55 protein-coding genes (2 of these 55 cut by a window edge) are annotated in these 57,671 nt (G+C 30.2%); 30 read left to right on the plus strand and 25 right to left on the minus strand.

Annotated features, from left to right (window positions below; genetic code table 11):
- The 14 genes from ACKGJY_RS02845 to ACKGJY_RS02910 all read left to right on the plus strand — a co-directional run.
- Positions 1 to 1,014, plus strand: the 3' portion of a protein-coding gene (locus tag ACKGJY_RS02845; protein ID WP_413972330.1) for a glycosyltransferase family 4 protein. 63 nt of this gene lie to the left of the window's left edge; 1,014 of the gene's 1,077 nt are visible here — the last part of the coding sequence; its start codon lies beyond the left edge, outside the window; the stop codon is at positions 1,012 to 1,014.
- 411 nt (positions 1,015 to 1,425) lie between these two features.
- The gene (locus tag ACKGJY_RS02850) at positions 1,426 to 2,232 is read left to right on the plus strand and encodes an O-antigen ligase family protein (protein ID WP_413972331.1); all 807 of its coding nucleotides are present in this window, start codon (positions 1,426 to 1,428) and stop codon (positions 2,230 to 2,232) included.
- Positions 2,219 to 2,791: a serine acetyltransferase gene (locus ACKGJY_RS02855; protein WP_413972332.1), complete on the plus strand. Its 573-nt coding sequence runs from the start codon at positions 2,219 to 2,221 to the stop codon at positions 2,789 to 2,791. Before ACKGJY_RS02850 ends, ACKGJY_RS02855 begins: the two co-directional genes overlap by 14 nt.
- Positions 2,792 to 2,812: 21 nt before the next feature.
- Positions 2,813 to 3,868 carry a glycosyltransferase gene (locus ACKGJY_RS02860; protein WP_413972333.1) on the plus strand — a complete coding sequence of 352 codons (1,056 nt, stop codon included), beginning with the start codon at positions 2,813 to 2,815 and terminating at the stop codon, positions 3,866 to 3,868.
- A 2-nt stretch (positions 3,869 to 3,870) separates the two neighbouring features.
- On the plus strand, positions 3,871 to 5,034 hold the full coding sequence (locus tag ACKGJY_RS02865; protein WP_413972334.1) for a glycosyltransferase family 1 protein: 1,164 nt from the start codon (positions 3,871 to 3,873) through the stop codon (positions 5,032 to 5,034).
- On the plus strand, positions 5,021 to 6,931 hold the full coding sequence (gene asnB / locus ACKGJY_RS02870; protein WP_413972335.1) for an asparagine synthase (glutamine-hydrolyzing): 1,911 nt from the start codon (positions 5,021 to 5,023) through the stop codon (positions 6,929 to 6,931). The genes ACKGJY_RS02865 and asnB overlap by 14 nt, the downstream gene beginning before the upstream one ends.
- A 1-nt stretch (position 6,932) precedes the next feature.
- A complete protein-coding gene (locus ACKGJY_RS02875; protein ID WP_413972336.1) occupies positions 6,933 to 8,084 on the plus strand; it encodes a glycosyltransferase family 4 protein in 1,152 nt (383 codons plus the stop codon).
- Between the two features lie 84 nt (positions 8,085 to 8,168).
- Positions 8,169 to 9,266: a hypothetical protein gene (locus ACKGJY_RS02880; RefSeq protein WP_413972337.1), complete on the plus strand. Its 1,098-nt coding sequence runs from the start codon at positions 8,169 to 8,171 to the stop codon at positions 9,264 to 9,266.
- An 11-nt stretch (positions 9,267 to 9,277) separates the two neighbouring features.
- Positions 9,278 to 10,771, plus strand: coding sequence for an AMP-binding protein (locus ACKGJY_RS02885; protein WP_413972338.1), 1,494 nt, complete (start codon positions 9,278 to 9,280; stop codon positions 10,769 to 10,771).
- Positions 10,768 to 11,022, plus strand: coding sequence for an acyl carrier protein (locus ACKGJY_RS02890; protein ID WP_413972339.1), 255 nt, complete (start codon positions 10,768 to 10,770; stop codon positions 11,020 to 11,022). Before ACKGJY_RS02885 ends, ACKGJY_RS02890 begins: the two co-directional genes overlap by 4 nt.
- 22 nt (positions 11,023 to 11,044) lie before the next feature.
- Positions 11,045 to 11,653, plus strand: a complete 609-nt coding sequence (locus ACKGJY_RS02895) for a sugar transferase (RefSeq protein ID WP_413972340.1) — start codon at positions 11,045 to 11,047, stop codon at positions 11,651 to 11,653.
- A complete protein-coding gene (locus tag ACKGJY_RS02900; protein ID WP_413972341.1) occupies positions 11,637 to 12,233 on the plus strand; it encodes a formyltransferase family protein in 597 nt (198 codons plus the stop codon). Before ACKGJY_RS02895 ends, ACKGJY_RS02900 begins: the two co-directional genes overlap by 17 nt.
- A gap of 55 nt (positions 12,234 to 12,288) precedes the next feature.
- Complete coding sequence (locus ACKGJY_RS02905) at positions 12,289 to 12,897, plus strand: sugar transferase (protein ID WP_413972342.1); 609 nt, start codon at positions 12,289 to 12,291, stop codon at positions 12,895 to 12,897.
- A gap of 35 nt (positions 12,898 to 12,932) precedes the next feature.
- Entirely contained in the window at positions 12,933 to 15,080 is a 2,148-nt protein-coding gene (locus tag ACKGJY_RS02910; protein ID WP_413972343.1) for a GNAT family N-acetyltransferase, read from the plus strand.
- A gap of 14 nt (positions 15,081 to 15,094) precedes the next feature.
- On the opposite strand, the gene ACKGJY_RS02915 is transcribed toward ACKGJY_RS02910, so the two are convergent.
- The 6 genes from ACKGJY_RS02915 to ACKGJY_RS02940 form a co-directional block, all read right to left on the minus strand.
- Positions 15,095 to 16,066, minus strand: coding sequence for a hypothetical protein (locus ACKGJY_RS02915; RefSeq protein ID WP_413972344.1), 972 nt, complete (start codon positions 16,064 to 16,066; stop codon positions 15,095 to 15,097).
- A 5-nt stretch (positions 16,067 to 16,071) separates the two neighbouring features.
- Entirely contained in the window at positions 16,072 to 17,523 is a 1,452-nt protein-coding gene (locus ACKGJY_RS02920) for an MBOAT family O-acyltransferase (protein WP_413972345.1), read from the minus strand.
- 15 nt (positions 17,524 to 17,538) lie between these two features.
- Positions 17,539 to 18,435: a hypothetical protein gene (locus tag ACKGJY_RS02925; RefSeq protein ID WP_413972346.1), complete on the minus strand. Its 897-nt coding sequence runs from the start codon at positions 18,433 to 18,435 to the stop codon at positions 17,539 to 17,541.
- Between the two features lie 37 nt (positions 18,436 to 18,472).
- A complete protein-coding gene (locus ACKGJY_RS02930; protein ID WP_413972347.1) occupies positions 18,473 to 19,906 on the minus strand; it encodes an MBOAT family O-acyltransferase in 1,434 nt (477 codons plus the stop codon).
- Positions 19,907 to 20,093: 187 nt separating this feature from the next.
- Entirely contained in the window at positions 20,094 to 20,573 is a 480-nt protein-coding gene (locus ACKGJY_RS02935) for an Lrp/AsnC family transcriptional regulator (protein ID WP_413972348.1), read from the minus strand.
- Between the two features lie 70 nt (positions 20,574 to 20,643).
- On the minus strand, positions 20,644 to 21,855 hold the full coding sequence (locus ACKGJY_RS02940) for a M14 metallopeptidase family protein (protein ID WP_413972349.1): 1,212 nt from the start codon (positions 21,853 to 21,855) through the stop codon (positions 20,644 to 20,646).
- 235 nt (positions 21,856 to 22,090) lie between these two features.
- Between ACKGJY_RS02940 and ACKGJY_RS02945 the strand changes: the two genes are divergently transcribed.
- Positions 22,091 to 22,462 (plus strand): helix-turn-helix domain-containing protein, encoded by a 372-nt coding sequence (locus ACKGJY_RS02945; protein ID WP_413972350.1) that lies wholly within the window; start codon positions 22,091 to 22,093, stop codon positions 22,460 to 22,462.
- Between the two features lie 37 nt (positions 22,463 to 22,499).
- Complete coding sequence (locus tag ACKGJY_RS02950) at positions 22,500 to 22,871, plus strand: DNA topoisomerase IV (protein ID WP_413972351.1); 372 nt, start codon at positions 22,500 to 22,502, stop codon at positions 22,869 to 22,871.
- On the opposite strand, the gene ACKGJY_RS02955 is transcribed toward ACKGJY_RS02950, so the two are convergent.
- On the minus strand, positions 22,868 to 23,368 hold the full coding sequence (locus ACKGJY_RS02955; protein ID WP_413972352.1) for a hydrolase: 501 nt from the start codon (positions 23,366 to 23,368) through the stop codon (positions 22,868 to 22,870). The genes ACKGJY_RS02950 and ACKGJY_RS02955 overlap by 4 nt on opposite strands.
- 3 nt (positions 23,369 to 23,371) lie before the next feature.
- Positions 23,372 to 24,133 carry an MBL fold metallo-hydrolase gene (locus tag ACKGJY_RS02960; RefSeq protein ID WP_413972353.1) on the minus strand — a complete coding sequence of 254 codons (762 nt, stop codon included), beginning with the start codon at positions 24,131 to 24,133 and terminating at the stop codon, positions 23,372 to 23,374.
- A 95-nt stretch (positions 24,134 to 24,228) separates the two neighbouring features.
- On the opposite strand from ACKGJY_RS02960, the gene ACKGJY_RS02965 reads away from it, so the two are divergent.
- Positions 24,229 to 25,710, plus strand: a complete 1,482-nt coding sequence (locus ACKGJY_RS02965) for a TonB-dependent receptor (RefSeq protein WP_413972354.1) — start codon at positions 24,229 to 24,231, stop codon at positions 25,708 to 25,710.
- 52 nt (positions 25,711 to 25,762) lie between these two features.
- On the opposite strand, the gene bcp is transcribed toward ACKGJY_RS02965, so the two are convergent.
- Positions 25,763 to 26,218 carry a thioredoxin-dependent thiol peroxidase gene (gene bcp, locus ACKGJY_RS02970; protein ID WP_413972355.1) on the minus strand — a complete coding sequence of 152 codons (456 nt, stop codon included), beginning with the start codon at positions 26,216 to 26,218 and terminating at the stop codon, positions 25,763 to 25,765.
- Between the two features lie 54 nt (positions 26,219 to 26,272).
- On the opposite strand from bcp, the gene ACKGJY_RS02975 reads away from it, so the two are divergent.
- The gene (locus ACKGJY_RS02975) at positions 26,273 to 26,932 is read left to right on the plus strand and encodes an endonuclease III domain-containing protein (RefSeq protein WP_413972356.1); all 660 of its coding nucleotides are present in this window, start codon (positions 26,273 to 26,275) and stop codon (positions 26,930 to 26,932) included.
- Between the two features lie 23 nt (positions 26,933 to 26,955).
- On the opposite strand, the gene ACKGJY_RS02980 is transcribed toward ACKGJY_RS02975, so the two are convergent.
- Complete coding sequence (locus tag ACKGJY_RS02980) at positions 26,956 to 27,102, minus strand: hypothetical protein (RefSeq protein WP_413972357.1); 147 nt, start codon at positions 27,100 to 27,102, stop codon at positions 26,956 to 26,958.
- 305 nt (positions 27,103 to 27,407) lie between these two features.
- A complete protein-coding gene (locus ACKGJY_RS02985) occupies positions 27,408 to 27,992 on the minus strand; it encodes an RNA polymerase sigma factor (protein WP_413972358.1) in 585 nt (194 codons plus the stop codon).
- 236 nt (positions 27,993 to 28,228) lie between these two features.
- Here ACKGJY_RS02985 and uvrA point away from each other — a divergent pair, with 236 nt between their 5' ends.
- From uvrA to ACKGJY_RS03000, 3 genes are all read left to right on the plus strand, one after another.
- Positions 28,229 to 31,012, plus strand: a complete 2,784-nt coding sequence (gene uvrA / locus ACKGJY_RS02990) for an excinuclease ABC subunit UvrA (RefSeq protein ID WP_413972359.1) — start codon at positions 28,229 to 28,231, stop codon at positions 31,010 to 31,012.
- Between the two features lie 3 nt (positions 31,013 to 31,015).
- Entirely contained in the window at positions 31,016 to 31,261 is a 246-nt protein-coding gene (locus ACKGJY_RS02995) for a hypothetical protein (RefSeq protein WP_413972360.1), read from the plus strand.
- A 219-nt stretch (positions 31,262 to 31,480) separates the two neighbouring features.
- Positions 31,481 to 31,801, plus strand: coding sequence for a hypothetical protein (locus ACKGJY_RS03000; RefSeq protein WP_413972361.1), 321 nt, complete (start codon positions 31,481 to 31,483; stop codon positions 31,799 to 31,801).
- On the opposite strand, the gene ACKGJY_RS03005 is transcribed toward ACKGJY_RS03000, so the two are convergent.
- Entirely contained in the window at positions 31,798 to 32,898 is a 1,101-nt protein-coding gene (locus ACKGJY_RS03005) for a DUF3667 domain-containing protein (RefSeq protein ID WP_413972362.1), read from the minus strand. The two genes, ACKGJY_RS03000 and ACKGJY_RS03005, sit on opposite strands and share 4 nt — an antisense overlap.
- Positions 32,899 to 33,035: 137 nt before the next feature.
- Between ACKGJY_RS03005 and ACKGJY_RS03010 the strand changes: the two genes are divergently transcribed.
- Positions 33,036 to 34,271: a hypothetical protein gene (locus ACKGJY_RS03010; protein WP_413972363.1), complete on the plus strand. Its 1,236-nt coding sequence runs from the start codon at positions 33,036 to 33,038 to the stop codon at positions 34,269 to 34,271.
- A gap of 73 nt (positions 34,272 to 34,344) precedes the next feature.
- Here ACKGJY_RS03010 and ACKGJY_RS03015 read toward each other — a convergent pair whose 3' ends face one another.
- The 4 genes from ACKGJY_RS03015 to ACKGJY_RS03030 are packed head-to-tail and all read right to left on the minus strand — an operon-like array spanning position 34,345 to position 39,798.
- Positions 34,345 to 35,808: a lipopolysaccharide biosynthesis protein gene (locus tag ACKGJY_RS03015; RefSeq protein WP_413972364.1), complete on the minus strand. Its 1,464-nt coding sequence runs from the start codon at positions 35,806 to 35,808 to the stop codon at positions 34,345 to 34,347.
- Complete coding sequence (locus tag ACKGJY_RS03020) at positions 35,796 to 37,082, minus strand: glycosyltransferase family 4 protein (protein WP_413972365.1); 1,287 nt, start codon at positions 37,080 to 37,082, stop codon at positions 35,796 to 35,798. Before ACKGJY_RS03020 ends, ACKGJY_RS03015 begins: the two co-directional genes overlap by 13 nt.
- Entirely contained in the window at positions 37,075 to 39,495 is a 2,421-nt protein-coding gene (locus ACKGJY_RS03025; protein ID WP_413972366.1) for a YfhO family protein, read from the minus strand. The genes ACKGJY_RS03020 and ACKGJY_RS03025 overlap by 8 nt, the downstream gene beginning before the upstream one ends.
- A gap of 30 nt (positions 39,496 to 39,525) precedes the next feature.
- Positions 39,526 to 39,798: a DUF4834 family protein gene (locus tag ACKGJY_RS03030; protein WP_413972367.1), complete on the minus strand. Its 273-nt coding sequence runs from the start codon at positions 39,796 to 39,798 to the stop codon at positions 39,526 to 39,528.
- A 145-nt stretch (positions 39,799 to 39,943) separates the two neighbouring features.
- Here ACKGJY_RS03030 and ACKGJY_RS03035 point away from each other — a divergent pair, with 145 nt between their 5' ends.
- Together ACKGJY_RS03035 and ACKGJY_RS03040 are read left to right on the plus strand one after the other, a co-directional pair.
- The gene (locus tag ACKGJY_RS03035) at positions 39,944 to 40,969 is read left to right on the plus strand and encodes a transporter (RefSeq protein ID WP_413972368.1); all 1,026 of its coding nucleotides are present in this window, start codon (positions 39,944 to 39,946) and stop codon (positions 40,967 to 40,969) included.
- 19 nt (positions 40,970 to 40,988) lie between these two features.
- Complete coding sequence (locus ACKGJY_RS03040; RefSeq protein ID WP_413972369.1) at positions 40,989 to 42,107, plus strand: GTP cyclohydrolase; 1,119 nt, start codon at positions 40,989 to 40,991, stop codon at positions 42,105 to 42,107.
- 51 nt (positions 42,108 to 42,158) lie between these two features.
- On the opposite strand, the gene ACKGJY_RS03045 is transcribed toward ACKGJY_RS03040, so the two are convergent.
- From ACKGJY_RS03045 to ACKGJY_RS03055, 3 genes are all read right to left on the minus strand, one after another.
- Positions 42,159 to 43,418: an aminotransferase class I/II-fold pyridoxal phosphate-dependent enzyme gene (locus tag ACKGJY_RS03045; protein ID WP_413972370.1), complete on the minus strand. Its 1,260-nt coding sequence runs from the start codon at positions 43,416 to 43,418 to the stop codon at positions 42,159 to 42,161.
- Positions 43,419 to 43,644: 226 nt separating this feature from the next.
- Positions 43,645 to 44,685 carry a PLP-dependent cysteine synthase family protein gene (locus ACKGJY_RS03050; protein WP_413972371.1) on the minus strand — a complete coding sequence of 347 codons (1,041 nt, stop codon included), beginning with the start codon at positions 44,683 to 44,685 and terminating at the stop codon, positions 43,645 to 43,647.
- A 74-nt stretch (positions 44,686 to 44,759) separates the two neighbouring features.
- A complete protein-coding gene (locus ACKGJY_RS03055; RefSeq protein WP_413972372.1) occupies positions 44,760 to 46,829 on the minus strand; it encodes a S9 family peptidase in 2,070 nt (689 codons plus the stop codon).
- Positions 46,830 to 46,973: 144 nt separating this feature from the next.
- Between ACKGJY_RS03055 and ACKGJY_RS03060 the strand changes: the two genes are divergently transcribed.
- Positions 46,974 to 47,294 carry a YbaB/EbfC family nucleoid-associated protein gene (locus ACKGJY_RS03060; protein WP_413972373.1) on the plus strand — a complete coding sequence of 107 codons (321 nt, stop codon included), beginning with the start codon at positions 46,974 to 46,976 and terminating at the stop codon, positions 47,292 to 47,294.
- Here the strand turns inward: ACKGJY_RS03060 and ACKGJY_RS03065 are convergent.
- Entirely contained in the window at positions 47,291 to 48,322 is a 1,032-nt protein-coding gene (locus tag ACKGJY_RS03065) for a threonine aldolase family protein (RefSeq protein WP_413972374.1), read from the minus strand. The two genes, ACKGJY_RS03060 and ACKGJY_RS03065, sit on opposite strands and share 4 nt — an antisense overlap.
- A gap of 277 nt (positions 48,323 to 48,599) precedes the next feature.
- Between ACKGJY_RS03065 and ACKGJY_RS03070 the strand changes: the two genes are divergently transcribed.
- On the plus strand, positions 48,600 to 49,754 hold the full coding sequence (locus ACKGJY_RS03070) for a thioester domain-containing protein (protein WP_413972375.1): 1,155 nt from the start codon (positions 48,600 to 48,602) through the stop codon (positions 49,752 to 49,754).
- 521 nt (positions 49,755 to 50,275) lie between these two features.
- On the opposite strand, the gene ACKGJY_RS03075 is transcribed toward ACKGJY_RS03070, so the two are convergent.
- The 3 genes from ACKGJY_RS03075 to ACKGJY_RS03085 all read right to left on the minus strand — a co-directional run bounded on the left by ACKGJY_RS03075 (position 50,276) and on the right by ACKGJY_RS03085 (position 53,315).
- Positions 50,276 to 51,583: a CoF synthetase gene (locus tag ACKGJY_RS03075; RefSeq protein ID WP_413972376.1), complete on the minus strand. Its 1,308-nt coding sequence runs from the start codon at positions 51,581 to 51,583 to the stop codon at positions 50,276 to 50,278.
- A 95-nt stretch (positions 51,584 to 51,678) separates the two neighbouring features.
- Positions 51,679 to 52,692, minus strand: a complete 1,014-nt coding sequence (locus ACKGJY_RS03080) for an ATP-grasp domain-containing protein (protein WP_413972377.1) — start codon at positions 52,690 to 52,692, stop codon at positions 51,679 to 51,681.
- Positions 52,692 to 53,315, minus strand: coding sequence for a sugar transferase (locus ACKGJY_RS03085; RefSeq protein ID WP_413972378.1), 624 nt, complete (start codon positions 53,313 to 53,315; stop codon positions 52,692 to 52,694). Before ACKGJY_RS03085 ends, ACKGJY_RS03080 begins: the two co-directional genes overlap by 1 nt.
- A gap of 305 nt (positions 53,316 to 53,620) precedes the next feature.
- Here ACKGJY_RS03085 and prfB point away from each other — a divergent pair.
- From prfB to arsC, 3 genes are all read left to right on the plus strand, one after another.
- Positions 53,621 to 54,731 (plus strand): peptide chain release factor 2 gene (gene prfB / locus ACKGJY_RS03090; RefSeq protein WP_413972379.1). Its coding sequence is split into 2 segments (ribosomal slippage): positions 53,621 to 53,683 and positions 53,685 to 54,731, totalling 1,110 coding nucleotides; the frame shifts between segments, so codons are not numbered across the junction.
- The gene (locus tag ACKGJY_RS03095; protein ID WP_413972380.1) at positions 54,728 to 55,345 is read left to right on the plus strand and encodes an HAD family hydrolase; all 618 of its coding nucleotides are present in this window, start codon (positions 54,728 to 54,730) and stop codon (positions 55,343 to 55,345) included. The genes prfB and ACKGJY_RS03095 overlap by 4 nt, the downstream gene beginning before the upstream one ends.
- Positions 55,345 to 55,686, plus strand: coding sequence for an arsenate reductase (glutaredoxin) (gene arsC, locus ACKGJY_RS03100; RefSeq protein WP_413972381.1), 342 nt, complete (start codon positions 55,345 to 55,347; stop codon positions 55,684 to 55,686). The genes ACKGJY_RS03095 and arsC overlap by 1 nt, the downstream gene beginning before the upstream one ends.
- 78 nt (positions 55,687 to 55,764) lie before the next feature.
- Here the strand turns inward: arsC and ACKGJY_RS03105 are convergent, their stop codons facing one another.
- Entirely contained in the window at positions 55,765 to 55,941 is a 177-nt protein-coding gene (locus tag ACKGJY_RS03105; protein ID WP_242132310.1) for a hypothetical protein, read from the minus strand.
- An 87-nt stretch (positions 55,942 to 56,028) separates the two neighbouring features.
- Positions 56,029 to 56,670: a peroxiredoxin gene (locus tag ACKGJY_RS03110; RefSeq protein WP_413972382.1), complete on the minus strand. Its 642-nt coding sequence runs from the start codon at positions 56,668 to 56,670 to the stop codon at positions 56,029 to 56,031.
- A gap of 186 nt (positions 56,671 to 56,856) precedes the next feature.
- Here ACKGJY_RS03110 and fumC point away from each other — a divergent pair, with 186 nt between their 5' ends.
- Positions 56,857 to 57,671: the 5' portion of a class II fumarate hydratase gene (gene fumC / locus ACKGJY_RS03115; RefSeq protein ID WP_413972383.1), read on the plus strand. The gene runs 583 nt beyond the window's last position; the window shows 815 of its 1,398 coding nt (coding positions 1-815); its start codon is at positions 56,857 to 56,859; its stop codon lies beyond the right edge, outside the window.

The following is a 57,671-nucleotide window of genomic DNA, read 5'->3' on the forward strand; positions in this document are numbered from 1 at the left end:
CTAGCAAATAATCTAGTTTTACGAGGAAACAATGTTAGGGTTTTAACTTTTAAAGATGCAATTGAATACGAACTAAATGAAAAGATCCAGCATCTTTTTTTAGAAGAAAAAAACATAAAAAATCAAACCTTATCGTACACATACGCTTTATTTAAATTTTACAAAAACAATAAACATAATAAACCTAATGTTGCCATTTCGTTTATGACCCAAACAAGCTTAAGTGCAATTCTAGTATGCAAACTATTAGGTATAAAAATAATTGCGTCTGAACATACAAACCATACAAGAACAAGTACAAATAAATCTCTTGTAGTTTTTACTAGAAAACACTTATACAAATATGCTAATTTCATAACTGTACTAACAAAATATGATTTTGACTATTATAAAAATTACACTAAAAATGTAATTGTAATGCCTAATCCATGCTCTTTCAAATTAAGCGAGAGTAAAAACACTTCAAAAGAAAAAGTTATATTAGCAATTGGTGGATTAGACAAATATAATATTAAGGGTTTTGACAATTTGTTACCGATCATGAAACCAATCTTAGATAAACATAAAGATTGGAAAATTAAAATTGTTGGTAATTCTAATAATGATGGATTAACTTTTTTAAATAATCTTGTAGAAGAATTGGGCATAAAAAATCAAGTAATATTTACTGGTTTAGCAAATAACATTCAATCTATGATGAAAAGTAGCGAAATCTTTGTTTTATCATCAAGAACCGAAGGCTTACCCATGGCTCTTATCGAATGTATGTCTCAATCTATGTGCTGCGTTGCTTATGATTGTGTTAGTGGTCCATCAGATATTATAACACATAATGTTGATGGGTTACTGGTAGAAAACCAAAACAAAAACATGATGCAAAAGCATATAACTAAAGTAATTGAAGATGAAAACCTAAGACTTAGATTATCTGAAAATGCAAATAAAATTACTTCTAAATTTGATGTAGAATTGATTTGTGATAAATGGGAAAAATTAATTTTAGAATTACAATAAGTGAACAGAGAAAGAATTATTGATTTTTGTTTTTTATATCCTCTCATTGTAAATACTTTAAATATACAAGGTTGGATATCACTTTACTTTTCGCCAACATTTGGACAGCTTTTGTCTTATAGTAATATCCTTTTTATTGCAGTTGGAATTAGCCTTCTGATAAATAGAAAAGAAGCTTACTCTAAACTTAGCATTTTGTGGGCACCATTTTTTTTTGTTTACTACGTAATGTCTATGATAGCAAGTTTTTATCATGACTATTTTGAATCTTCCTTATTGGCTTCATTGGTGCCAGTAATATTCTTCATAGGAAACCATTCCTATTTTCGATTTAAAGAAAATAGGCGAAAATTTGAGATTACTGCTCTTATACTTTTCTGTATAGCTAATGTCTTCCTTATATTTTTTGTAATGATTAATTTTGACTATGACTTGTATAAAAACAACATATCTATTAGTTATAAGTTAGACAGAGCACAAGGGCTATACGGAGACGCTAATAATGCTGCACTCGTAGGGATTTTAGGATACATTTTTATACATCAATATTTTATAACAAAAAATATTTTTCAAAAAATACTAAAAGTATTATTATTAGCTATATCAGTATACGCCTTATACTTAACATATTCCACAACAGGATTTGTAGTTTTTATAATGTCTTTCGGTTTATTAAACTTCAAGTACTTTACCAGAGAACGATTGTTAATATTACCCGTTATACTAATAGGTGCATATTTTACACTACTTAACTTAAGTTCGCTTTTAGAAGGTATTATAGATTTAAATCCAAGACAGCAAAGCAAAATTGATAATTTTGTAAACCTTTTAAAATTAGATTTTGAAAATGTGGATGATTCTGGAAGAGACACTTTTGTTGCCAAACTTATGGAATATATAGAGCAAAGTCCTTTTATAGGAAACGGATTAGAGTTTGGCTCCCACCATCATGGGCACAATACATATTTATACATTTTATCTGATGCAGGTATACTAGCGCTTATAGTTTTTGTAATACTTTTATTTAAATATTTTGAAAGCATCTTTAAAATTGATATGAGCTCTAGGCTTTTTGCATTAGCTATATTAATATCGTTTTGTATGTTCATGCTAAGCCTACAAACCATTATAAATCAACCCTACTTAATGGTTGTATTTGTTTATCTAGCCTACTATATAGACAATAAAATAAAAAACAAACAGTATGATACTGAATAAAAAAGATTATGTATCATATCTTAACCAAGACAAAAAAGCACTTGGAATAGATAAAGTAAACTTTTTGCGAGAATTGATAGCCCCAAACTACATTTGGAGTTTTCAAAAAACATTACGTAAACTAGAATATTATCAAAACTCTAAAACTGGAGTTTTAAATAAGTTAATATTTAATGTAGTAAAGTATAAATTTAGAAAAAAGTCTTTAAAACTTGGGTTTTCTATTCCGCCAAATGTATTTGGCCCTGGTTTATCCATCGTACATTACGGTACTATTGTAATTAATAGCAATACCAAAGTTGGCAAAAATTGCAGAATACATGCGTGTACTAATATTGGAGCATCAGGAGGGCAGCCAGAAGCACCACAAATTGGTGATAATGTGTATATTGCGCCCGGTGCTAAAATTTATGGAAATATAAATATAGCAAATAATATAGCTATTGGAGCAAATGCTGTGGTAAACAAATCTTTTAATGAAGATGGTATATTACTTGCTGGAAACCCAGCAAAAAAAATAAAAAACATAGATATTAGAAGAATTATTAAACATATTTAAAAATACTTCTACCTCCATATTATGAAAACTAAAGTACTTTTTATATTACCTACACTTACAGCTGGTGGCGCAGAACGCGTTATATCTTTTGTGGCTCAAAATATAGACGCAAATATTTTTGAAAGCACATTGCTAGTTACTGGTTATAAAAAAGACGCTGCATATACTATAAAAGGCATTAATATAAAGTTTTTAGAAAAAAGTAGAGTGTTTACAGCAGTACCAAGTATTTTTTTATACTTGCTAAAACACAAACAAAACTTTGTTTTAAGCTCTATTGGTCATCTTAACACTGTTATGGGATTAATGGCACCTTTTTTTTCAAAAACAAAGTTTATTATTAGAGAAGCTAGCGTGGTATCTAAAATGAGTGAAATTCATAATCAGACTCAAAATAAAAGTATCTACAGCACTTTAGCTCTAAAAGCTTACAAACAAATTGATATGGTAGTCTGCCAATCTAAAGATATGGCTAATGACTTTATTGATATTTATAATATCCCAGAAAATAAAATCACTATTATAAACAACCCAATAACGCAAACTATACCTCTTAAAAATAATACAAAAAATAATAATGCTATTGTAAAGTTTATCACTGTTGGACGATTAAGCAAAGAAAAAGGCCAACTACGCATATTAAAGCTACTTTCTCAACTAAATTTTGATTTTCATTATACTTTAATTGGAGATGGTCCTTTTAATGATAAGATTAATCAAACTATAGAAAAGTACAACCTTAAATCTAAAATAACTCAAATTACGTTTACAGACAATGTTTCTAAATACATCGCTGAAAGTGATCTTTTTCTTCAAGGCTCTTATGTAGAGGGGTTTCCAAATACCGTTCTAGAAAGTTGTTTTGTTGGCACTCCAGTACTAGCATTTAATGTTCCAGGTGGTACAAAAGAGATACTTAAACATCAGGTTAACGGTTATTTAGTAGAAAACGAAGAGGAATATCTTTACTATTTAAACAATAGATTACATTTGAAACCTGAAAATATTAGGGCTTCGGTTGCTAATACGTTTAACGAGAAAACAATTTTAAAACAATACGAAGCGCTATTTAAATAATTATGGAACAACAACCTATTAGAGTTTTACAGGTGTTAACGATAATGAACCTAGGTGGTGCAGAAACTATGATAATGAATTATTATAGGCATGTAGATAGAACTAAGATTCAATTTGATTTTTTATTGCATAGAGAAGAAAGAGGTTTTTTTGATGATGAAATAGAATCTCTTGGAGGTAAAATTTATAGAATGCCACCAATTGCACCTCAAAACTACTTTAAATACAAGAAAAAACTGAATGCTTTTTTTGATAAATACCCAAATTACACTATTGTACACTCGCACTTAAATGCATTAAGTAGTATCATATTAGGTGTTGCTAAAAATAAAAATGTGTCAACTAGAATAGCGCACAGCCATCTAGCTGTTGAAGCTACTGTACTTCAAAACATTTTTAAAAAAAATACCGATATTAAAGCTACTATAAAAGATACTATACAATCGCTTATTAGACAAAAAGTAAAAAAAGTGGCAACGCACTATTTTGCCTGTGGGGAAAAAGCTGGAGATTGGCTTTACGGAAAAAACAATAAACAGAACGTTACCGTAATTAATAATGCTATAGATGCCTCTCTATTTACCTATAATCAAGTAAAATCTCAACACATTAAAAAAGCGCTTAATTTAACAGGTAAAAAAGTTATTGGGCACGTAGGAAGATTTAATGAACAAAAAAATCATTTTTTCTTACTAAAAATATTTTATGAAGTTTATAAACACAATAATAATTGTGTGTTAGTATTAGTTGGAGATGGTAACTTAAAACCAAAAATAGAAAAAGAAGTTGCTAACTTAGGAATACAAAAAAATGTATATTTCCTTGGTTTAAGAAAGGACATACCCCAAATACTACAAAGTTTCGATTTGTTTTTATTCCCTTCATTATACGAGGGGTTACCTGTAACAGCTGTAGAAGCTCAAGCTTCAGGTTTAAAAATTATTACATCAACTACAGTTACCAAAGAAGTTAATATAACTGGACTTGTTACTTATGTAAGCTTAGAAACACCAGAAACTGAGTGGGCCAACATTGTAATTAAAAGCCTTAATTACGAAAGAGAAGATACATTAAATAAAATTAAAACAGGCGGTTATGACATTTATGAAAACGCCAAAAACTTACAAAATTTCTATTTAAAAGAAAACCAAAATGTGCGGAATTAACGGATATATAGCATTACAAAACCAAAGCGAACAAAAGGTGAAAAATCATCTCTCTAAAATGAATGATTTAATTTTTCATAGGGGTCCTGACGAAGATGGTGTTTTTTGTGAGAATACAAGCTCTTCAACCATAGGTATGGCCATGCGAAGGCTTTCTATTATAGACTTAAGTTCTGGTAAGCAACCTATTTTTTCTGATGATAAAAGTATAGTTATCGTTTTTAATGGAGAAATTTATAATTATCGAGAGCTTAAAGAAAAATTAAAAAAAGCAGGAGTTACTTTTAATACTACTAGTGATACAGAAGTTATCTTAAAACTTTATGAAACATATGGCGTAGCATCTTTTAAAGAACTAGATGGTATGTTTGGTTTTAGTATTTATGATAAAAATATAAATAAATTATTTATAGCTAGAGATTTCTTTGGAGAAAAACCATTGTATTATTACAAAAGCGAAAATCAATTTGTATGGGCTTCAGAATTAAAATCTGTAGTTAACGTTATTGATAAAAAACCTAAAATAAACAGCAAGGGCTTAAATTTATATTTTAGACTTACCTATATTCCTGCGCCTTATACCATATATGAAAACATACACAAGCTTAAACAAAACCACTACATAGAATATAATATTGAAGATAATAACTTTTCAATACACCAAATTGAAAAAGAGACAAATAATACCATACCTAAAATTGATATTTCTTTTGATGAAGCAAAACAAAGCGTAAAAGATTTAATGTATGAAAGCGTTACCAGTAGAGCCGTTTCTGATGTACCCATCGGCACATTTCTCTCTGGTGGTGTAGACTCTTCAGTAGTATCCTTATGCTTATCACAATTTGCAAATAAACCAATAGATACGTTTTCCATAGGTTTTGAAAAAAAATCGTACGATGAGAGTGATAAGTCTAGAGTTGTAGCTAAACTTATAAATAGTAATCATCATGAATTTATTATTAATGAGAAAGATTTAGTTGAAGATGTACACAATATATTATTGAATTTTGATGAACCTTTTTCTGACTCTTCCTCCTTACCCACTTACTTAGTTTCTAACAGAACAAAAAAACATGTTAAAGTAGCGTTAACAGGCGATGGTGGCGACGAAGTTTTTGGTGGTTATAATAAATACTACATAGGTAAACTAAACACCAAATACACTAACTTAATTCCTAAAGGGCTTCATGGGTTTATAAAAAACACCACTTCACCTTTACTAAAAACATCAAGTGATAATAGAGGTAGAAGATTTAGAATTAAGCGATTATTAAACTCTATAGACTATAATGGTGGCGATTATTATTGGGATATTTTATCTTTAGGATTTCAAAAAAATGCATTGGGAGATTTTCTTTTACCCAAATATATAAATGACGATTTATTTGATGTTTATAAAAATGATACTGGTATAACACACCCAAAAAGTTTAACAGATTTTAGATGGATTGATAAAGTTACGAGTCTTGAAGGTGATATGCTAGTTAAAGTAGACAGAACTAGTATGCTAAACTCGTTAGAATGTAGAGCACCTTTTTTGAATAAAAAAGTTTGGAACTATACAAATACACTACCAGAAGATTTTTTAATGAAAGGTTGGAATAAAAAACACATTCTTAAAGAAGCTTTTAGAGATCAATTTCCTAAAGATTTTTTAGAGAAAAGTAAAAGCGGGTTTGGTGCTCCTGTTGGAGATTGGCTAAAATCTAGTCTTAGAGCTGAATTAGAAAGTTATATTACTGAAAAAGAGTTGATAGACCAAGGTATATTTAATGTAGATGCAATGATAAACTTGGTAAAAAATCATATATCAGGAAAAGAAGATAACACGTTTAAAGTATGGACATTTTATTGTTTTCAAAAATGGTATCACAATATTTACAATAGTATCTAAGATGAAAAAGAAAATTATTAGAGTTACTACTGTACCAGAATCGTTAGGAGGTCTTTTAACAGGACAATTAAAATTCATGTCGCAATATTTTGAAGTTATAGGCATATCCTCTTCTGGAAAAGAAAACAACTTACAAAAAGTAAGCACAAAAGAAAGCGTTAGAGTTATTCCTGTTGAAATGACAAGGAAAATTACACCACTTAAAGATTTAAAGGCCGTTTGGAAACTATATAAAATTTTCAAAAAAGAGCAACCCTTTATTGTACATTCTCATACTCCAAAAGCAGGTACATTAAGTATGATAGCTGCATTTTTAGCTAAAGTACCACATAGACTTCATACCATAGCTGGCTTACCTTTAGTAGAAGCCACTGGCTTTAAACGCTTTATTCTTAATACTGTAGAAAAAATAACCTATCTTAACGCTACTAAAATATACCCTAATTCTTATGGTTTAGTAGATATTATATTAGATCATAAGTTTACTTCAAAACAAAAACTTAAGGTTATAGGCAAAGGAAGCTCTAATGGCATTGATACTGGTTTTTTTAATCCGTCACTTTATGATATTAAAAGTAAAAAAGACTTAAAAGAAAAGTTACATATCCCTATTGATAATTTTGTGTTTATTTTTTTAGGCCGTATGGTAACTGATAAAGGGCTTAACGAGTTAATTAGTGCATTTTCTAGACTCAATCAAACACATAACAATATAACACTGTTATTAGTTGGAGGCTATGAAAAACAACTAGACCCATTATTACCTGAATCTGAACGTATTATAAATTCTAATAAAAATATTATTACTACAGGTTGGGTTGATGACGTAAGGCCTTATTTTTCTATAGCAAATGCACTTACCTTTCCTAGCTATAGAGAAGGTTTTCCTAATGTAGTTATGCAAGCAGCCGCTATGGAATTGGCAAGTATAGTAACTGATATTAACGGCTGTAACGAAATTATTCAAAATAAAAAAAATGGTATAATTATTCCTGTAAAGAACGAAAACGCATTACATGATGCAATGCTACATATTATAAATAACAGAGACATAGCAATAACTATGGGAAAGTCATCCAGAAAAATAATTGTTTCTAATTATGAGCGGACAGAAGTATGGAATGCCCTTCTTAAAGAATATAATAGCCTTTAGTGGGAAATATATCTTCTAAAAAATAGATTATTTTAATTTTGTAAAGCACATTTATTATATATGTGTAAGCTATAACAATAATTAATGGGAGAAGATATTAACATTATTTCTTTAACAAAAAAGGAGTTACGAGACGCTATTCTAAAAAACACGTATTGGGATAGTGATGTTATACACATGCCATTTTCTAAAAGTAAAGCAAATTGGATACTTAGAAACGAAAGAATAGACGACCATGATATCTGTGCAATTATTGGTACAGAAAACAAAACCGTTATTTCTTTCATTTTTTTGGTTCCTGATATTATTTCAACAAAAACTGGTACTGAAAAAATATTTTGGAGTAGGCGTTGGTGGATATCAAAAAAATATAAAGACTCTATATTACCAACCTACACAATGAGTGTTGCAATGAATGCTGTTAATAACAAAGCCGTTGTTAAATTTCTTGGTAAGGATATAGAAGAGTACTACCGTAAACAACCTTTTACTGAGTTTGCTTACCGTACACGATACTACATCATTTTTAATTTAGATTCTAATATTGTTTTAACTAAAATTAATGTATTAAAAAATATAAAAGGAATAGTTAAAACATTAGATAACACATCACTAACTCTTATATCATTTTTAAATGGTTTAAAAGCAAAGAAAAAAACAAAGCACCTTACCTACGAATATGTATCTGATGTAGATGAACTATTATGGCAATTCATTGCACCTTTTTGCAAAAAGGATTTAATACCAAAATCAAAAGAATATATAAGTTGGCAAATTGATAATAACCAATACACCAATGCACTTATAAGAAACAAGTACCCCAAAAAATGTTTAATTAGCAGTGTTTATGATAGGGTTTACAATAGTAGCTACATTATAAAAAAAGAGAATACAATTATAGGATTTACATCATTTTTAATACGCGGAAATGAGGTTATGGTTAGATATTTTATTTGTGAGGACGATTATTTAGAGCTTTGCGCTAATGCTATTATTGAAAATATAGTGAAATTGAAAGCCACTAATATTCAAACTGAAAACGAAAAACTAGGTAGATATATTGAAAATCAGTTTATACATTTACATAACGATAAACGAAAACTATATGCCTTAGCACACAACGACATGAATATTGATTTTGAACATGCCATTATAAATGATAGAGATGGCAATTTTGCATAACAATATCTTATATGGAGTTAATTAATAAACTATACAGTTCTATACAAAAGCACAGCTTTAATACAGCCTTTTGTATTAATGATATAAATTATTCTTATACAGAATTTAATGATTTAGTTTGCAAAATAAGATTAGCAATTCAAAAAAACATCAATAATGAAGAGCAAATAGTTGGCCTATTCGCACACGATGATATATATACTTACGCTAGTATTATTGCTGCTTGGTTAGAAAACAAAGGGTATGTTGCCATTAACCCATTATTTCCAGAAAACAGAAATGTAGAGATTTTAGAATCTGTAGGTTGTAGCACCTTACTAAATTCTCGTAATGAAACACTACCAATTAAAAACCTAAAGCTTGTTAACACAGCAAAAATAAATTTTAAACCTAAAACTCTAGTACCTAAACCTTGCAATAAAGATGGTATTGCTTACATTATTTTCACATCTGGAAGTACAGGAAAACCAAAAGGTGTGCCTATAAGTTTTAAAAATATTAGCGCTTTTGCTGAAGAGCTACACCATGACAACTATTTTAATTTAAACGAAAACGATAGATGCTTGCAAATGTTTGAATTAACTTTTGATATGTCTGTAGTATCTTACCTACTCCCATTACTTTACGGGGCATCTATTTATACAATTCCCAAAGGTAAAATTAAATACATGCATGTTTATAGCTTACTTGAAAAGTATAAATTAACCGTATTAATTACCGTACCCTCTATTATTAATTATTTAAAACCATATTTTGCTGAGATTAATGCACCACAGGTAAAAGTATCTTGCTTTGCGGGAGGAAAGCTGTTTGATGATGTTGCTAATGCTTGGAATAAATGTATACCAAATGCCCAAATTATTAACTATTACGGCCCAACAGAAACTACAATTTATTGTGGCTATTATTTATATACACCTCCACATAAAAGAAAAAATAAAAATAATATTATTTCCATTGGAAAAACATTTAAAAACACTGGATATTTAATAATTGATGGTAATGAAAACATAGTGCCAGATGGCACTGTTGGCGAATTGGCAATTACTGGAGAGCAAGTAACACCAGGGTACTGGCAAGATGAAATCAAAAACAAAGAAGCTTTTTTTGTGAAAACTGTTAATGGTAGAACAAAAAGATATTACAAAAGTGGAGATTTATGCTATAAAGATCATGAGGGAGATTATATGTATGTAGGTAGAAACGATTTTCAAGTAAAAATACAAGGCTATAGAATAGAATTAGGAGAAATAGAATACTACATTAAAAAAATAATAACTGATCATAATTTTGTAGTACTAGACATTAATAATGATTCTGGAAATAATGAGCTATATTTAATTATTGAATCTAAAGAATTTAATACAGAAGCACTACAAGAGTTTTTAAAAAGTAAGCTTCCAAACTACATGATACCAACACAAATAAAATTTACTAATACAATACCTCATAATATTAATGGTAAAATAGATAGAAAACAATTAAGAAATACAGTAAAAAAATGAAAAATCAAGATATTTTAGATAAAATTTCTAAATCGTTTAGTAAGGTTTTAGAACATAATAATTTTACGTTAACAGAAATTACAACAGCAAATGATGTTGATGGTTGGGAATCTATTACCCATATGATGATCATCAATGATATAGAACAATCCTTCAACATAAAATTCAAACTTATGGATTTAATGAATATGGATACTATTGGCGACCTAGTAATAGCCATAGAAAAAGAACAAAACCTAATGCATAGTTAATATTAAGGTTTAAACTCTCAAAATGTACCGATTTTTTTTTAAACGACCGTTAGATCTGATTGCTGCTACAATAGGATTATTACTGGTTTTACCAATTTTTTTAATCTTAGTAATAGCACTAACTATAGCAAATAAAGGCACTCCCTTTTTTATTCAAAAACGACCGGGGAAAAACGAAAAAATTTTCAGTATCATTAAATTTAAAACAATGACTGATAAAAAAGATATAAACGGGAATTATTTACCAGATGCTGAGCGTTTAACCTCTTTAGGAAAAATAGTTAGAAAAACATCACTAGATGAAATACCCCAACTCATAAACATTATAAAGGGAGATATGAGTTTTATTGGACCAAGACCACTTTTAATTAGATACTTACCTTATTATTACGAAACAGAAAAAAAACGTCATACAATAAGACCTGGTATATCTGGATTAGCTCAAGTTTCTGGCCGAAATATATTAAATTGGGACGATAGACTAAAAAAAGATATAGAGTATGTTGAGAATCTAAGCCTTACTTTAGATTTTAAAATTTTTATAAAAACAATAAAAAATAGTATCGTCGCAAAAGATGTGGTGGTAAATCCAAATTCAGTTATTCAAGATTTAGATGCAATTAGATCATAAAATTAAATGGGCAATCTTAGTTACGGGTTGGGGCAGAAATGCTAAAGATACTCTTAAAGCATTTACTAAAGGTAAACTAGCAAATTCTACCATAAATTTGGTGATTTACGAAGTAGAACCTTGTGGTGCTAAAGACTTTGCAGAAAAACATGGCATTGAAACACTACAAGTATTAAGAAAAGATTATAAAAACTCGATAAGTTATCAAGAACAATTAACTTCAGAAATAAAAAAAAGAGGTATTGATTATATTTTTATGCTAAATTTTAAATACATCATAAAAGAACCTATGCTAAAAATATTCCCTAACAGAATTATCAATGTACACCCATCACTATTTCCTAGTTTTTTGGCTACAAAAACAGCCATACAAGAAGCATTAGATTATGGTGTGAAAATAACAGGAATAACAACTCATATTATAGATAATAATATAGATGAAGGGTCTATTTTATGCCAAAGTGCTATTAAAGTATCAGAAAACGAAACCTTTGAAACACTATACCCGAAATTTGCAAAAAAAGGAAAAAAGATTATTTTAAAAACAATTAAAAAAATTGAAGACAGTCACTTTCTATAAAATATTTTCCATAAAGATATAGAATCGCTTTACAAACCAAATTAACCCTAATAGTATGAAATATCAGATTATAAAACGAGTATTTGATTTTCTATCAGCTGTAATAGCTTTTTTATTACTTTCACCTATATTTATTATTATTACCTTTTGTTTAATAATAACAAATAATGGAAAACCTTTTTTCTTTCAACAACGCCCTGGAAAAAATGAAAAAATTTTTAAAATCATTAAATTCAAAACTATGAGAGATTTAAAACCAGGGGATGAGACTAATATCCATAGTTTAAATAGAGTTACAAAATTAGGTGCTTTTATAAGAAAATATTCTATAGATGAAATACCACAACTCATAAATGTAATTAAAGGAGATATGAGTGTTGTAGGCCCAAGACCTCTTCTTATACAATACTTACCACTATATAATGCTTTACAGAAAAAACGACATACTGTAAATCCTGGAATAACAGGTTGGGCACAAGTTATGGGAAGAAATGCAATATCTTGGGAAGAAAAATTTGAATTTGATGTGTGGTATGTAAACAACCAAACGTTTATTTTAGATCTTAAAATTATTTTTCTTACTGTAAAAGGTATTATTATACCAAAAGGAATTAATAATAATGAAGGTACAAATATGCCAGAGTTTACTGGAACAAAAAAATAACCAAATCTATATATAAAACCTACATAGACATAAAGATGCAATTAAAAGAAGAAAACTATAAATTTGAATGTATAGTAGTTGAAAATGAAACCGACATAAACAACTATAAGGCACATATAAATAAAATTAGTAATGCCAACATATTCTATTCTCATGAATATATAAATTCTCTGGCTCAAAAAGCATTCATTTATTTTAAGCTTTTTAGAAATACTAAATTAATTGCTTTGATGCCAATTTATTTAAAGAAAATAAATGATTACAGTACTTTTAATAAAACAACGCCTGAATATTTTGATGCCTCCTCTCCATATGGATATGGTGGCCCACTATTTTGCTCTACAAATTCTAAAGATGAAAATTTATTTTTTTGGAATAATGTAGATAAATGGTACAAAAATAATAATGTAGTAACAGAGTTTGTACGCTTTAATTTTAGCGAAAACTATAAACAGTACACAGGCCATTTAATACCTACACTAAACAATGTAAAAGGAACATTGCTAGACTTTGAAACCTTATGGAAAAACTTTAAACAAAAAGTTAGAAACAACTATCGTAAGTCTTTAAAATCTAATTTAAAAGCAAAAATATATACAGAAAATGTAGATTCAGACATCGTTGAGAAATTTTATGATATTTACATCAAATCTTTAAATAGAAATAAAGCGGCATCCAATTATTATTACAGTAAACTTTATTTTTTAAATCTAATTAATAATAATCCTAACGATACTATTTTAGTATTAATATATAAAGAAGATATTGCTATTTCTGCTGAATTAATTTTAATAGACAACGACACACTTTATTCACACCTTGGTGGCACACATGCTGAATATTTTAACATGAGACCCAACGACTTTTTAAAAATTGAAGTTATGAAGTGGGCTATTGATAATCATAAAAAATATTATGTTTTAGGCGGAGGTAGAGTAAATGGAGATGGTTTATATCAATACAAAAAATCATTTTTTCCATTAGATGATGATGTGATTTTTTATACAGGAAGAAAAATATTAAACCAATCAACATATAACAATTTAGTTAAAGAGATTAAAGTTGAATTCACCAATGTAATGGATGATATTAAGGATTCTAAAATCTATTTTCCGTTATATAGACAAAATAGTATAATTACAGAAAGTTTAGATAGTAGTAAACTAAGAATAATTTCTTCTGAAAAAGAATGGAAAGATGCTATAAAAGATGTCGATTATTACGATTTTTACCACACTTATGATTATCATAATTTATCTAAACTAGATGGAGAAACTCCTATATTAATTGAATATACAGAAGGTAATACAAAAATTTATCTTCCGCTTATAAAAAGAAAAATACCAAATACAGATTATTTTGATGCTACATCTGTTTACGGATATGCAGGACCAATTCAAAAAAATATTAATGCTTCTTTTAACAACACTAAATTTATAAATGCCCTAGACGCATTTTTTAAAGAAGAGAAAATAATATCAATATTTTCTAGACTTAATCCTTTTATAGATCATCAAGAAATCATTTTAAAAGATTTTGGCATTATTGAAGAACTTAGTAGCGTAGTTAATATAGACTTAACTAAAACTATTGATGAGCAAAGAACTATTTTTTCAAAATCAACTAAACGTTATGTAAATAAATGCAGAAAAACCTATGATTTTAAAATAAGTAACAAGGAAGATGATATTTTAACGTTTATGGATTTATATTATGAAAATATGGATCGTGTAAATGCAGAAAAAAAATATTATTTCTCTAAACAGTATTTTCTTGACTTTGTTAACTCTAAGGATTACAAAACAGATGTATTATTAGCTATAGACAAAGACACCAACAATATTATTTCTGCTGCTATGATGGTTAAAACTAATACTATTATACAGTATCATATTTCTGGAACACGCAATGACCATCTAAATATTTCACCTATAAGATTATTGATTGATGAAATGCGACTTAAAGGAACACAAGAAGGTTATAAATATTTTAATCTTGGAGGTGGTTTAGGAAATCAGGAGGATGAATTATTTAAATTTAAAGCCTCATTTTCTAAAGACTTTAAACCTTTTAAAATATGGAAACATATTGCAAATAAAGAAGTTTATAATAAACTATTACAAGACAAAGGTATCGATGCATCTGAAACTTCTTTTTTTCCACTCTACAGATACAAAAGTTAGAGGAACTAAATTAACTAGTTGTTTTTAATTGTATTAGTGATATACTCTGCAATCACTTTGGCTATAATTTTTCGCCCATTATTATTCCAGTGCTTATCATAAATTAAATTAGTAGGGGTTTTAGAGGCTTGGAGATGTTTAGAAAAATCTATATATTTAAAATTATGTTGTTTTAAATAGTCTAAGAAAACTTTAGGTGTAGCGTTTTCGTCTATTAGTAGCACAAATTTCTCTTTATTATAATTATACTTTTTAGTTAGAATTTTAAAATTTTCAACATAAGTATTATGCTTTTCACTTTCTATTAATAAACGTTCTTGTTCACTAAGTACTTTTTTATCATCAGGTTCTCTGTTTATAAACGATATTACCTTGTTTGGTAATTGTTTAACAGGGTCTAGAACACCAATACTTAAAAGGTAACCTAGTAGTTTAATTTTACGTAGTTTTTTATATAAAGGCGATTCTAATTGCATTCGGTCTTGCACAACGTTATATTCTGCTCTTGTTAAATCGTTTTCAAATTTTAATCCGAAAATAACACTATCAATTAAGTCAAATTCTTTTTTATAAGAATCTACCAAATGTATTTGATCCGCAAAATCATAACCTGCATAGCCAAATTCATAAATTTCAATATGTTCAAGTCTATTTTCAACTTTTTTACCAATAGAATTATAGTAGTTTTGATGAAACCCCTCTATGAATGAATCCCCAACAAGTGCAACTTCAACCTTCTCTTCTGTAGGATTATATTCATGATAAGAATTAAAACCATAATTATTTATATGATATTCAGAGAAATTTTGACGCCTGTTTCCTGTCACAGAAAAGCCAGATTGATTAGGTACCCACTTCTCTACCTCAAATTCATCTACATATCGAGACGGATAATCTTTAGTTAAGTGAAATATGCGCACGTAAACTTCTAAAGCCAAAACTATTAAAATAGCATAAAAGAAACATTTTAAAAATAGCTTTTTCATATGTACTAAAATTGAAAATATATAAAAGATCTATCAATACTACTATCGTAAAATAGTAAAATTGCCATAATAACTACTGAATAAATAATAAATCTTAAAACTTTAGACTTAAACTTAAAGGGAGACCTCTCATCTCTTCTAATAATATATTCATAAACAATAAATAGTGCAATAAGGATATAATAATCAACCATTCGATAACCTAACGGATGATGATAAGGTGCGTAAGATAAATTTAATAGTATTCGTTCTATAAAATTAAAAGCATCTGTAATAGACTCTGATCTAAAAAATATTCTAGAAAAAGTAACTATAAAAAACGTTAATAGCACCTGCCCTATCTCAATAAATGATGGAAAAATAGTGTTTTCTCCAACAACAGAATTTTTATAAATTGTATTACGCCCCATTAAAAAAACAGGTATAAATACTAGCGCATGAAATGCTCCCCAAAACACAAAAGTCCAGTTAGCACCATGCCAAAAACCACTTACTAAAAATATAATACAAATATTTCTGACGGCTTTTAGCTTACTAACTCTCGAGCCACCAAGAGGAATATAGATATAATGCCTAAACCATGTTGATAATGATATATGCCAACGTTGCCAATATTCAGCAACATTTCTCGAAAAATTAGGAAACTTAAAGTTAGACATTAGCTCTATACCAAAAAGTTTAGCTGTTCCTATAGCAATATCAGAATAACCACTAAAGTCACCATATACTTGAAAACTAAAAAGCGTAACGCCTAAAATTAATGTTGATGCAGGATAATTACTATAGTTAGAGAATATATCGTCTACTATGGGTGCAATACTATCTGCAATAACTACCTTTTTAAATAACCCCCACAAAATAAGTTTTAAACCAGCTACAGTTTGCGTGTAGTTAAATGCCCTTTTATTTAATACTTGAGATAATAAATTTGAAGCTCTTTCTATAGGTCCTGCAACTAATTGAGGGAAGAAACTAACAAACGCAGCAAACCCCAAAAAGTCTTTTGTAGGTTGCAATCGTTTATAATAAATATCAAACGAATATGACATAGTTTGAAACGTATAAAATGAGATACCCACAGGTAGTAAGATACGCAACGTCCACGTGCTTTTTATATCATACCCTATAACGTTACAGGCATCAATCCAAGAATCAACAAAAAAATTAAAATATTTAAAGAAGCCTAAAAGCCCAACATTAAAAATAACACTACACCATAGCCAACGTTTTTTATTTTCAGTTTTTGTGTTAGCATGTATTTTTAAACCAATAAAATAATCGACAACTGTGCTTAAAAATATTAAGGATAGAAACCTCCAATCCCACCAACCATAAAAAAAATAGCTAGCAATAAGAATGAATATATTTTGCCCTTTTATTGTTTTTTTTAAAAAGAACCAATAAATAATAAAAACAATAGGTAAAAAAATGAAAAACTCTAATGAATTAAATATCATAGATAATAATTGTTATCATTTAATTAAATTATCAAATAAAAGCCCTTGTTTGATTTGATTAGCAACTTGTTCGTGCCCATAACACGTCCAATGAAAATCAAAATCGAAAGTCCAACTTTTTTTATCTGTGCTAGAATCTAAATAAATAACTTTAAAACCTTGTGCTTTGCACAATTTTATTATTTCCATACTAGAGCTTGGATGAAATACCAAAACTTTATCTTTAATAGTATAATTTTTATTTATATAGGCTAGTAAAGAGGCTATTTTCATGTTATTCTTTAAAGATGTATCTTCTTTCTTTTCGACAACTTTTTCTGGTTCATTAGTTTTCCAAAAATTTAAATTTATTGGGAATCTAGAATAAAAATAATAAGCTAACTTCCAATTATATAATATATTTTTTATTCCTGGGGATTTCATTTTACCAAATATAACCTCTTGCGCTTTTAAATCAACTTGAGTTATATCTTCTAAAGTTTTAACCTCCTTAATACTCTCTATAAAGTCACTATCTGTAACATAAATTAAGCTCTTTACAGGTTTAAGTGAATCTAGTTGCTTAGATATTTCAAAGGCTTCAATAAATGAAACTCCAGACCTAGCTGCTTCTAAAAAGTTATAATTAGGTAATTTTTCTTTTAGAAAAACAGATTGATGACATTCGCTAGGATTCATAAAATTTTCCACAAACGAATCTCCAATTACAGTAATAAGATTGTCGTAACTATCAGGAAGTTTCCCAGGCCACCCCAAGCTATTTATTTCCCACGTATGTGTTCCATGAACCCAATACCCTTTTTGATTAGGGTAATATTTTTGAATTCCATTTTCATCAATTGTTCGTCTAGGTATTTCAGATATGGCATGGGTTACTCTAACTACAACTTCCCCTATTACAAGTAAGAGCACTAAAAACAAAATTATATTTCTAAAAAACTTGAGCATCCTAAAATTGAAAATAAATAAATTCTTGTTGTTCTCCAGTAAAACTAAACATTAAAACAATAATTAAAACATAAAACAACCAACGCAAGGGCTTATTTAAAGCATCTATATTAGCTATAGCATATTCTCCTCGTCTTCCTAACCATTCAATCCATGTAAAAAATAATACTAAAAGTAAAATAGTAGTTGGAAATATCTGAAAATTAGAAAATAGTGATGTATTAAAAATACCCTTCAAAAATAGTAAAGCATGTGTTACAGAATCTGCTCTAAAAAATACCCAGGCAATCAATGTTAAAAAAAATGTTGCAGACATTTGAAATATTTCTTTAATATTAGGCAGAATACTACTCATTGCAACTATATCGGTATTTACTCTATTTTTGTTAGTTAGCATTAATGGTAAAAAATAAATAGCATTTAAAGCACCCCAAACAATAAATGTCCAATTTGCACCGTGCCAAAAACCGCTAACTAGAAAAATAATAAATGTGTTTTTTATTTTCATACTAGTACCACCTCTACTTCCACCTAAAGGAATATATAAATAATCTCTAAACCAAGTAGATAGAGATATATGCCATCGTCTCCAAAATTCGGCTATATCTCTTGAAAAGTAAGGAAAAGCAAAGTTTCGTTTTAAATCAAAACCAAATAATCTAGATACACCTATTGCTATATCTGAATAACCAGAAAAATCACCATAAATTTGAAATGCAAAGAAAAACGCACCGAGTAATAATGTACTACCCGAATAATCCTGATAATCGTTAAAAATTATGTTTGCATATTTAGCACAGTTATCTGCTATGACTACTTTTTTAAATAAACCCCATAAAACTTGGCGCATTCCATCTACAGCTAAATCATATGAAAATTTACGTTTGTTGTAAAACTGAGGCAATAAGTTAGTGGCACGCTCTATAGGGCCAGCAACTAATTGAGGAAAAAAACTAACAAATGCCGTAAATGCTATAAAATCTTTTGTTGGCTCTAACTTTTTATTATAAACATCAATAGTATAGCTTAACGTTTGAAATGTATAAAAACTTATCCCAACTGGTAATATGATTTTTAATGTGTTTATTTCTAAAGGTTGTCCTAATAATGTAAATGAGTCTACTAAACTTTGAACAAAAAAATTATAATATTTAAAAAAACCTAAAAATCCTAAATTAACACAGATGCTTACCCACAATAGAAATTTACGTTTAGTTTTAACTTCTGTCTTTTTTAAAAGTAGCCCAATAGTATAGTCGACAAGTGAACTAAATGCGATTAAAGAAAGAAACCTCCAATCCCACCAGCCATAAAATATATAACTAGCAACTGCTATAAGTAAATTTTGAGCCTTTAAATATTTAGCTGTAACAAACCAATATAAAACAAATACTATTGGTAGAAATACAAAAAACTCTATAGAATTAAACAGCATATAAAGTAAATAAGTAGGTTATTTGGGTTATTTTAAAAACTTGGTAAATATCTTTTAACCCAATAAGTAAATCAAAAATTTTCTATGAATTACATAATTAATACCCTAATAAACATAACTAGCAACATATCAATAGATAAAAACCCCATAAAATGGGGTTTTTGTATTATAGTTGTAAATAATAATATTACAATTCATTAAAAATTGAATGCATTAATCGTTTTTTATCATTTATACTTTCTTCAAGAGAAATCATTGTTTCAGTTCGGTAAACGCCCTCTATTTCATCAAGCTTAAATATTACTTCTTTGGCATGTTCTGTATTTCTAGCTCTAATTTTACAGAAAATATTAAACTTACCTGTAGTAATATGTGCTACTGTAACAAAAGGAATTTCGTCTATACGCTCTAAAACAAATTGAGTTTGAGATGTATTATTTAAATAAACACCAACATAGGCTATAAATGAATAGCCTAATTTTTTATAATCTAACGTTAAAGAAGAACCTCTAATAATCCCTGATTCTTCCATCTTTTTAACACGTACATGAACAGTCCCTGCTGAAATTAAAAGTTTTTTAGCTATATCAGTAAAAGGTATTCTTGTGTTATCAATTAACATATCAAGAATTTGATGATCTATTTCGTCTAATTTAATTTTCCCCATAATTCGATTTTCTTAAATATAAATCAAAATTAATACATTTTCATTAATAATTACGCACATTTACTGCATTTTATTTTGATAAAAATACGATTTTCTCATTATTCAATTTTACGCAAACGTTTTCGTAACCAATTTCTAATGTTTCTTCGTTAATACCTGATAAAAATTGCCCTTTAGCATGTATTTCTTTGTGTGCGTAATAATTTGATAAATCCCCTATTTTCACTAAAATTGGCATGAATTGTATTTGCCCATTATTTAAACGTTCTTCAAATTGAAATGCCATATCTTTCGATACTTTTGTATTTATATCTACAATAGCATTTCTAATAATAACATCAAAAAATAACTTTCGGTTTTCTGGAATAATGGTGTAAGACTCATAATTATCACCTATAATATTATTATTAGCAATGTATGATAATGATGTTATGTAGGACATATAGATAAACTCTCGTGTTTTATCTCTAGCATAGTCATCAGCATAATGTCCAGCCTCAAACAATATTGTCGGACAATTTTCGCTTTGAAACGTATCTCCAACGCAATTAATATTAAATGCATCATCATAAACGCCTACTTGATTTGGTATCACTTTTTGTAAACAAGTATTCATTTCTGCTATTATTTCCATAGCAATTTTTCGAGTAGGTGTAATAGAACATTCCTCATCTTGCGCTGGAGCCAAAAACGATATTGTAGCAGATTTATTTGTATTTCCAGCACTAAAAATGGTGCGCTGCCCGTGGAGGTTAAAACAAAAATCTGGATTAAAACTCTCAAAAACTTGCCTTAAAACTTTACTTTCTGGCTGTGTTCTATCTTTAGCGTCTCTGTTTAAATCTATACTATTTGCATTTACTCTGGTGTATGCTTTTGCACCATCAGGATTTAAAATTGGAATGATACAAAGTGTACATTCTCTTAAAATTATATCTGTAATTGATGCATTGGAAATACAAGTATTTAATAAATCAAAAATTGCTTTTGTAGTGGTAGATTCATTACCATGCATTTGAGACCACATTAATATTTTTTTAGTACCGTCTCCAATTTTAATTGAAAAAATATCTTTATTTAAAACTGACTTACCAACAGTTTCCACTTTAGCAAAATCTTTAAATTTTGAAACTAATGGCTCAATATTTTTATTGGTTATGTACCTATTAAAAAGTGAATTTTCTTTGTACGTTTTAAACAGTGTTTGCAAATCTTTAACTTCCATACGTTTTATTTGATGTACAAAAGTAAACATTTCGATTTTTACAATTGTAAACACCATGTTTTATTTGTTTTGTATAGTTTGGTAAACACTATCTCATCTAAATTCTTTAAAACACTTTCTGTTTTTACTTCAAAATTATTAATTTAAAATAAAATATTTAATATCAGTTATTTAAATTAATTTATATAAACTAAAAGATTAATATTATAAAATATAAAACAATAGTTTTAAATAGAATTAAATACAATTTGTTACATTTGTAACATCAAATCTTTACACACAATAGTTTACAATGATAAACAGTGATAAATTTATAAAAAGGCTTCAAAAAGTCATTGAATATTACGGTGAATCAGCGTCTTCTTTTGCCGAAAAAATAGGTGTTCAACGCTCTAGTATTTCGCATATATTATCTGGAAGAAACAAGCCCAGTTTAGAATTTGTTTTAAAAGTTTTATCTGCTTTTCCTGAGGTAGAATTATATTGGTTATTAAATGGTAAAGGCACTTTTCCTAAAACTATATTAGAAGAAAACACACCACCTACTCCTATCATTAAAAATATTACAAAAGAAATTATTACACCTAAACCTTCGCACCAAAAAACAATTGATCGCATTGTTATTTTTTATTCTGACGGAAGCTTTGAAAACTTCGAAAAATAAACTTGTAGTTTGTAGCTTTGCATTAAATATCTTTGAAATGCAAAAAATACCACTAGTACTGTTTTTATTTATTTTTACATCGTGCTACCAAGTAGAACGCAATTGTAAAAACTACAAAACGGGTCATTTTATAAGCGAATCAGTTTTAAATGGAGAAACTTACAAATCTGAATTTATACGCACAGGAAGTTTACAAATTGAAACCTACCAGGACCACGAAGACTCATCTGAAGTGCGCTGGATAAATAATTGTGAAGTTATTTTTAAAACCATAAACCCAAAAAACATGGCCGAACGTAAAGATGTGCATCTGAAAATACTAACCACAACAGATTCTAGCTATACATTTGAATACTCCTACGTAGGTGAAATTAATAAAGCTAAAGGTACTGCTTACAAGAAAAACTAATCAAAAGGGTACAAAAACGACTCTACAGTGTTAAACTCAATAGTTTTATCGTTATTCACAAAATAGGTTACAAACACTTCTCCCCAGTACTCACCATCTGAGAAATCTGCCACAATCCATTTATGATTTAACAATTTAACTGTATTGATAAGGATTTTTCTGCCTTCAGAAGATGCGTATGGCACTACAGGATGTTGCCCACTCACCTCATTTGTACTATAAATTTCATCTTTAATCATTGGTATTAATGCACTTACATCATAACCGTCTTTTTCAAAATAACTAATTGCATCTTCATTCCGCTCTAAATTAAAATGTGATTGTTTAATTATTTCCTCGTTAAGTATTTTAATAGAATCGGCTAATCGTTTTACTTTGGTTTTAGCAGTATTCAATTTTATATTTCGGTCTTCAATAATACGTTTTGCACTAGCATATTGAAATACTACTAGCAATAACGTAAACACAAACAGATACATGAAAATTCTTTGTTTCATCTTTTAAATTGATATTATTAAATTATCATACGCCAAAAACACGTTTTCAGGCAGTTGTTTTTCCACCTCAGCATGAAACCCCAACAAATGACTAATATGCGTAAGATATGCGCGCTCTGGTTTTATATCGTCTATAAAGGCTAAAGCCTCTTCCAAATTAAAATGAGAATAGTGAGAATCTACCCTAAGTGCATTTACAACTAGTATTTTTACACCACGAATTTTTTCTTTTTCTTTTTCAGACATATACTTAATATCTGTAGTATAGCAAAAGTCATTGAAACGAAAACCAAAAACCTTTAATTTAGCATGTAATCCTTTAACAGGCACTACCTCTATATCTTTTAAAACGAATGGTTTATTTTTTAACTTAAAAACATCTACCGATGGTGCACCAGGATACTTATTCTCAATTTTAAAAATATAATCAAAACGCTTTTTTAGTGATTTTACAACACGTTTATGAGCAAATATCGAGATATTACCTTGTTTAAAATAAAAAGGTCTTATATCGTCTAATCCCAATACATGGTCAGAATGTTCATGCGTAAATAAAATACCATCTATTTTTTGGCAACCAGATCGCAGCATTTGTTGCCTAAAATCTGGACCACAATCTATAACATAGGTATTATCATCCCATTCAATTAAAACCGATGTTCTCAAGCGTTTATCCTTACTATCATTACTAAGACAAACAGGATGTTTACTCCCAATTACAGGAACGCCTTGGGATGTGCCAGTACCTAAAAATGTAATCTTCAAAATGCGCGTTTTACTGTACAAAAATAAGGCTATTTTTTTTGTAACCTATGGTTATTTGGTATCTTTACAAAAAATCGTATTAACCTATAAAGCTTATGGAAATTAGCATACATGGTGATAGAGAATTTGATGATATTCCTTCATTAAAATCTAAAGCCCTTAAAATAAATCTTAATCAGAATATTTACGGCACTTTCGCTGAGATTGGTGCAGGACAAGAAACTGCAAGACATTTTTTTAGAGCCGGTGGCGCCTCAGGAACCATAGCCAAAGCAATGTCTGCCTATGATAAAGATTTTAGTGATGCTATTTATGGTATTGAAGACGACAGGCGTTACGTTACCGAATCTAGACTACGCAAAATGCTATCTCATGAAATGGCGTTAATGGAGGAACGTATTACCCGCGATGAAAATCCTGATAAAATTTTCTTCACCTACGCCAATACTGTTGCCACTATAGATTTTGCAAAACAGTTTAAAGGCCATGGATGGGTTGGTATTAGATACCAAGTAGAAGCTGGTGCCGAATACAATGAAATTATATTGCACGTAAGGTTTAAAGAAACAGATGCAAGACTACAGCAAGAAACCTTAGGTGTTTTAGGAACTAACTTGATTTATGGAGCGTTTTACAAATATAATGAACCTAAAAAGCTTTTAAGATACCTGTATGACCATTTGGATAAAGATCAATTAGAAATAGACACCATTAACTTTTCTGGCCCTGTATTTAAAAATGTAGACAACCGCTTAATGAGTTTACAGCTGGTAAAAAATGGCATGACAGATGCTGTTGTTTTTGGACCTGATGGCAATAATGTTTTACCTGCTAGAATTTTTTATAAGAAGAATATTTTAGCACTTAGAGGTAGTTTTAGACCCGTTACCAAAGTAAATATGGCTATGTATAAAAAGTCATACGAAATGTTTATTGCAGAGAACAAAGTTGATGTTAAAAAAACTGTAGTTGTTTTTGAAATTACCCTATCCAACCTAAGAGCTGAAGGAAAGATAGACGAACAAGATTTTATAGATCGTGCAGATTTACTTTGCGCTCTAGGACAATCAGTTATGATATCTAACTTCCAAGAATACTATAAGGTTGTAGAGTACTTTTCTAACTACTCTAAAGCACGAATGGGACTAGCCATGGGTGTAAGTAATTTAGTGGATATTTTTGATGAGAAGTATTATCGCCATATAAGCGGTGGAATTCTTGAAGCTTTTGGAAAATTATTCTTTAAAGATTTAAAAGTATACTTATACCCAATGTTTGATCCTGAAACTGGTGAACTTATTAATAGTGAAAATCTTAAGGTTTATCCGCGTATGAAAGAGCTTTATAAATTCTTTAAATACAATGGAAAAGTTATTGATATTGAGGAATATGATGAAAGTATAATGAATATTTTCTCTAGAGAAGTGCTGCAAATGATAGAAACTGGAGCACCAGGTTGGGAAGGTATGCTACCTGAAGGCACTGCAGATTTAATTAAAGATTACAGGCTCTTTGGTTACACACGACGCCCTTTAAAGCCTTTAACATTAAGACGAAGAACAAACGCAAAAAAGTAAAAAAAGAGCCAAACGGCTCTTTTCTTTATTTATGATATGTTAGTATTATATACTAAGCATCAAGTATTTGTGCTGCATGCGCTTTAGTTTTTACTTTGGCAATTACATCTTCTATAATACCGTTTTTATCAATAATAAAAGTAGTGCGATGAATACCATCATACTCCTTACCCATAAACTTTTTTGGCCCCCAAACACCAAAAGCGTTAATTACCGCTTTGTCTTCATCTGCCAATAACGGATATTGAAAACCATACTTGTTTTTAAAATTAGATTGACGTTTAGCACTATCTGCACTTACACCCAATATGTCATACCCTTGCGCTTGAAAACGATCAAAATTATCATTTAAATCGCATGCTTCGGCTGTACAACCAGGAGTACTAGCTTTAGGGTAAAAGAAAATAACTAACTTTTTCCCTTTGTAATCACTTAACTGCACTGTATTTCCTTGCTCGTCTAAAGCTTTAAACTCTGGAGCATTATCACCTACTTTTAATGTTGTCATAACCATTATTTTGTTTAATTCTTTTATAACTTTGTTTTACAAAAATACAACCAAATGACTAAACAAGAAAGTGTAGACTTTGTTATAAAAACGTTAAATGCTATTTATCCGCATATTCCTATTCCTCTAGATCATAAAGACCCATATACTCTACTAATTGCTGTTTTACTATCTGCGCAAAGCACTGATGTCCGCGTAAATAAAATTACACCGTTACTATTTGAAATTGCTGATAATCCGTATGATATGATAAAGCTATCTGTTGAAGAAATAAGAGATATTATTAAGCCCGTTGGCTTATCACCTATGAAAAGTAAAGGTATTTATGGTTTATCAAAAATTTTAATAGAAAAGCATGACGGCAAAGTACCACAAAGCTTTGAAGCTTTGGAAGAACTTCCAGCCGTGGGGCACAAAACCGCAAGTGTTGTGATGTCTCAAGCATTTGGAGTGCCAGCATTTCCTGTAGACACGCATATTCATCGCCTTATGTACCGTTGGAATTTAACTAATGGTAAAAATGTAGTGCAAACTGAAAAAGACGCCAAACGCTTATTCCCAAGAGAATTATGGAACGATTTGCATTTACAGATTATTTGGTACGGACGCGAATATTCTCCTGCCCGCGGTTGGGATTTAGAGAAGGATGTAATAACTAATACTATTGGGAGGAAATCTGTAATAAAGGCGTACTTTAAAAAGAAAAAATCCTGATTTTAAATCAGGATTTTTTAATATCAATTAAGAAGCATTTCGTACTTCTCATGTTTTCCTTTTACAACCTTTAAGGCTTTTGAGTAATTTAAAAGAAACTGTATGGTTTCATCCTTAGGCTTCAGGTTTTTTTGTTTTTTAAAAGAATTTTCAGAGTAAATTTTTGCCATTTTATCATTTTAAGGGTTAATTCAAAATAATAACGCAACAAATTTTTTTATATTGTATAGCCTGAATTTTAAAGCTAATAAGTACGGGCACTGCTTATTTAAACTAGCTAAAAACTTTAAAATATATAACTTAACGCATAAAAACGATGTTACCGCATTAGGGATTGCAGTGAAAAGCCCACAGCGAAGTTTTTACGAAGCGAGGACTTGCAACGTAAAGCCCGACCCGAGCACGTGTTTTACATTAAACTTTATAATGTGTCATCTCGGGGAATGCCCAAATACTACACAACACAATGTTGTGATTAGTTGGTTAAAACGATATTATGCTTATCAATGATTTTACGTAAATTAATTAACGCATAACGCATTCTACCTAGCGCGGTATTGATGCTAACGCCAGTACGGTCTGATATTTCTTTAAAACTCATATCTTTATATATACGCATAAGTAGCACTTCTTTTTGGTCGTCTGGCAACTCGTCAACCAAACGTCTTACATCGGTTTCTACTTGGGCTTTAATAATAGTTTTTTCAGCATTTAAAGCACTGTCACTTAAAACAGAAAATATGCTAAATTCTCCTGAATTATCAAATTTTGGCATTCTATTGCTTTTTCTAAAGTGATCGATAACTAGATTATGAGCAATTCGCATCGTCCATGGTAAAAACTTACCTTCTTCATTGTATGCGCCTCTTTTTAAGGTGCGTATCACTTTAATGAAGGTATCTTGAAAAATATCTTCAGCGATATCCTTATCATATACTTTCGAGTAAATGAAGCTGTAAATACGTTGTTTGTGTCTTTTAATAAGTGTTTCTAGCGCACTTTCATGTCCTTTAATATAATTGCTAACTAGGGTAGCGTCTGTGATAAGTTCTTTTTGCATAATATTTACTTTTAATGCACGAAGTGATACTTCGAGACTTTGGGGTTATTCGTTTTTTAAAAGTAATATTATACTATAGACGCGTGGTTTTAAGAATTATTAACACTTCAAATATAACAACAATCGTTCCTAAAAAGCAAAATTAATATGTTTTTTTAACATTTTAGTTAACTATACTTCATTTTTAATGCTCATATAGTTGTAGTATCTTTGCAAGATTATTTCCTTAAAAACCTATGAATACTGCACTTTCTGATGTAAACCCTAAAAAAAATATTATTATTAAAGGTGCTAAGTTGCACAACCTTAAAAATATTGATGTTGTAATTCCTAGAAATAAACTCGTGGTAATTACTGGTTTATCAGGCTCAGGAAAATCTAGTTTAGCCTTTGATACGCTCTACGCTGAAGGCCAACGGCGTTATGTAGAAAGCTTATCTAGTTACGCACGCCAGTTCTTAGGCAGACTACATAAACCAAAAGTAGATTACATAAAAGGGATAGCGCCTGCTATAGCTATAGAACAAAAGGTAAACTCTACCAACCCGCGATCTACAGTTGGTACAACCACTGAAATTTATGATTATTTAAAATTATTATTTGCAAGAGTTGGAAGAACATTTTCTCCTGTATCTGGTGAAGAGGTTAAGAAAAATACGGTTGCAGATGTGTTAAACCACATCATGACATTTTCTGAACGTGAAAAACTACTCCTCCTCGCTCCTATTTACTTAGAAGAAGGTCGTACAATGGCTGATAAGTTAAAAACATTAAAACAACAAGGGTATGCTAGGATAAAAGTAAACCAAGAGGTTGTTAGAATAGACGCTATAAAAACAACGCCAGAGGATGCTTCAGTTTTATTAGTTGTAGATAGAATTATAGTAAAACACGAAGAAGATTTTAAAAACCGATTAGCAGATGCCATACAAACTGCCTTTTTTGAAGGTAAAGGCGAATGTATAATTGAAAGTTTAGAGGATAATAAACAGCATACGTTTAGTAATAAGTTTGAACTAGATGGTATATCGTTTTTAGAACCTAATGTACATTTATTTAGTTTTAACAACCCCTACGGCGCATGCCCTAAATGTGAGGGTTATGGGGATATTATTGGTATAGATGAAGATTTAGTAATACCAAACACGGGGCTTTCGGTGTATGAAAATGCTATTTTTCCATGGCGCGGTGATAGTATGAGTTGGTATAAAGACCAATTGGTTAATAAGTCTCATAAATTCAATTTCCCTGTGCACAAACCTTATTTTAAGCTTACTGCTGCACAAAAACAATTAATTTGGGAGGGAAATCAATATTTTGAAGGTTTAAACTCTTTTTTTGCAGAATTAGAATCTAAAGCCTACAAAATTCAAAATCGGGTAATGCTTTCGCGCTATCGCGGAAAAACAAAGTGTAAAACCTGCAATGGCAAACGTTTGAGATCCGAGGCTAATTACGTAAAAATAAACGGTGTTACTTTAACAGATTTGGTAGAAATGCCTATTAAAAAGTTAATTCAGTTTTTTAATAAATTAAAACTTAATGACTATGACACACAAATAGGAAATCGCCTTTTAAAAGAAATAAATAATCGCTTATCGTTTTTAGGCAATGTTGGCTTAGATTATTTAACACTAAACCGAAAATCTAACACACTATCTGGTGGCGAAAGCCAACGTATAAACCTTGCGACCTCTTTAGGCAGTAGTTTAGTAGGTTCCATGTATATTTTAGATGAACCTAGTATTGGCCTACACCCAAAAGATACTGAACGATTAATTGCAGTATTACAGGCGTTAAAAGGTTTAGGTAATACCGTTATTGTAGTTGAGCACGATGAAGATATCATGAAAGCTGCAGATAGTATTATTGATATTGGACCCGAAGCTGGCACATTTGGTGGAAAAGTAGTTGCTAAAGGCACTTATGATGAAATTTTAGCATCTCACTCTTTAACTGCGCAGTACTTAAATGAAACGCTAAAGATTGAAGTTCCTAAAAAAAGAAGAACATCAAAATACCATATAAATATTACCGGCGCTAGGGAGAATAACTTAAAAAATATTGATGTTAGTTTTCCTTTAGAAATGCTTACCGTTATTACGGGCGTTTCTGGTAGCGGCAAAAGTACTTTGGTGAAAAAGATTTTGTTTCCGGCATTACAAAAAAAGCTTACAGATTTTAGTGATAAAGCTGGTCAGTTTTCTGAATTATCAGGTAATTTTAGTGTTATAAAACATATAGAGTTTATTGATCAAAACCCTATCGGTAGGTCGTCTCGCTCTAACCCTGTTACGTATATTAAAGCCTATGATGATATTCGCGCTTTATATTCTAAACAAAAATTAAGCAAAATTAGAAACTACCAAGCAAAACATTTTTCGTTTAATGTAGATGGTGGTCGATGTGAAACTTGTAAAGGTGAAGGTGAAGTAACTATTGAAATGCAATTTATGGCCGATGTACATTTAGAATGCGAAACCTGTACTGGTAAACGCTTTAAAAAAGAAGTGCTAGAAGTTACATTTGCAGATAAAACCATAGATGATATTTTAAACCTAACTATTGATGATGCTGTTGCGTTTTTTAACACTAATGGGCAAGATAAAATTAAAAACAAATTACAACCCTTGCAAGATGTTGGTTTAGGGTACGTTACTTTAGGCCAAAGCTCCTCTACCCTTTCTGGTGGTGAAGCGCAACGTATCAAACTTGCCACATTTTTAGGCAAAGGCAATACGAAAGATAAGGCTTTATTTATTTTTGATGAACCCACTACTGGATTGCATTTTCATGATATTCAAAAATTATTAAAATCGTTTAATGCGTTGATTGCTAAAGGCCATTCTATCATAGTAGTAGAACACAATTTAGAACTCATTAAATGCGCTGATTACATTATCGATTTAGGACCTGAAGGTGGTGAAAACGGTGGGAATTTAGTAGCTCATGGTACACCTGAAGACATTATAAAAGTAAAAGCCTCGGAGACTGGGAAGTATTTGGCGGAAAAACTTTAACTCATGGAAAGTTTAGAATTAGAGCACATTAAACAAAATGTATCTACTAAACCCCTTGTTCATGGTGGCGCTAATTTTGAAACTCATATTTTAACTAAAACCAATACAGGTTATACGTTTAAGCCTTCTACATTTTATGCTATTTTTTGTGGAATCTTTGGCACAGTAGCTTACGGTGCCTTATTGTATGCCATCTATCAATTTACACAAACGGGAAACTTACTTTTTTTAAATAAAATAATTTCTTGAAACGAACTACCCTCGCGTCAGAGCTATAGAGGTATTTCGCTCGTTTCATTTTTGACTTTTTGGTCAAAAAACCGAAATTATGTTATTTAGATCCCGAAACAAGTTCGGGATGACAATTTCAACGGAAACCCCGACGCAGAGCGTCGAGGAATTCTTTTCGATTAAAAACCCAATACCATCTATAGTGCTTTCTATTTTTTTATTGCTGGCAACGTACTTTTGGTATTATTTTTCTCTCCCATTACTTTTAACAGTAATACAAACCAATTTTACAGAGGCCTTAACATACCGCTTATCAAAAGAAAAAAGAAAATTATTAATTTTAATAGGATAGTAGCATTACAAATTATTGGTGAGCGTGTAAGTAGTGATGATGGAAGCTACCAAAGTTTTGAGCTTAATTTGATCCTAGATGATACTACTCGAATAAATGTTGTGGATCATGGAAACCTAAAAAATTTAATTACTGATGCACAAACTTTAAGTGAATTTTTAAAAACTCCTATTTGGCACGCTAAATCTAAAAAAAAGATACTTTAGTAAAACAAAAAAGCAAACAAACTTAGCAACACTAGTGTAATTGGAGTTACTATAGAAAGAAATACAAAAGAGGCTATAGTACTTTTAAAAACACTTTTCATCCACCTTTGATGGTAAAAACGTTTTAATGCTATTATTAAATATATAAAAGTAGATAGCATAATTAAAAAATCTAACCAATCGGGTAAATCAAAAATAAAATTGATCCCCAATATGATACTAAATACAGTGAATAAAAACGAAAAGTAATAAAAGCTGAATACCAAATGATGCGTATAACTACCCTTTTTTAAATGTAATACCTTTAAAATAAACGCGAAAATGGGCAATAAAAAAAACATAGCTAAAGGTATTGTATCATAAAACGCTTGAAGTATGCTGCCGCCTTTCCTTGATTTATAAAACTTTAAAGCCTGTTTATATAAGCGTTTTTCCCAATAACCTGCATTAGTACTCATACCCATTTCTTTAAAAATCATATCATCAGTTGCCCCTAAAGCAATTAGAGAGTCTACAGATTGCGTATTAAAATCAAAAGAAGCGATATCATTCTTTTCAAAATCATCAGCTAAAACCAAAGAATCTATTTTAGCATCAGTAAAACCTGTTAAGTATTTGTTTTTTATTAAACGCTCACGAAGTTCACTTCTAGCTACAGAATCCTCAACCCTATTTTTTATAAATCTCGCTTCTAAAATAGAATCTCTAACGCGTTTATCATCAATCTTACTAATTATAGCATCTTCTTTGATAGTTTTAGCTAGTTTTTCATCTAAAGTTCTCACCTGATTTCTCTGTACAAAAGAGAACATAAAGAAAAACACTACTGCAATAAAAAGATACATCTGCGCGGGGTGTAGATACAGTAATCGCTTACCTTGAATAAACTTAGCTGCTAAAAAACCTGGTTTTAAAAGTAGAGGCAAAAAACTCTTAAAGAATCTAGCATCAAAAGAAAAGTAATTACTAATTGTATTATAAAATAACACTTTTACGGTAAGCTCATCTTTAGCCTGCTGCCCACAATACGGACAAAAACTAAACGCTTTATTAAATTGTTTTTCGCAGTTTTTACAGGTTTCTAGTCTTTTTGCCATATTATAAATTATACAAAGTTAAATTTAAGAAAAGATTAAAGAATTATAAAATGTTTAAGTTTCTAAATATCAGCATTTTATATTTTTTGGCACGCTGTTTGTTTATCATCTAGTGTTAAATATTAAAACACACAATTATGAAAAAGTTTATATTCTTATTAGCAGGTTTGATCCTCGGAGGATTTACTGCTACAGCTACAACAAGTAATGCATACGATAATACCGTGTCAACATATTACAGAGGTTACGGCAACTCTTTCATATTTGTTGAAAATGGTATTGAGTTTTCGATTTTCCCTGACGGACAATTTGATTTCAATATTTTGAGACATCAACCAAATTTAGCTATTTCAGCTGGTAATCGTAATGCTAATATTACGTTTAATTCTGGCTTTAATTATAATGCCTATGTACAGTATGATGAGTTTGGTGCAATTATACAAATTGAAAATACACCTGTATTTTACGATTTTTATGGACGCGTGGCTCAAGTTGGGAACATCAATGTTTTTTATAACAATTTTGGACGCATAAACCGTATTGGAGGATTATATGTACACTATAACAGATTTAACAGGTTTACTCACCATACTGGATTTATTAATAGATGGAATCGTTCTTATGTTTTCAGACCATGGCATAATTTTTACAGTGTACCAGTTTTTAACCACTGTGTAGTTTTTAACAGACCTTACAGACAGTTTTATACACCTACAAGATATGTTTACAACAGACCTTTTAGAAACAATTATAGACCAAGAACAGCAATTGCTAGCAGAAGAGGTAATGCTGTAGTAAGAAACAGAAATTATGCTACCGTAAATAGAAGCGCTAGAAATAGAACTAAAGTGAATAACATTTCAAACACAAGACGATCTATTAATAGAGATAATGTTTTAAAGAATACTAATTCTAGAAGAATTGCTAGTACTAACGATAGGAACACAAAAAACAGAAGTATTAATAGAAGTAATACTAGGGTTGAAAACAGAGGTAATAGCACCGTAAGACGTGAGAGTTCTTCAAATAGTAGAAACGCTGATTATAGAAATAGAGGAAACAATAACACTGTTAAGAAACAAGCTAACAGTACTGTTAGACAAAATCCGAGAAGAAGTTCTTCTCAGCAAGTTACGAGAAATAGAAGCACTACAGTTGTAAAAAAACCGAAAGCAAATAATACTCGTATATATAAAAGAAGTAGCACAAATAGAAGTACTGGACAAACGGTGAATAGATCTTCTAGAAGCACACAAAAACCTGCTTCACGTGTTATAAAAAATACAAGACAAACAAATTCTAGAGCAACGCAAAGTAGAAGCACATCTAGAAGTAATAATACAACATCTAATTCTACTCGTAGAAGAAGATAAATAAATTTTTGGTTGGTTAGTTGGAAAGCCCTGCGACATGTATGCCTCAAAGCAACATCGTGGGGTTTTCTTTTTAGTTAAAACGTTTTCTTATAAACTTAAGTAATACATCATTAATATCTTCTGACAATTTAAGCCTAAAGATTAATACGCTAAAGACTATAGAAACAATTAAAGACTTTATAGCAATATTTATAATTGGATTAAAATTAAAATCCCAAAAATATCCAGCTAAAACCAACACCATCAATAAAACACCAACTTTTATGGTGTTTACACTAAATGGTGTTATTTTAAAAGCCTTATAAACAAATAAAAGCTTAAGCGTGTTGTACAAAAATATAGCAATACATGTTGCCATTGCTGCACCTTCTAGCTCATAAAGAGGTATTAAAATTGTATTTAAAAATACCATAATTGCAACAAGAGCTACACCTAACATTAGTACTACCCTATAATAATCGCTATTAAATAATATCGCGTTATTACTGCCTAAAAGAGAATCGTACAGTTTAGAAACACTAATTAATAAAACGACATATAAACCCGCTCTATAATCGTCATCAATTAAATAATACAATTGGTTAATATTAAGAACTATTAATAGAAATACTAATCCTCCAATTATAAATAGATTTAACGAACTACGTTTATACAAATCCTCTAAACTTTCAAAATCGTTATCATTTAAATATTTAGCCGATAATGGCAATAAAATTTGATGCATTGCCCGTTGGGGTACTGCAATTACTGCTGCTATAAATATGGCAACATTATAATATGCTACATTTTCTATAGCTATATATTTACCTAACATTACTTTATCAATATCTAAAAGAACGGTTGCTACTGAGCCTGCTATAATAATTAATATTGAATATTTTAAAATATTGTTTAACCCTCTAACCTTTTCAAATACTATAATTGGTGGTTTTATATTAAAGGCATAAAGCATCATTACTAGTGTTCTAAACAAGTACACCAAAACTAAACCTATCATAAAAGCCTGTAAATCTAAAACTTCAAAATACAAAAAGATTAATAAAATCATAGCACCTACACGATGAAACACCTCTCTCATAAAATTACCAAAAACAGTTTGCATATGTACTTTTACCCAGGCATAAAATACCTCAAAATAAGCCAGTGCTATTGCTACAAAAAAGGTATGCCACACGTAATCTTTAATAATGGCATTTTCAGAAGAAAGAAAATCTGCAATAACCTCATAACTTAAATACGTAATTATACCTGCTGGAAAAACGACAACTAAAGGCAAAAACAACATTAAAGTTAAAAAGCTAAATATGGAAATTCGTGTTTTAAAACTAGAATAAAATTTCACTATTGTATTGTGAACCCCAAATGACATTAACGGCATTAACACGTAAGCTGCAGAAAGCATATATCCTACCATGCCATAGAAATCATCGCTCATAAAATTTGTATAGAGAAACAATGTATTTATTGCTCCTATTACAAATCCTGAATATGTGGAGATAATATTTTTTAAGGATTGTGAAACTACAATTCCCATAATAGTTGGGATAAGGTATTAGTTAAAGATTTTCTATGATACTTTTGGAGCCCTATTGGAAACGATTTTAAATTATTTGCTTTAAATGCATTATAATATTCTAAGATAGTATTTTTTAAATTTTCATAGGTGTCATATTCAAAATAAGCACCTGTATTGGTTTCTTTTAAAATAGTTTCAACATCAGAGTCTTTAGGGCCAATAGCAATAATAGGTCTATTAGACACCATATATTCAAACAATTTACCTGGTATGATACATTTGGTTTCTTCTGAATTTATTTCAATTAATACTAATACCTGAGATTGCTTTTGATATTTAATTGATTCTGAATGAGAAACATATCCTATCTTGTTTACATAATCAGTTAATTTATAAGTATTGATACTTTCAAGTACTTCATCACTAACATAACCTACCAAATTTAATTGAAAATCAGCTTTAAAATTATCATGTTCTATAAGCAATTCAGAAAGTGCTTTCCATAGTATTTCTGGGTTACGCTTAGACAATAAAGACCCAATATGAGCTAAAGTGAATTTATCATCTAATACAGTTACATCAGCTACTTCATTATCATAACCATTTGTAATAACTGTAATGGGTTGATGGGTTATCGTTTTAAATTCAGATTTAGTAACAGACGATGTTACTGTAACATAATCTGCCTTTGATAACACCTGATTTTCTAAAGATTTATGTTTTTTAACTGATGAAGCTGTTAGTTTAAGTTGCTTGTGGTAGCCAATAGTTGTCCAAGGGTCTCTAAAATCTGCCAACCATTTTACATCCAATTTTTCTTTTACGTTTAAGCCTATTAAGTGCATACTATGTGGCGGCCCTGTAGTTATAATAGTATTAATATCTTTTTTAGGCATATAGTCTAATAAAAAAGAAGTAACTGGTGCAACCCAACCCACTCTAGCATCGGGAATAAAAAAGTTGCCTCTTACAAAAAGCATTGCTTTTTCTAATAAAGATTGCTTTTTTTGAGTGTTGATAATCCCTTTACTAATCGTATTCGTTTTTCCTTTTGAAAAAATACTAGCTAATTTATAGGGTTCTGAAATTGGTATTTTAATAACCTCTACACCTTTTGAAATTTCTGCTTTTAAACTTTCGTCTACAATAGGATAGTTGGGGTTTTCTGGAACAACAACAACAGGATCAATATTAAATTCAGGTAGGTATTTAACAAACTTAAGCCATCGCTGTACACCAGGACCTCCTGCTGGTGGCCAATAATACGCAATTATGAGTACTTTTTTACGCAACTTGTTTTCGTTTCTTAAACTCGTAGAATATACCGCTTAAAATTAGAATAGCTAGAAGTACAGAACTACCTAAAGCGATAGAACTTCCTGTTTTTACAACATCAGGGTCAAATCTAAACTCTACAACATGCGCTCCTGCGGGTATTTCCATACCTCTTAAAATATAATTTACCCTTTTAAAACTTACTTCTCTTCCATCTATAGTGGCTTTCCATCCTTTAGGATAATATATTTCAGAAAACACAGCAAAACCAGTATTGGTATTATTCGTTGTATACTTTATATAATTTGGTTGATAGTCTACAACATCAATTACAGCAGTAGAATCTACTTTAAAATTTAATTTTAAATCTGAAGGATAATTTGTAACAACAGCAGCTATTTTATTATTTAAACTATCTAAAAGTTTTATCTCTTGGTTTGCTGAGGGAACTTTAATTATGTTTTCAACAAACCAAGCATTACCATTAGCATCATCATTCACATAAGGAAATATAGTTCCTTTTTCATCTTGTGCGATAATATACTTTGTATTCAACATATTAAGCACATTGATATTATTTTGAGATACGTACCAATCAAATACTTCTCTATAACGCTTTAACTCAGCAGCATTGTAACCATTTAAAGAATTATGGAAATACGATGGTTTTGATGGTCCCGAAACCAAATCGAACACTCTAAAATGAGTTGTATCATTCTTAATTTGTTTATCAACTTCATTTGCTGTAAATGGTTTAGACATTTGTATAGATGCTACAAAATCATCTTCGTTTACATATCGCCTATTCACCCCAACCAAGTCAAATAAAATTAAAATAGCAAACCCAAAAATCACCCATTGCTCTTTTATCTTTTCCTTTAAATAACCAAAAATCAATCCTGCAGATAGCAAAACTAACAGTAATGATCTTAAGGTATCTATTGTAAAAATTGATTTTCTATCTTCTTTTACAGCTCTTATAAAATCTTGTCCTAGTGCTTGTATGTAACGCCCATCATTAGCACCAACAAAATCGAACATTGAACGCCCAAATACTAAGAAAACTAAAGCTAAACCACCCGTAATTGCCAAAGCGTATTTTAAAGCTTTAAGCTTTTCTTCTCCTTTATTAAAATCATTGAATAACCTAACCAATCCAAAAATACCTAATACAGGAATACAAAGTTCTAGAATAACTTGAATAGAAGTTACTGCTCTAAATTTGTTGTAGAGTGGCACATAATCAATAAAAAAGTCTGTTAATAGACTTAAATTTTTTCCGTAGGAAAGTAAAAGCGAAAGTATTGTTCCGCCTACAATCCACCATTTTAAACGTCCTTTTACTAAAAACAAAGCAAAAACAAATAAAAATAGAATTACTGCGCCAACATAGGCAGGCGCTTCAACTATAGGTTGCTGCCCCCAATACGTAGGCGCGTTTTCTGCTTGGTCTAAAGCTTGCGCTGGCGATGCGCCTAATTTTCTAACAGCATCATATACATTAGAATCTTTACCTAAGTTCTCTCCATTACCACCTCCCATAAAACGAGGTATAAACAAATTAAAAGTTTCCCAACCTCCGTAGCTAAATTGCGTAATGTAATCTTTGTCTAATCCAGAAGTTATCGCCTTTGTAGAACCATCAGGCTTAATAGTTAATTCACTTTTACCTCTTGTACTATGTTTAACATACTCTTGTGTGGCTAATACATTTGTAGCATTAAGCCCAATGGCTAAAACAACGGCTCCAACTAGTATAGCTATAGATAAAAAATAATGCTTAAGCATTTGTTTTTTATAAGCGTCTATTATATATACAATACCCAAAACTACAACTAGTAGTAACAGATAATATGTCATTTGAAAATGATTTGCCACTAGCTCTAAACCCATAGCAATTGCAGTTAATAAAAACCCTAATACATACCGTTTTTGAAATACCAGAAGAATACCGCTTAAAACTAAGGGCATATAAGCTATAGCGTGCGCTTTACTATTGTGCCCTACGCCTAAAATAATTATTAAATAGGTTGAAAAACCAAAAGCTAAAGCACCCAATGCTGCAAGTTTAAAATCTACCTTTAGTACTAACAGTAAAACATAGAAGCTTAGTAAATACAGAAACAAATAATCTGCTGGTCTTGGTAAAAAGCGTAAAACAGCGTCTAATTTTTTAATATAATTATGTGGATATCTAGCACCTAATTGGTACGTTGGCATGCCCGCAAAAGCACCATTTGTCCAGTACGTTTCTTCTCCAGTTTTAGCTTTAAAATCCTTTTGCTGCTTAGACATACCAATGTATTGTACAATATCACTCTGGTATATTTGTTTGCCTTGAAGTATAGGATTAAAATAAGCAATTGATACAAGTACAAAGCCTAATAAAACAAGTAAATGCGAAAGAGATTTTTTGAATAAAAACTGCATGAAAAAAAATTAAAACACTAAGCGATGAAATTAGTCAATTTCTTCGTAATCCACATAATCACCAACATCTTTATTTGATTGTTTTTGTTGTGGCATTTTATCAATAGTAATTTCACCCTCTTTTCTTTTAGGTTCTGGGCGTCTTGTATTAAATTGTCCGCCAAACTTTTCTTCAGCTTTTTTGGACACATAACGCAATAAAAGAGGTGCAAATAAACGAGATAAAATTTTTACACCATAATATATGAGCAGTATAATACCTACAATTTTTACTAACCCCACAATTGATGCTTCTTGTAGCATAAATAATATTTTAAAGCAAAAATACAATTATAGCAATTTAAAAAACGTTGAAAAAACATAAAAAAAAGATAAAATATCTATATTTGATAATATTGAAAACCAAAAAAGCCCTAAAAAACTAAATATCTTACCCTAAATCTCTTATATGAAAACCTTTAAATACTTGCTTTTCGTTTTAACGTTTTTAAATGGCAGTGTACTTTTTGCTCAATATACCGAAGTTATAAACTCTAACAGACCAGGCATGTCTAGAAGTGCTTTTTCTGTTGGCACAAACGTTTTACAGTTTGAAGTTGGCCCCAACTACATAAATGAAGAAAGAATACCATTACCACGCAACGAGGTGTCAGGATTTAATATTGATTTTTCAGCAAGGTATGGTCTCTTTTTTGAACAGTTAGAATTAAATATTGAAGGTAATTATCAAAATGATACAAGAACTAATTTCTCATCATTTACAACTGAAGAGAAACGCTCTAATTTTAGATATTTAACAGTTGGTGCAAAATACCTTGTATATGACCCCTACAAAAATGCAGAAAACAACAAACCTAACCTTTACAGCTGGAAAGCAAACCACCGTTTTAGTTGGAAATCTCTAATTCCAGCAGTAGCTGTTTATGTTGGTGCAAACTACGATAGTCCAGACAACCCTTACACTGCGCCTGGAATAGAGGGTTTTAGTCCAAAGGTGATGATTGCAACCCAAAACAACTTTAATGGCGGATGGGTTTTTGTTATGAATCTTATTAAGGATAGAATTGGAACAGAGCAATCTGATTTTTCATATATATTAACTTTAACACATTCATTTAGTCCGCAATGGGTTATTTTTGGTGAAACACAAGGTATACAAAGTGATTTTTATGCTGATAATTTATTAAGATTTGGCGGTGCATATCTTTGGAATAAAAATTTTCAATTAGATACTGCAGTAACTTTTAATACAAAAGATACTCCTTCTGTTCTTAATCTCACACTTGGCGCATCTTACAGGTTTGATTTTCATAGAGATAAAGAGATTGACAACGGGAATTCGGCAGAGGATGAATTGGAAAGAAAGCTAAGAGGTAAAGGCTCTAAGAAAAAGAAGAAACGAAAAAAAGATATTGATACCACCAAAACTAAAAAGACAAAACGCAAAAGAAAAGATGAAGATTTTGATAACTAATATACTTCTTGCATAATATATGATTACAATAAAAGAAGTTAATGGTAAACGAGATTTAAAAGCTTTTATAAAATTTCCATTTAAGCTATATAAAGATTCTAAATATTGGACACCACCAATTATTAGTCAAGAATTAAAAACGTTTGACAAAACTGAAAATCCTGTTTTTAAAGATGCTGATGCGCGCTTATTTTTAGCTTATAAAGGAGACAAACTTGTTGGTAGAGTTGCTGCTATTATAAACTGGTTAGAGGTAAAAGATCAACACCAGAAAAAAATGCGTTTTGGTTGGTTTGATTTTGTTGATGATTTAAACGTATCTAAAGCGTTATTAAAAAAAGTAGAGCATATTGGAAAAACACACAATCTAGAGTATACTGAAGGCCCTGTAGGGTTTTCTAATTTAGATAAAGTAGGTATAATTACAGATGGGTATGACACTATTACACCAATGGTTACGTGGTATAATCACCCTTACTACATAAAACATTATGAGGACGCAGGATACGTTAAAGCAAAAGGATATATAGAAAGTAGATTTCCGTTTTCAAATGTAAAACCAGAATTCTTTTTTAAGGCACAAGAACTTATTAAACGTCGCTACAAACTTAAAGCACTAAAGTTTAGCAAGACTGAAGACGTGATGCCATACACTGATAAAATGTTTGATTTATTTAATGAAACTTACGCTTCATTATCAAGTTTTGTAGCTATAACTGATATTCAAAAAGAATATTTTAAGAAAAAATTTATAAGTTTTATTAATCCTGAATATATCAAATTTGTAGTTGATAAAGATGATGCGTTAATTGGTTTTGCTATTGTAATGCCAGGATACGCAAATGCTTTACAAAAGGCAAAAGGAAAATTATTCCCTTTCGGTTTTACCCATATTTTAAAAGCTAAAAAGCATAGTAAAGATGTTATGTTTTACCTTATAGGTATACATCCAGAATATCAAAACAAAGGGGTTCATGCAGTTATTTTTAATGAATACTACAATACCTTTACAGAGAAAGGGATTAAAATGTGTTACAGAACTCCTGAATTGGAAGACAATTTGGCTATTCAAAAAATATGGAAACATTTTGACCCAGAAGTCTATCGAAAACGTAGTACATATAAGAAAAAGCTATAAAAAAAGGTTCGCTTTAAAACGAACCTTTTCTATATATTTATTTAATTAAAACTACTCGCCCATAGCAGACATTACTGCTGCAGACAAGCGTTTGTAAGTACCATTCTCTAATCTTTCTCTAATAGCATCAAATGCGTCTAATGTTTCTCTAACATCTTCTAAAGTATGAGTAGCCGTAGGAATCATTCTTAATAAAATAAGTCCTTTAGGTATAACAGGATATACTACTATAGAACAAAATATTCCATAATTTTCTCTTAAATCCTTTACAAGTGCCATAGCTTCAGGAATACTTCCTTTTAAATATACAGGCGTTACGCAACTTTGTGTCGTACCTATATCAAACCCTCTTTCTTTTAAACCAGATTGTAATGCATTTACAATCTTCCAGAGATTATCCTTTAATTCTGGCATAGTTTTTAGCATATCCAAGCGTTTTAATGCACCTTTTACAAGTTGCATTTGCAAAGATTTAGCAAACATTTGAGAACGTAAGTTATATTTTAAATAATCTATAATTTCTTGGTCACCAGCTATAAAAGCACCTGTACTCGCCATTGACTTTGCAAATGTTGCAAAATACACATCTATGTCATCTTGAACACCTTGCTCTTCTCCTGCTCCTGCTCCTGTTGCTCCTAAAGTTCCAAAACCATGAGCATCATCTACTAATAATCTAAAGTTGAATTTTTCTTTTAATGCTATAATTTCTTTTAAACGCCCCTGCTCTCCTCGCATACCAAATACACCTTCAGAAATTACAAGAATACCTCCTCCAGTCTGTTCAGCCATTTTAGTGGCGCGTTCTAAGTTTTTCTCTAAACTTTCTACATCATTATGTTTATAAGTAAAACGCTTACCCATGTGTAATCTAACACCATCAATAATACAAGCATGTGCATCTACGTCATAAACAATAATATCATCTTTGGCAACAAGCGCATCAATGGTAGACATTATACCTTGATACCCAAAATTTAATAAGTAAGCAGCTTCTTTACTAACAAAGTCTGCTAGTTCATTTTGTAACTGCTCATGCAAATCTGTATGACCAGACATCATTCTAGCCCCCATAGGATATGCAGAGCCATATTCTAAAGCGGCTTCGGCATCTACCTTTCTTACCTCTGGATGGTTGGCTAAACCCAAATAATCATTGATACTCCATGTAATAACATCCTTTCCTTGAAATTTCATTCTATTGGAAATTTCTCCTTCTATCTTTGGAAACACAAAATACCCTTCAGCATGAGAGGCCCATTTTCCTAAAGGTCCTTTGTCTTTATAAATCTTATCAAATAAATCTTTCATCTAAAATTAAATATTACACTTAAATTAAACATAACTTTTTTTAACGCTTGTGAGCGTTATTTTATGTTTAGGCATGAAGTTTTTAGTTCTTAGTTAGTTCTGCAAAATTAAAAATTTAACTGGTTTAAGCATAACTTTTACCGTTCAATTATGTACAAATTAAAAAAAGAAATGGTTTTTTGCAATAAATACAAAAAACCATTTTATAAAAAGTATGTAATACTTGCTATTTTATGTATTCTATTGATTGAGAAGCTTGTTCATGGATACTATCGAAAAAGCCTTGGTCATTCATCCATTTATCAGAATAAACCTTACTCATGTAACGCGAGCCATGGTCTGGAAATATAACGATAACTAAGTCGTCTTTTTTAAATCTTTTTTCCTCACCAAGTTGTTTAACAGCTTGTATAGCTGCTCCTGATGTATATCCTACAAACATACCCTCCGTTCTTGCTATTTCTCTTGCAGTATGAGCGCTATCTTCATCATTCACTTTAACAAATTCATCTATAACATCAAAATCTGTAGCAGTAGGAATTAAGTTTTTACCCAACCCTTCAATACGATATGGATAAATTTCTTTTTCGTCAAATTCTCTGGTTTCATGATATTTTTTTATCACCGAACCAAAAGCATCAACACCAATAACTTTAATATCTGGATTTTGTTCTTTTAAATATTTAGCAGTACCAGAAATTGTACCACCTGTACCGCTACAAGCTACTAAATGCGTTATTTTGCCTTCTGTTTGTTTCCATATTTCTGGACCAGTAGACGCGTAGTGGGCATCTATATTCAATTGGTTGAAATATTGGTTTATATATACAGAGCCTTTCATGTCTTCATGTAAACGCTTAGCAACTTGATAATATGAGCGTGGATCGTCTGCACTAACGTGAGCAGGACAAACATAAACCTTTGCCCCCATAGTTTTTAGCATATCAATTTTATCAGCTGAAGATTTAGAACTTACAGCAAGGATACAATCGTAACCCTTAATGATACTTACCATAGCTAAACTAAATCCAGTATTACCAGAGGTAGTTTCTATAATAGTATCTCCAGGCTTTAAAACACCTTGTTTTTCAGCTTGTTCTATTATATGTAATGCTATTCTGTCTTTTGAAGACTGACCTGGGTTAAAAGATTCTACTTTTGCGTAAAACTTACCCTTTAGTTTTGAAGTAATTCGATTAAGTTTAACAAGCGGAGTATTGCCTACTAAATCTAATACATTGTCAAAAACTTTATTTTTTTGTTTCATAAATGTAATTTATCATCAGATTAGCGTAACCCAAAATGATGATTTTTAACTTCACAAAAATAAGAATTTTTTTTTTAGTGGTTAATATTCTCTAAATCTAATAGAAAGGCATATTCTAGGGCTACTTCCTTTAAACTTTCAAATCGTCCTGAAGCACCACCATGTCCTGCATCCATATCAGTATATAACAGTAACTTATTATTATCAGTTTTTAAATTTCTAAGCTTTGCTACCCATTTTGCTGGTTCCCAATATTGTACTTGAGAGTCATGCAAACCTGTGGTAACAAGCATATTTGGATAATCTTTAGATTGAATATTGTCGTAAGGCGAATAGGATTTCATATAATGATAAAATTCAACATCATTCGGGTTTCCCCACTCATCATATTCTCCTGTAGTTAAAGGTATACTATCGTCTAGCATAGTGGTTACCACATCAACAAATGGTACAGCTGCTAAAACTCCGTGATATAATTCTGGATTCATATTAATAATGGCACCCATTAACAAACCGCCTGCAGACCCTCCATATGCATAAAGGTGATTAGAAGAAGTATACTTTTCAGAAATCAAATATTTAGAACAATCTACAAAATCAGTAAACGTATTTTTTTTAGTTAGTAGTTTTCCGTTTTCATACCAATCTCTTCCTAAATACTCACCACCTCTTACATGAGCTATTGCATAAATAAATCCACGATCTAACAAACTTAATCTTATACTAGAAAATGAGGGATCTATAGTGGACCCATATGAACCATATGCATACTGCAACAAAGGACTGGTTCCATCTAATACTATGCCTTTTTTATGCACTATTGAAATTGGTACTTTAACGCCATCTCTTGCTGTTGCCCAAATACGTTTAGACACATAATTTTCTTTTTTAAATGTACCTCCAAGTACCTCTTGTTCTTTTTGTACTTCTTTTATTTTTGTTTTAAAATTATAATCGATTACTGAACTAGGTGTTGTTAATCCATTATAACCATATCTTAACGTATTACTATCAAAATCAGGATTATTACCTAAATACGCATTGTAAGTTTCGTTATCAAACGGTAAATAATAATCCTGTAAACCATTCCAACTTATAATTCTAATATTATTTAAACCATTTTCGCGCTCATTTACAACCAAATAATCTTTAAATATCTCAATATCTTCAATTAAAACGTTTTTTCTATGAGGTAAAACATCTTCCCAATTCGTCTTATCAGTTTTACGTTCTGGTGTTTTACATACTTTGAAGTTATTTGCAGCATCAGCATTTGTAATAATGTAAAACTTATCATCATAATGAGCTATGGAATACTCTAAATCTTTTTCACGTTTTTGAAACACTTTAAAATCATCATTTGGTGTATCTGCATTCAAAATTCTATATTCTGAAGATAATGTACTAGATGCCCCAATAACTAAATATTTTTTTGATTTAGTTTTGTAGATGAATGTGTTAAAAGTATCATCGGTTTCATGATATACTTCAATATCATCTTTTGTACTGGTACCTAAAACATGTTTAAATATTTTATGCGACCGAAGTGTTATCTCGTCTTTTTTTGTGTAAAATAAGGTTTTATTATCATTAGCCCATGTAATGCTACCAGTAGTATTTTCTATTTTATCGTTGTAAATCTCTCCTGTTTCGAGGTTTTTTACTTGTATGGCATATTGTCTTCTACTAACCACATCCGTAGAAAAAGCCGCCATAGTATTATTAGGGCTTATAGAGATACCACCTAACTTAAAGTAAGCATGTGATTTAGCCATTTTATTACATTCAAACAATAATTCTTCGGGCGCATTTAAATGAGCTTTCTTTCTAATATAAATTGGATAGTCTTTGCCCATTTCAAACTTAGTTATATACCAAAACCCATTTAATTTATAAGGCACCGAGGTATCGTCTTCTTTTATTCTAGCCCTCATCTCTTCAAAAAGTTGTTTTTGAAAATCTTCAGTATGCTTTAGAACAGACTTAGTATATTTATTCTCTGCATTCAAATAGTCTAAAACTTCAGTATCCTCTCTATTATTTAACCAATAGTAGTTATCTACTCTAGTATCATTATGTATCGAAAGTTTGTGAGATATTTTTTTAGCTACTGGCGGTTGCGTATTACCGATGGGTGTCGTCATGTATATATTGTTTTTACAAACAATGGCAAAAATAAGATTAATGATTATAATAGTAAGTTGTTTTTTTACTTTAACAATTTTTAAAGTAAAAGTACTGGGTAATTTAATAATTTTGTAGAAGGAAATTTTTATAAATAAGAAGGTATGTTTGGAGATATGATGAATATGATGGGTAAACTTAAGGAAACCCAAAAAAAAGTTGAAGAAACTAAAAAACGTTTAGATACTGTTTTAGTTGACGAACAAAGCAATGACGGAAAACTAAAAATAACATTAACTGCAAATAGAGCTATAAAATCTATTGAGATTGATGATGAATTATTAGAAGATAAAGAACAACTTGAAGATTATTTAATACTTACCATAAATAAAGCTATAGAAAAAGCAACGCGCGTAAATGAGACTGAACTTGCTGCTGTTGCCAAAGAGGGTATGCCTAATATTCCTGGAATGGATATGTTTTAATTATTAGCAAAATTTTTATTTGATAAAACACTTAAAAGTTTTTCGTGCATGGTGTTGGTATAATCTAAGTGTGTTACCATTCGTAATTTACCTCCACCCATACTAATAATGAGTATATTTTTTTCTTTTAATTTTTGTACAAACTTCACTTCGTCATCACTGTTATGTAATTCAAAAATCACAATATTAGTTTCTATTGGTGCAACAGTTTTTACCACGGATACACTTGATAATACATTACCTATGGCTTTAGCCTTTTTATGATCTTCTGCTAAACGCTCTAAATTATTTTCTAAAGCAAATAGCGCAGCAGCTGCAAGATATCCTGCTTGCCTCATATTGCCGCCAAAAATTTTTCGAACTCTAATAGCCTCCTCCATTATAGCGTTGTTCCCCACTAAAACAGAACCTACAGGGCATCCTAAACCTTTACTAAAGCAAACTGATATGGTATCAAAAACATCACCATACTGCTTAGTAGTTTCATTTTTGGCTATTAAGGCATTCCATAATCTAGCACCATCTAAGTGAAATCCTAAATTATTTTTATCACAAATACTTTTAATTTTTAAAATTTCATTAAAATCCCAACAAGCCCCACCGCCTTTATTTGTAGTGTTCTCTACTTCAACTAAACTTGTTTTGCTATAATAGTAAGCATTTGGGTTTATAGCTTGTTTTACCTGTTTGGCAGTAAACATGCCGCGGTTACCGTCAATCAAATTACATGACACACCACTATTAAAAGAAGCACCACCAGATTCATAATTAAAAATATGTGCATATTTATCACAAATTACTTGATCACCAGGGTTGGTGTGCAATTTAAGGGCAGTTTGGTTTGCCATTGTACCGCTAGGAAAAAATAAAGCCTGCTGTTTACCAAATAATTTTGAGACTTTAGCTTCTAATCTATTTACGGTAGTATCTTCACGAAACACATCGTCTCCCACTTCAGTAGTTAACATTGCATTTAGCATAGCCTGTGATGGCTTTGTAACAGTATCGCTTCTTAAGTCTATAATCATAGGTTAAAAATAATTATAATATTCGAGGTTTTCTTTACATATGAATTAGAATACAAATTTAACAGCAATATATATAATGATATATATAATATAAAAAAACGAATTATTTACGATTTATCTAAAAAAAGGACTTTTAATCTATTGAACCATCAAAAAACGAGTTTAATCTATTAATCGAAAAAATATCTGTTTTAACAAAAAATTAATAGGTGAGGTTACTCTTTTTATAAATTTACATCCGTTAACTATTAATCTGATAAATACAAATTTTTAAATTATGAAAAAAAATCTATTATTGCTACTTGGTGTAGCCGTTATGATCTTCTCTTGTCAAAACGAGACAATCAATGAAGAAAGCTCTTCTATTGTAGAAACACAAGAGCAAGTATTAAGTACTATTACTGAACCAGATTCTGAATTAATTCTTAATGAAGAAAGTGAGACATTAGTAGAAAGACCTATTTTAAATAATAAGTCAGGATTACAATTTGGAGTATCTAGTAAATCTTACAGTGCACCTGTAGGAGGTCTTGAAGCTTTAGAAGCTAGTCTACCTGAGTCTGTAAGTATTCAAACTACAGCAAATCCTGGTAATGATGCTTATTTTGATTTTGATATCTTAGATACTAACTTAGCAGCTACTGATTTAGCTGGGTGGTGTGTAGATGTTGATTTAGATTTAGGTGTTGAAGGACCTCTAGATTTTGATGTGTATTCTAGCTATGGTGATCTTCCAGCAGATAAGTTTGAAATGCCAGAAAACTTTGATAAAGTAAACTGGATTATGAATCAAGACTTTATTGGTAAAGAAAGTGCTACAGGTGGACCTTTTACTTTTGGTCATGTACAATGGGCTATTTGGGAACTTATTGATGATAGAAACTGTGCATTATGTACATTTATCACCAATCCTACTGGAGAATGGATTCTTGATAGAGATAACAACCGTGCTAAAGGTAGAGAAATCGTTGAAGCTGCTTTAGCTAACGGTGAAGGTTTTATCCCAAGTGCTGGACAAAAAGTTGCTATTATTCTTGTTCCTGAAGGAAAGCAGTCTATATTTTATACTGTAGAAGTTCCTGCTGAAGAAGAAGAATGTAACGACTGTCAAGGAGATGTTGATGAAGTTACACTTAAATTCAACTGGCATAATCCTACAAGAATTAAGTTTTACCAAAGATATGAGAATACTAAGTGGGGTGTAAAAATCTTTGATAAAGTATTACAACCAGGTGAAGAATTTACTGTTAAAGGTGTAAACCATGATGGTTCTTTCGGAAAGTTCTTATACATATTTACAAACCACTGTTACTACACTTGTTTTAATACTAACTGTTACATCAACATTGGTCCTGGATTTAAAAGAGGAGTTTTTGAAGTTATTGAAGGTACTAGTACCGAAGGTGGAGAATTGTGTGAATACACTTGGTAATAAATAAAATTAAATAATTTTTATTAAAGCCTAAATGAAGTTTAAACTTCATTTAGGCTTTTTTCTTATATAACACATCACTATCTTAATGTAACAATATTATTTAGTGAAAAATTATTTTCACTTATTTGTATTGTGTTCAAAATAGTGGATGCAAAAAATAATCTTGAGCATAAAGTCATGCTACTCTTAGCTAAGATACAATATAGAATTTAAGAAAAATTTTACTTTACTTTCTTATTATAAGAAGAAAAACAAGCTTAATTAATATATAGATACACTTAAATAATATATATAAGATAATATTTAATCTGTAATAACTTATAATTCAAAACATGAAAGCCTTACTTGAATTTTATTGTAGTAGAAAAAACACATATCATCAAAATAAGCTCAAAGAAAAGAAAAAATTGATTTGAGAAAACAATTTTTATGAATCTATAATGTTTAAATTAAACGTTTACAATATTAAGAAGTTGTAAACATTTAAAATCATTTAAAAGATAATTTTAATACTTAACTTACTTCCTAAACTTATTTAAAGTTAACTTACGCTTACCAGAAGACAATTCAGGAATCTCATCTACATACTCAACGTATATTATAGCTTCCTCTCCCAGAAAACTTTTTAGTAAATTAATCATTTTTTGTTCTTTATTAAAAACTCCATCAAGATTAATTTTAACTATATATGTATTCTCGTTTTCTTGTATTAATTGAAATTGTTTTAACTCTGGAAAATACTCCAGCTCATAAACAACAGTAGTCATAATTCGTCCGTCCACGCTATAAATAGCATCCATTCTGCGGCCTTCTACTTTAGAGAATGCAGGAGCTTTATTAAACGTGTTATGCTTAACTTCAATTACTGCCAAATCTCCAGTATCGTATCTAATTAATGGCATATTATAATTAAATAAATCGGTAACTACCACTCTTCCTAGAGTACCGTATTTTGCAGGTTTGTCTTCTTTCAAATCTAAAATCTCTATAAAATAACTAGCCCAATTTATATGAAAAACATCGCCTCCATCGATTACTTGTTGAGATAAAATACCATTTTCCATATTAGAATATCTAGATAATATATCAAACCCAAAGTACTTTTTAATTGATTTTTTTAACGGATCGCCTAAGGGTTCAGCATTAGCTATCATTGATGATACTTTTGCCTTTAAGGGTTTAGAATTTATAGTATCTAAATGTTTACATATTTCTTTAAAAGCTGATGGATAGCCAATAAAAGCATTAGTAGAGTTTCCTTTTTCTAAAATTTTAATCATTTTAGAGATAGTATTTGGATTTAAGTCTTTTACATTAATCATTTTGATATTTTGCAAAAAAGTAGCTAATTTACTTTTGCTTATAACTTTGCTCCAAGCCCTTATGTAAAATAATTTATAACCTATTTTATACCCCGCTTTTTCACTAAAAAATATAGTGTCAGCTGTATTTCTATTTTTTTTATTTTCATTTTGATAAATAACAAATGGTGTTCCAGTTGAGCCACTTGTACTTACTTCAAAACCTTGCTTATCTATAAAATTAATTGAAATAAAATCATCCAAAGAGTTTCTTAAAAGTAATTTATCTACAACTGGAAAATCAGCAATAGAATTATAATCTTTATAATTTTTATAGAATGGTACCGTTTCTATCGCATGATTTAATAGATGATTTAAGTGCTGATTCCTTTTTTTTAAAGATGCATCGGAATCGAAATTTTCTAAAATAAATTTAATATCATCATAATGAGACTTAATGTTCCCGCCTTTTAACGAATCAATAAGCCAAAACACATTATGCCGTATTTTTTCTAAAAAAAACATAAATATTTTATTTTGTGAAATAGCTAATAAATAACTAAAATTAAACTTCTCGTACTAAACATATATCATTAAAAGAATCATCCTAGATAATTTAATCAACTAATTTTAATCAATCTATCACATTTAGAAAATACCATACCAGCCTTATAATTTGTATACGAATTTACGGTAGTTTCATTTCCAATAAGCCAATCTATGTATAGAGATACAGCATTAGCACCTGCTTCGTGAGAAAAAGGATAGCCACCTCCAAATCTTGGATTTAGCTCTAGTATATACCAATCTTTACCAATTAAAAAGGCGTCACCATCCATAGTGCCTATGTGGTTTAGCTTATTACCAATAGTATTAGCTAAAGTATTAAAAGAAGTATTTAAAACCGATTTAGCTTTATCTGTTTCTCCAAAACGCATTGCTATTTTTTCTCTTAAGGATGTTGCAAAAAAATCACCTTTAAAATCATTTAAAATATCAAATCCAAATTCAATGCCATCTAGCTTTTCTTGAATTAAAATTGAATGTTCGTTATCTAAACTACTGCTTTTACCAAATATGGATTTTTTAATTCTTATAGTGAGGAGTTTGTATACTAATTCTAATTCTTCTAAATTATCGCAAACCTCAACTCCTATCGAACCACTACCAAAACGAGGTTTTAATATTAAAGGGTAATTTAAAACTCCTGCTTCAATATCTTTTAAAGCTACATTATAATCATTATAAGTTTTAGGAGATTTTAAACCTAAACTAGTTATAAACTTATGCGTTTTCCATTTATCAAAAACAGTTTCAATCACTTTATAATCCGACACTAAAACTTTTACGCCATTGGTTTCTAATTTATTTTTATGTTTTGATATAATAGGCAACTCTAAATCATTCAAAGATATTAATGCATTAACATTATGCGCTTTTACTATCTCTTCCAGCTTATCAATATAGTTATCATCATAAATATTTGGAACCTTGATAAAAACATCAGCGTCTACAGAAGCTGCAGCATATTTATCATTATCAACCGCAATAATTTTTCCTTTACCATTAAGTGCTTCCTTAAAATATTTAAGTAAATAATTTCGTCTACCAGCACATGTAAAAAGTATATTCATTAAGTTAATGTTGTTTTTTTCTTTCGTAATTCATCTAGGTCTAACGTATTAGAATCTAATTCAATTTCATCATAATTAGTTAGTACTTTTTTTAAAGTTTTTATTAAGATTCTAATATCATTTAAAAATGATAAATTTCTAACGTATTCTATATCTATTTTAAGTTTATCATCCCAACCTAAGGCGTTTCTACCAGAAACTTGAGCTAACCCTGTTACTCCTGGTTTTACTGTATGCCTAATAGATTCTTCTAAAGTATAATACGGAAGATAGTGTACCCTTAGTGGTCTTGGGCCTACAAGACTCATATCACCAATTAAAATATTTATTAACTGAGGAATTTCATCTAGTGATGTTTTTCTTAAGAATGATCCAAATGCAGTCATACGCTTTTCATTTGGTAATAAATTACCACTATTATCCTTTTTATCCGTCATTGTTTTAAACTTGATTATTCTAAAAATGCGCTCATTCTTACCTGGACGTTCTTGGAAAAAAAATGGCTTACCGTTATTTACGAATAATAAAACTAGAAGAATAATAATAAACAAAGGCAAAAGCAATATTAACCCAACTAGGGCCAACATAAAATCTATTGCATTTTTAAATACTAATTTGTACATATTATAATAAATAGTATTAATTTAAAAAAAAGTCCATATTAACATAACTAATTTAGTATTATATTATTGAAAGTTAATCTCACCATAAATAACATATAAACATTTAGTAACAGAAAGTATCAAAAATTATATCTATAGATATATTATTATATTATATTATATTTCATTTCAGCTCAAAAATAAGTTTATATAGCACAAAGTCTTAATAAAATCGACAACGCCATAAAAATAACCTATAAAATATTCAAAGATTAAGTTTTCATCTTAAGTAATTAGGCATATTTTTGTTAAAAACAAATGCAACTATGATAACATCTGATACTATTAAAAACCTTAACACCCGCCTTGACAAACTTAGGCACTATCTTTGACATAGATGCCAAACTTATAGAAATACAAAATGAGGAAGAACAGACGTTTGATCCTAATTTCTGGAACGATCCTAAAGCTGCAGAAGCTGTAATGAAATCTATAAGAGTAAAGAAAAAATGGGTACAAGACTACGAAGATGCAAAAACACTAATTGAAGACTTAGAGGTTATTTATGAGTTTTACAAAGAAGGTGAAGGCACACAAGAAAATGTAGAGAACCGTTATAAAAAAAGTGCAAATTTACTTGAAGATATAGAATTTAGAAATATGCTTTCTGAGGAAGGTGATAGCCTAAGTGCTGTATTACAAATTACTGCAGGTGCTGGTGGTACAGAAAGTTGTGATTGGGCTAGCATGCTAATGCGTATGTATTTAATGTATGCAGAAAAAAGTGGGTTTAAAGTAAAGGAACTTAATTTTCAAGAGGGCGATGTAGCCGGCATTAAAACAGTTACTTTAGAAATTCAAGGCGATTTCTCGTTTGGTTGGCTAAAGGGCGAAAATGGCGTACATCGTTTGGTACGTATTTCTCCTTTTGACAGTAATGCTAAACGCCATACGAGTTTTGCCTCAGTTTACGTATACCCGCTGGTTGATGATACTATTGAAATTGAAATAAACCCTGCTGATATAGAAATTACAACAGCAAGATCTAGTGGTGCTGGTGGGCAAAATGTTAATAAAGTAGAAACTAAGGTGCAACTATTACATAAGCCCTCAGGCATTCAAATTCAATGTTCTGAAACAAGATCTCAACATGATAACAGGTCTCGAGCTATGCAAATGCTAAAATCTCAATTGTATGAAATAGAACTTCAAAAACAATTATCTCAAAGAGAAGATATTGAAGCTAGTAAGATGAAAATTGAATGGGGTAGCCAAATTAGAAATTACGTTATGCACCCTTATAAATTGGTGAAAGATGTAAGAACTGCTCATGAAACAGGAAATGTAGATGCTGTAATGGATGGTAATATTGATGCATTTTTAAAATCTTACCTTATGATGATGGGGCAAAAAACGGAAGATAATAATCAGTTATGAGTACTATAAAAACAATTATTTTTGATCTTGGCGGGGTATTAATCGATTGGAATCCAGAATATGTATTTTTGAATGCTTTTAAAGGTGATAACAAAAAAATGCAATGGTTTTTAAATACTATTTGTACAATGGATTGGAACGAAAACCAAGACGCTGGCTACCCAATAGCTAAAGCTACAGACGATTTAGTACTTAAATATCCTGAATATGAAACTTACATTCGTATGTACTATGGCGAATGGGAACATATGATTGGTGGTGCCATTGAAGGCTCTGTTAAGGTACTCAAATATTTTATTGACAACGAAAATTATAAAGTTGTTGCACTTACTAATTGGAGTGCAGAAACCTTCCCAATTGCTCAAAAACGTTTTGATTTTTTAAATTGGTTTGAAGGTATTGTAGTTTCTGGAGATGAAAAAACAAGAAAGCCTTTTATTGATATTTATAATATCATATTAAACCGTTATAAAATAGAGCCTAAAACTGCTATTTTTATTGACGATAATATTAAAAATATTGAAACAGCAAGAAAATTGTCAATACACGCCATTCACTTTAAGAATCCGAAACAATTAATTTCAGAATTAAAACAATATAATATTAACATCTAATGATTGAAATTTATCATAATAACCGTTGTAGAAAATCTCGTGAAGGTCTTGAACTATTAGAAAAATCTGGCAAAAAATTTAAAATCGTTAAATACCTAGAAGAGATACCTTCAAAAGAAGAATTAAAAAAAATAATTGCATTGTTAGGTATAAAACCCATTGATTTAGTTAGGAGAACTGAAGCGATTTGGAAGTCTGATTTTAAAGGTAAAGACTTAAATGACGAAGCTATTATAACTGCTATGGTTAATAACCCTAAATTGATAGAACGCCCTATAGTTATTAATGAAAATAAAGCCGTAATAGGAAGACCTCCATCACAAATACTGGATATAATTTAACTTACAAGCTTAAAATAGCACCCCAAAAAAAAAGGAAGCATATTTACTTCCTTCTTTATATTTATAATGTAAAATGCTTTAAGAATTTAATCGTTTAGCTTTCTTTTCTTCTCTAATTTCTTTTAATCTTTCAATTAAAGAACCACCAATCCAGTAAGGAATTACAAAGGTTAATAAAAAAATCATTAACCAAAAACCTATAGTTAAAATGGTTAAAAACGCTAAAAATCCTAAATACTGATCAAATTCAAACATTATATCTGTTTTTTAATATGCTGCAAAGTTACTATAAAGCGTTTTGTTTTACAATACAAAACAAAAAATTATTAACAGTTTTTTCAACTAGTCTAAATTAGGCTGTGGTGTTGTACGTAAATATGGTTTTACAATGGTATGCCCTTTAGGAAACATTTTTGGGATATCTTCTGTTGCAATTGCAGGAGACACAACAACATCTTCTCCATTATTCCAATTTGCAGGTGTTGCTACTTTGTGATATGCTGTGAGTTGTAATGAATCTATTACTCTTAATAATTCGTCAAAATTTCTACCTGTAGATGCAGGATATGTTATAATTAATTTCACCTTTTTATCATTACCAATTACAAAAACAGAACGCACTGTAAGTTTGCTATCTGCATTTGGGTGAATCATATCATAAAGCTCAGATACTGTTCTGTCTTCATCTGCTACTATAGGAAAATTTACAGTTGTATTTTGTGTTTCGTTGATATCTTTAATCCAACCATGATGCGAATCTATACCATCAACACTTAAAGCTACTACTTTAACGTTTCGCTTATTAAATTCGTCAGTATATTTTGCTACAGTACCAAGTTCTGTAGTACAAACTGGTGTGTAATCAGCAGGATGAGAAAACAATATACCCCAACTATCTCCCAACCAGTCATGAAAATTTATATCTCCTTCAGTTGTTTTTGCATTAAAATTTGGAGCTTCGTCTCCTAATCGTATTGTTGCCATAATATATTTTTTAGTTAGATAATAAATTGTAATTTTTAATTCATCTAAATTAATTGATTTGAGATGTATACTTCGTATAAAATTAGTTATATATATGTTAAAAACATCTGTTAAAACTAACAAAAATCATAATTAAAACAGGTATAAAAAAACTAACTTTGTAACTTACTTTTAATATCCAATAAAATGAGTTTTAGAATAGAAAAAGACACAATGGGCGAGGTTAAAGTACCTGCTGATAAACTTTGGGGTGCACAAACAGAGCGTTCTAGAAATAATTTTAAAATAGGCCCAAATGGTTCCATGCCATTAGAGATTATATATGGGTTTGCGTATTTAAAAAAAGCAGCAGCTTATACTAATAGTGAACTTGGTGTTTTGGATAAAGAAAAAAGAGATTTAATTGCTAAGGTTTGTGATGAAATTTTAGACGGCAAGCATGATGATCAATTTCCATTAGTAATTTGGCAAACAGGTTCTGGTACGCAAAGTAATATGAATGTAAATGAAGTTGTTGCAAATAGAGCACACCAAATAGCTGGTAAAGTTATTGGCGAAGGTGATAAAACTATACAGCCTAATGATGATGTAAATAAGTCGCAATCCTCCAACGATACTTTCCCTACTGGAATGCATATTGCTATTTATAAAAAAATTGTTGAAACTACTATTCCAGGTGTATCCCAATTAAGAGACACTTTAAATAAAAAATCGCAAGATTTTAAAAACGTTGTAAAAATTGGTAGAACACACCTTATGGATGCTACACCTATAACGCTAGGACAAGAATTATCTGGTTATGTAGCACAGCTAGATCATGGTTTAAAAGCTTTAAATAACACACTATCACACTTAAGCGAACTTGCACTTGGCGGAACTGCTGTTGGAACTGGATTAAACACTCCAAAAGGTTATAGTAAACGTGTTGCCGAATATATAGCTGAATTTACTAAACTTCCTTTTGTAACAGCGCCAAATAAATTTGAAGCTCTGGCTGCTCA

The sequence above is a fragment of the Hyunsoonleella sp. 2307UL5-6 genome (assembly GCF_047345485.1).
In the GTDB taxonomy this organism is placed as follows: Bacteria; Bacteroidota; Bacteroidia; order Flavobacteriales; family Flavobacteriaceae; genus Jejuia.

What these genes read in the sequence shown, in the direction of transcription:
- ACKGJY_RS02850 (WP_413972331.1), top strand. Translation starts at nt 1,426, where the DNA reads ATGATTAATTTTGACTATGACTTGTATAAAAACAACATATCTATTAGT.
- ACKGJY_RS02855 (WP_413972332.1), top strand. Translation starts at nt 2,219, where the DNA reads ATGATACTGAATAAAAAAGATTATGTATCATATCTTAACCAAGACAAA.
- ACKGJY_RS02860 (WP_413972333.1), top strand. Translation starts at nt 2,813, where the DNA reads ATGAAAACTAAAGTACTTTTTATATTACCTACACTTACAGCTGGTGGC.
- ACKGJY_RS02865 (WP_413972334.1), top strand. Translation starts at nt 3,871, where the DNA reads ATGGAACAACAACCTATTAGAGTTTTACAGGTGTTAACGATAATGAAC.
- asnB (WP_413972335.1), top strand. Translation starts at nt 5,021, where the DNA reads ATGTGCGGAATTAACGGATATATAGCATTACAAAACCAAAGCGAACAA.
- ACKGJY_RS02875 (WP_413972336.1), top strand. Translation starts at nt 6,933, where the DNA reads ATGAAAAAGAAAATTATTAGAGTTACTACTGTACCAGAATCGTTAGGA.
- ACKGJY_RS02880 (WP_413972337.1), top strand. Translation starts at nt 8,169, where the DNA reads ATGGGAGAAGATATTAACATTATTTCTTTAACAAAAAAGGAGTTACGA.
- ACKGJY_RS02885 (WP_413972338.1), top strand. Translation starts at nt 9,278, where the DNA reads ATGGAGTTAATTAATAAACTATACAGTTCTATACAAAAGCACAGCTTT.
- ACKGJY_RS02890 (WP_413972339.1), top strand. Translation starts at nt 10,768, where the DNA reads ATGAAAAATCAAGATATTTTAGATAAAATTTCTAAATCGTTTAGTAAG.
- ACKGJY_RS02895 (WP_413972340.1), top strand. Translation starts at nt 11,045, where the DNA reads ATGTACCGATTTTTTTTTAAACGACCGTTAGATCTGATTGCTGCTACA.
- ACKGJY_RS02900 (WP_413972341.1), top strand. Translation starts at nt 11,637, where the DNA reads ATGCAATTAGATCATAAAATTAAATGGGCAATCTTAGTTACGGGTTGG.
- ACKGJY_RS02905 (WP_413972342.1), top strand. Translation starts at nt 12,289, where the DNA reads ATGAAATATCAGATTATAAAACGAGTATTTGATTTTCTATCAGCTGTA.
- ACKGJY_RS02910 (WP_413972343.1), top strand. Translation starts at nt 12,933, where the DNA reads ATGCAATTAAAAGAAGAAAACTATAAATTTGAATGTATAGTAGTTGAA.
- ACKGJY_RS02915 (WP_413972344.1), bottom strand. Translation starts at nt 16,066, where the DNA reads ATGAAAAAGCTATTTTTAAAATGTTTCTTTTATGCTATTTTAATAGTT.
- ACKGJY_RS02920 (WP_413972345.1), bottom strand. Translation starts at nt 17,523, where the DNA reads ATGATATTTAATTCATTAGAGTTTTTCATTTTTTTACCTATTGTTTTT.
- ACKGJY_RS02930 (WP_413972347.1), bottom strand. Translation starts at nt 19,906, where the DNA reads ATGCTGTTTAATTCTATAGAGTTTTTTGTATTTCTACCAATAGTATTT.
- ACKGJY_RS02935 (WP_413972348.1), bottom strand. Translation starts at nt 20,573, where the DNA reads ATGGGGAAAATTAAATTAGACGAAATAGATCATCAAATTCTTGATATG.
- ACKGJY_RS02940 (WP_413972349.1), bottom strand. Translation starts at nt 21,855, where the DNA reads ATGGTGTTTACAATTGTAAAAATCGAAATGTTTACTTTTGTACATCAA.
- ACKGJY_RS02945 (WP_413972350.1), top strand. Translation starts at nt 22,091, where the DNA reads ATGATAAACAGTGATAAATTTATAAAAAGGCTTCAAAAAGTCATTGAA.
- ACKGJY_RS02950 (WP_413972351.1), top strand. Translation starts at nt 22,500, where the DNA reads ATGCAAAAAATACCACTAGTACTGTTTTTATTTATTTTTACATCGTGC.
- ACKGJY_RS02955 (WP_413972352.1), bottom strand. Translation starts at nt 23,368, where the DNA reads ATGAAACAAAGAATTTTCATGTATCTGTTTGTGTTTACGTTATTGCTA.
- ACKGJY_RS02965 (WP_413972354.1), top strand. Translation starts at nt 24,229, where the DNA reads ATGGAAATTAGCATACATGGTGATAGAGAATTTGATGATATTCCTTCA.
- bcp (WP_413972355.1), bottom strand. Translation starts at nt 26,218, where the DNA reads ATGACAACATTAAAAGTAGGTGATAATGCTCCAGAGTTTAAAGCTTTA.
- ACKGJY_RS02975 (WP_413972356.1), top strand. Translation starts at nt 26,273, where the DNA reads ATGACTAAACAAGAAAGTGTAGACTTTGTTATAAAAACGTTAAATGCT.
- ACKGJY_RS02980 (WP_413972357.1), bottom strand. Translation starts at nt 27,102, where the DNA reads ATGGCAAAAATTTACTCTGAAAATTCTTTTAAAAAACAAAAAAACCTG.
- ACKGJY_RS02985 (WP_413972358.1), bottom strand. Translation starts at nt 27,992, where the DNA reads ATGCAAAAAGAACTTATCACAGACGCTACCCTAGTTAGCAATTATATT.
- uvrA (WP_413972359.1), top strand. Translation starts at nt 28,229, where the DNA reads ATGAATACTGCACTTTCTGATGTAAACCCTAAAAAAAATATTATTATT.
- ACKGJY_RS02995 (WP_413972360.1), top strand. Translation starts at nt 31,016, where the DNA reads ATGGAAAGTTTAGAATTAGAGCACATTAAACAAAATGTATCTACTAAA.
- ACKGJY_RS03005 (WP_413972362.1), bottom strand. Translation starts at nt 32,898, where the DNA reads ATGGCAAAAAGACTAGAAACCTGTAAAAACTGCGAAAAACAATTTAAT.
- ACKGJY_RS03010 (WP_413972363.1), top strand. Translation starts at nt 33,036, where the DNA reads ATGAAAAAGTTTATATTCTTATTAGCAGGTTTGATCCTCGGAGGATTT.
- ACKGJY_RS03015 (WP_413972364.1), bottom strand. Translation starts at nt 35,808, where the DNA reads ATGGGAATTGTAGTTTCACAATCCTTAAAAAATATTATCTCCACATAT.
- ACKGJY_RS03025 (WP_413972366.1), bottom strand. Translation starts at nt 39,495, where the DNA reads ATGCAGTTTTTATTCAAAAAATCTCTTTCGCATTTACTTGTTTTATTA.
- ACKGJY_RS03030 (WP_413972367.1), bottom strand. Translation starts at nt 39,798, where the DNA reads ATGCTACAAGAAGCATCAATTGTGGGGTTAGTAAAAATTGTAGGTATT.
- ACKGJY_RS03035 (WP_413972368.1), top strand. Translation starts at nt 39,944, where the DNA reads ATGAAAACCTTTAAATACTTGCTTTTCGTTTTAACGTTTTTAAATGGC.
- ACKGJY_RS03040 (WP_413972369.1), top strand. Translation starts at nt 40,989, where the DNA reads ATGATTACAATAAAAGAAGTTAATGGTAAACGAGATTTAAAAGCTTTT.
- ACKGJY_RS03045 (WP_413972370.1), bottom strand. Translation starts at nt 43,418, where the DNA reads ATGAAAGATTTATTTGATAAGATTTATAAAGACAAAGGACCTTTAGGA.
- ACKGJY_RS03050 (WP_413972371.1), bottom strand. Translation starts at nt 44,685, where the DNA reads ATGAAACAAAAAAATAAAGTTTTTGACAATGTATTAGATTTAGTAGGC.
- ACKGJY_RS03055 (WP_413972372.1), bottom strand. Translation starts at nt 46,829, where the DNA reads ATGACGACACCCATCGGTAATACGCAACCGCCAGTAGCTAAAAAAATA.
- ACKGJY_RS03060 (WP_413972373.1), top strand. Translation starts at nt 46,974, where the DNA reads ATGTTTGGAGATATGATGAATATGATGGGTAAACTTAAGGAAACCCAA.
- ACKGJY_RS03065 (WP_413972374.1), bottom strand. Translation starts at nt 48,322, where the DNA reads ATGATTATAGACTTAAGAAGCGATACTGTTACAAAGCCATCACAGGCT.
- ACKGJY_RS03070 (WP_413972375.1), top strand. Translation starts at nt 48,600, where the DNA reads ATGAAAAAAAATCTATTATTGCTACTTGGTGTAGCCGTTATGATCTTC.
- ACKGJY_RS03075 (WP_413972376.1), bottom strand. Translation starts at nt 51,583, where the DNA reads ATGTTTTTTTTAGAAAAAATACGGCATAATGTGTTTTGGCTTATTGAT.
- ACKGJY_RS03080 (WP_413972377.1), bottom strand. Translation starts at nt 52,692, where the DNA reads ATGAATATACTTTTTACATGTGCTGGTAGACGAAATTATTTACTTAAA.
- ACKGJY_RS03085 (WP_413972378.1), bottom strand. Translation starts at nt 53,315, where the DNA reads ATGTACAAATTAGTATTTAAAAATGCAATAGATTTTATGTTGGCCCTA.
- ACKGJY_RS03095 (WP_413972380.1), top strand. Translation starts at nt 54,728, where the DNA reads ATGAGTACTATAAAAACAATTATTTTTGATCTTGGCGGGGTATTAATC.
- arsC (WP_413972381.1), top strand. Translation starts at nt 55,345, where the DNA reads ATGATTGAAATTTATCATAATAACCGTTGTAGAAAATCTCGTGAAGGT.
- ACKGJY_RS03105 (WP_242132310.1), bottom strand. Translation starts at nt 55,941, where the DNA reads ATGTTTGAATTTGATCAGTATTTAGGATTTTTAGCGTTTTTAACCATT.
- ACKGJY_RS03110 (WP_413972382.1), bottom strand. Translation starts at nt 56,670, where the DNA reads ATGGCAACAATACGATTAGGAGACGAAGCTCCAAATTTTAATGCAAAA.